47 protein-coding genes and 1 pseudogene are annotated in these 48,100 nt (G+C 51.7%); 20 read left to right on the forward strand and 28 right to left on the reverse strand.

All coding sequences use genetic code 11. The annotated features are described in order from the left end of the window. The first annotated feature begins 245 nt into the window (after window positions 1-245). The 5 genes from yqaB (at window position 246) to OGY67_RS21450 (ending at window position 5,252) form a co-directional block, all read left to right on the forward strand. Window positions 246-812 carry a fructose-1-phosphate/6-phosphogluconate phosphatase gene (gene yqaB / locus OGY67_RS21430; protein WP_008785616.1) on the forward strand — a complete coding sequence of 189 codons (567 nt, stop codon included), beginning with the start codon at window positions 246-248 and terminating at the stop codon, window positions 810-812. Then, window positions 809-1,237, forward strand: a complete 429-nt coding sequence (locus OGY67_RS21435; RefSeq protein ID WP_284960996.1) for a YqaA family protein — start codon at window positions 809-811, stop codon at window positions 1,235-1,237. The genes yqaB and OGY67_RS21435 overlap by 4 nt, the downstream gene beginning before the upstream one ends. Before the next feature lie 77 nt (window positions 1,238-1,314). Continuing rightward, a complete protein-coding gene (gene gshA / locus OGY67_RS21440; RefSeq protein WP_032944711.1) occupies window positions 1,315-2,871 on the forward strand; it encodes a glutamate--cysteine ligase in 1,557 nt (518 codons plus the stop codon). Window positions 2,872-3,020: 149 nt separating this feature from the next. Then, a complete protein-coding gene (gene luxS, locus OGY67_RS21445; RefSeq protein WP_003037312.1) occupies window positions 3,021-3,536 on the forward strand; it encodes an S-ribosylhomocysteine lyase in 516 nt (171 codons plus the stop codon). A 345-nt stretch (window positions 3,537-3,881) separates the two neighbouring features. Continuing rightward, the gene (locus OGY67_RS21450; protein ID WP_234096569.1) at window positions 3,882-5,252 is read left to right on the forward strand and encodes a carbohydrate porin; all 1,371 of its coding nucleotides are present in this window, start codon (window positions 3,882-3,884) and stop codon (window positions 5,250-5,252) included. A 48-nt stretch (window positions 5,253-5,300) separates the two neighbouring features. On the opposite strand, the gene emrB is transcribed toward OGY67_RS21450, so the two are convergent. The 14 genes from emrB to OGY67_RS21520 all read right to left on the reverse strand — a co-directional run bounded on the left by emrB (window position 5,301) and on the right by OGY67_RS21520 (window position 19,589). Further along, window positions 5,301-6,839: a multidrug efflux MFS transporter permease subunit EmrB gene (emrB, locus tag OGY67_RS21455; protein WP_003825966.1), complete on the reverse strand. Its 1,539-nt coding sequence runs from the start codon at window positions 6,837-6,839 to the stop codon at window positions 5,301-5,303. Between the two features lie 16 nt (window positions 6,840-6,855). Beyond that, on the reverse strand, window positions 6,856-8,028 hold the full coding sequence (gene emrA, locus OGY67_RS21460; RefSeq protein WP_003825968.1) for a multidrug efflux MFS transporter periplasmic adaptor subunit EmrA: 1,173 nt from the start codon (window positions 8,026-8,028) through the stop codon (window positions 6,856-6,858). Window positions 8,029-8,157: 129 nt separating this feature from the next. After that, window positions 8,158-8,688 (reverse strand): multidrug efflux transporter EmrAB transcriptional repressor EmrR, encoded by a 531-nt coding sequence (gene emrR, locus OGY67_RS21465; protein WP_003037300.1) that lies wholly within the window; start codon window positions 8,686-8,688, stop codon window positions 8,158-8,160. Between the two features lie 90 nt (window positions 8,689-8,778). Further along, window positions 8,779-9,114: an L-valine transporter subunit YgaH gene (gene ygaH / locus OGY67_RS21470; RefSeq protein WP_003825969.1), complete on the reverse strand. Its 336-nt coding sequence runs from the start codon at window positions 9,112-9,114 to the stop codon at window positions 8,779-8,781. Continuing rightward, entirely contained in the window at window positions 9,104-9,841 is a 738-nt protein-coding gene (locus OGY67_RS21475) for an AzlC family ABC transporter permease (RefSeq protein WP_048236632.1), read from the reverse strand. The genes ygaH and OGY67_RS21475 overlap by 11 nt, the downstream gene beginning before the upstream one ends. 122 nt (window positions 9,842-9,963) lie before the next feature. Then, on the reverse strand, window positions 9,964-11,148 hold the full coding sequence (locus tag OGY67_RS21480) for an MFS transporter (RefSeq protein WP_071445458.1): 1,185 nt from the start codon (window positions 11,146-11,148) through the stop codon (window positions 9,964-9,966). A gap of 190 nt (window positions 11,149-11,338) precedes the next feature. Continuing rightward, window positions 11,339-12,334, reverse strand: coding sequence for a glycine betaine/L-proline ABC transporter substrate-binding protein ProX (proX, locus tag OGY67_RS21485; RefSeq protein WP_043017315.1), 996 nt, complete (start codon window positions 12,332-12,334; stop codon window positions 11,339-11,341). A 189-nt stretch (window positions 12,335-12,523) separates the two neighbouring features. Next, window positions 12,524-13,588: a glycine betaine/L-proline ABC transporter permease ProW gene (gene proW, locus OGY67_RS21490; protein WP_008785611.1), complete on the reverse strand. Its 1,065-nt coding sequence runs from the start codon at window positions 13,586-13,588 to the stop codon at window positions 12,524-12,526. Then, on the reverse strand, window positions 13,581-14,783 hold the full coding sequence (gene proV, locus OGY67_RS21495; RefSeq protein WP_003825980.1) for a glycine betaine/L-proline ABC transporter ATP-binding protein ProV: 1,203 nt from the start codon (window positions 14,781-14,783) through the stop codon (window positions 13,581-13,583). Before proV ends, proW begins: the two co-directional genes overlap by 8 nt. A gap of 354 nt (window positions 14,784-15,137) precedes the next feature. Beyond that, on the reverse strand, window positions 15,138-16,097 hold the full coding sequence (nrdF, locus tag OGY67_RS21500; protein WP_048215699.1) for a class 1b ribonucleoside-diphosphate reductase subunit beta: 960 nt from the start codon (window positions 16,095-16,097) through the stop codon (window positions 15,138-15,140). Between the two features lie 10 nt (window positions 16,098-16,107). Next, on the reverse strand, window positions 16,108-18,252 hold the full coding sequence (gene nrdE, locus OGY67_RS21505) for a class 1b ribonucleoside-diphosphate reductase subunit alpha (RefSeq protein ID WP_286574484.1): 2,145 nt from the start codon (window positions 18,250-18,252) through the stop codon (window positions 16,108-16,110). Continuing rightward, a complete protein-coding gene (gene nrdI / locus OGY67_RS21510; protein ID WP_267452023.1) occupies window positions 18,225-18,635 on the reverse strand; it encodes a class Ib ribonucleoside-diphosphate reductase assembly flavoprotein NrdI in 411 nt (136 codons plus the stop codon). The genes nrdE and nrdI overlap by 28 nt, the downstream gene beginning before the upstream one ends. Then, a complete protein-coding gene (nrdH, locus tag OGY67_RS21515; RefSeq protein WP_032944700.1) occupies window positions 18,632-18,877 on the reverse strand; it encodes a glutaredoxin-like protein NrdH in 246 nt (81 codons plus the stop codon). The genes nrdI and nrdH overlap by 4 nt, the downstream gene beginning before the upstream one ends. Before the next feature lie 280 nt (window positions 18,878-19,157). Further along, window positions 19,158-19,589 carry a carboxymuconolactone decarboxylase family protein gene (locus OGY67_RS21520; RefSeq protein WP_003825991.1) on the reverse strand — a complete coding sequence of 144 codons (432 nt, stop codon included), beginning with the start codon at window positions 19,587-19,589 and terminating at the stop codon, window positions 19,158-19,160. A 90-nt stretch (window positions 19,590-19,679) separates the two neighbouring features. Between OGY67_RS21520 and pdxR the strand changes: the two genes are divergently transcribed. Continuing rightward, on the forward strand, window positions 19,680-21,014 hold the full coding sequence (pdxR, locus tag OGY67_RS21525; RefSeq protein WP_286574485.1) for a MocR-like pyridoxine biosynthesis transcription factor PdxR: 1,335 nt from the start codon (window positions 19,680-19,682) through the stop codon (window positions 21,012-21,014). A 123-nt stretch (window positions 21,015-21,137) separates the two neighbouring features. Beyond that, window positions 21,138-21,488: a DUF2002 family protein gene (locus OGY67_RS21530; RefSeq protein ID WP_003037262.1), complete on the forward strand. Its 351-nt coding sequence runs from the start codon at window positions 21,138-21,140 to the stop codon at window positions 21,486-21,488. 36 nt (window positions 21,489-21,524) lie between these two features. Here OGY67_RS21530 and alaE read toward each other — a convergent pair whose 3' ends face one another. Continuing rightward, on the reverse strand, window positions 21,525-21,974 hold the full coding sequence (gene alaE / locus OGY67_RS21535) for an L-alanine exporter AlaE (protein WP_003037259.1): 450 nt from the start codon (window positions 21,972-21,974) through the stop codon (window positions 21,525-21,527). 557 nt (window positions 21,975-22,531) lie between these two features. On the opposite strand from alaE, the gene stpA reads away from it, so the two are divergent. Further along, window positions 22,532-22,933, forward strand: a complete 402-nt coding sequence (gene stpA / locus OGY67_RS21540) for a DNA-binding protein StpA (RefSeq protein ID WP_008785604.1) — start codon at window positions 22,532-22,534, stop codon at window positions 22,931-22,933. 36 nt (window positions 22,934-22,969) lie between these two features. Here the strand turns inward: stpA and OGY67_RS21545 are convergent, their stop codons facing one another. The 3 genes from OGY67_RS21545 to OGY67_RS21555 all read right to left on the reverse strand — a co-directional run bounded on the left by OGY67_RS21545 (window position 22,970) and on the right by OGY67_RS21555 (window position 24,076). Further along, on the reverse strand, window positions 22,970-23,149 hold the full coding sequence (locus tag OGY67_RS21545) for a GDFGVC terminal motif YodC-like protein (protein WP_003825999.1): 180 nt from the start codon (window positions 23,147-23,149) through the stop codon (window positions 22,970-22,972). Between the two features lie 90 nt (window positions 23,150-23,239). Then, window positions 23,240-23,767: a rhodanese family protein gene (locus OGY67_RS21550; protein WP_032944694.1), complete on the reverse strand. Its 528-nt coding sequence runs from the start codon at window positions 23,765-23,767 to the stop codon at window positions 23,240-23,242. Between the two features lie 9 nt (window positions 23,768-23,776). Further along, a complete protein-coding gene (locus OGY67_RS21555) occupies window positions 23,777-24,076 on the reverse strand; it encodes an ArsR/SmtB family transcription factor (RefSeq protein ID WP_057067657.1) in 300 nt (99 codons plus the stop codon). Window positions 24,077-24,259: 183 nt separating this feature from the next. Here OGY67_RS21555 and OGY67_RS21560 point away from each other — a divergent pair, with 183 nt between their 5' ends. Beyond that, the gene (locus OGY67_RS21560) at window positions 24,260-24,418 is read left to right on the forward strand and encodes a YqaE/Pmp3 family membrane protein (RefSeq protein WP_003037242.1); all 159 of its coding nucleotides are present in this window, start codon (window positions 24,260-24,262) and stop codon (window positions 24,416-24,418) included. 95 nt (window positions 24,419-24,513) lie between these two features. After that, the gene (gene lysM, locus OGY67_RS21565; RefSeq protein WP_003037241.1) at window positions 24,514-24,963 is read left to right on the forward strand and encodes a peptidoglycan-binding protein LysM; all 450 of its coding nucleotides are present in this window, start codon (window positions 24,514-24,516) and stop codon (window positions 24,961-24,963) included. Window positions 24,964-24,975: 12 nt separating this feature from the next. On the opposite strand, the gene csiR is transcribed toward lysM, so the two are convergent. The 7 genes from csiR to OGY67_RS21600 all read right to left on the reverse strand — a co-directional run bounded on the left by csiR (window position 24,976) and on the right by OGY67_RS21600 (window position 33,151). After that, window positions 24,976-25,662 carry a DNA-binding transcriptional regulator CsiR gene (csiR, locus tag OGY67_RS21570; protein WP_032944692.1) on the reverse strand — a complete coding sequence of 229 codons (687 nt, stop codon included), beginning with the start codon at window positions 25,660-25,662 and terminating at the stop codon, window positions 24,976-24,978. Window positions 25,663-25,707: 45 nt separating this feature from the next. Beyond that, window positions 25,708-27,108 carry a GABA permease gene (gene gabP / locus OGY67_RS21575; protein WP_032944690.1) on the reverse strand — a complete coding sequence of 467 codons (1,401 nt, stop codon included), beginning with the start codon at window positions 27,106-27,108 and terminating at the stop codon, window positions 25,708-25,710. Window positions 27,109-27,255: 147 nt separating this feature from the next. Further along, window positions 27,256-28,539: a 4-aminobutyrate--2-oxoglutarate transaminase gene (gabT, locus tag OGY67_RS21580; RefSeq protein ID WP_008785600.1), complete on the reverse strand. Its 1,284-nt coding sequence runs from the start codon at window positions 28,537-28,539 to the stop codon at window positions 27,256-27,258. A gap of 25 nt (window positions 28,540-28,564) precedes the next feature. Further along, window positions 28,565-30,013 carry an NADP-dependent succinate-semialdehyde dehydrogenase gene (gabD, locus tag OGY67_RS21585; protein ID WP_048236619.1) on the reverse strand — a complete coding sequence of 483 codons (1,449 nt, stop codon included), beginning with the start codon at window positions 30,011-30,013 and terminating at the stop codon, window positions 28,565-28,567. A 23-nt stretch (window positions 30,014-30,036) separates the two neighbouring features. Continuing rightward, the gene (lhgD, locus tag OGY67_RS21590; RefSeq protein ID WP_032944687.1) at window positions 30,037-31,305 is read right to left on the reverse strand and encodes an L-2-hydroxyglutarate dehydrogenase; all 1,269 of its coding nucleotides are present in this window, start codon (window positions 31,303-31,305) and stop codon (window positions 30,037-30,039) included. A 17-nt stretch (window positions 31,306-31,322) separates the two neighbouring features. Next, window positions 31,323-32,300 carry a glutarate dioxygenase GlaH gene (glaH, locus tag OGY67_RS21595; protein ID WP_284880108.1) on the reverse strand — a complete coding sequence of 326 codons (978 nt, stop codon included), beginning with the start codon at window positions 32,298-32,300 and terminating at the stop codon, window positions 31,323-31,325. Window positions 32,301-32,548: 248 nt separating this feature from the next. After that, a complete protein-coding gene (locus tag OGY67_RS21600; protein ID WP_048215708.1) occupies window positions 32,549-33,151 on the reverse strand; it encodes a short chain dehydrogenase in 603 nt (200 codons plus the stop codon). Window positions 33,152-33,249: 98 nt separating this feature from the next. On the opposite strand from OGY67_RS21600, the gene OGY67_RS21605 reads away from it, so the two are divergent. Further along, window positions 33,250-34,146, forward strand: coding sequence for a LysR substrate-binding domain-containing protein (locus OGY67_RS21605; RefSeq protein ID WP_286574486.1), 897 nt, complete (start codon window positions 33,250-33,252; stop codon window positions 34,144-34,146). A 91-nt stretch (window positions 34,147-34,237) separates the two neighbouring features. Here OGY67_RS21605 and OGY67_RS21610 read toward each other — a convergent pair whose 3' ends face one another. The 3 genes from OGY67_RS21610 to OGY67_RS21620 are packed head-to-tail and all read right to left on the reverse strand — an operon-like array spanning window position 34,238 to window position 37,189. Beyond that, a complete protein-coding gene (locus OGY67_RS21610; RefSeq protein WP_003826025.1) occupies window positions 34,238-35,752 on the reverse strand; it encodes a tripartite tricarboxylate transporter permease in 1,515 nt (504 codons plus the stop codon). Between the two features lie 10 nt (window positions 35,753-35,762). Next, complete coding sequence (locus OGY67_RS21615; protein WP_008321484.1) at window positions 35,763-36,197, reverse strand: tripartite tricarboxylate transporter TctB family protein; 435 nt, start codon at window positions 36,195-36,197, stop codon at window positions 35,763-35,765. A gap of 14 nt (window positions 36,198-36,211) precedes the next feature. Further along, entirely contained in the window at window positions 36,212-37,189 is a 978-nt protein-coding gene (locus OGY67_RS21620) for a Bug family tripartite tricarboxylate transporter substrate binding protein (protein WP_008785593.1), read from the reverse strand. Between the two features lie 153 nt (window positions 37,190-37,342). Here OGY67_RS21620 and tctD point away from each other — a divergent pair, with 153 nt between their 5' ends. From tctD to OGY67_RS21665, 9 genes and pseudogenes are all read left to right on the forward strand, one after another. Beyond that, window positions 37,343-38,017: a transcriptional regulator TctD gene (gene tctD / locus OGY67_RS21625; RefSeq protein ID WP_003826032.1), complete on the forward strand. Its 675-nt coding sequence runs from the start codon at window positions 37,343-37,345 to the stop codon at window positions 38,015-38,017. Next, window positions 38,004-39,416 carry a sensor histidine kinase gene (locus OGY67_RS21630; RefSeq protein WP_032944678.1) on the forward strand — a complete coding sequence of 471 codons (1,413 nt, stop codon included), beginning with the start codon at window positions 38,004-38,006 and terminating at the stop codon, window positions 39,414-39,416. The genes tctD and OGY67_RS21630 overlap by 14 nt, the downstream gene beginning before the upstream one ends. Window positions 39,417-39,871: 455 nt before the next feature. Then, on the forward strand, window positions 39,872-41,287 hold the full coding sequence (locus tag OGY67_RS21635; protein ID WP_008785590.1) for an undecaprenyl-phosphate glucose phosphotransferase: 1,416 nt from the start codon (window positions 39,872-39,874) through the stop codon (window positions 41,285-41,287). Then, on the forward strand, window positions 41,277-42,563 hold the full coding sequence (locus tag OGY67_RS21640; RefSeq protein WP_079934237.1) for an outer membrane beta-barrel protein: 1,287 nt from the start codon (window positions 41,277-41,279) through the stop codon (window positions 42,561-42,563). Before OGY67_RS21635 ends, OGY67_RS21640 begins: the two co-directional genes overlap by 11 nt. A 1-nt stretch (window position 42,564) precedes the next feature. Further along, a complete protein-coding gene (locus tag OGY67_RS21645; RefSeq protein ID WP_003826038.1) occupies window positions 42,565-43,122 on the forward strand; it encodes a polysaccharide biosynthesis/export family protein in 558 nt (185 codons plus the stop codon). Window positions 43,123-43,124: 2 nt separating this feature from the next. Next, window positions 43,125-45,254, forward strand: a complete 2,130-nt coding sequence (locus OGY67_RS21650) for a GumC family protein (RefSeq protein ID WP_191226876.1) — start codon at window positions 43,125-43,127, stop codon at window positions 45,252-45,254. Next, on the forward strand, window positions 45,251-46,462 hold the full coding sequence (locus OGY67_RS21655; protein ID WP_149608164.1) for a lipopolysaccharide biosynthesis protein: 1,212 nt from the start codon (window positions 45,251-45,253) through the stop codon (window positions 46,460-46,462). The genes OGY67_RS21650 and OGY67_RS21655 overlap by 4 nt, the downstream gene beginning before the upstream one ends. Then, window positions 46,459-47,334 (forward strand): annotated as a pseudogene (locus tag OGY67_RS21660) (capsular biosynthesis protein); the annotation flags it as partial. The gene OGY67_RS21655 and the pseudogene OGY67_RS21660, both read left to right, overlap by 4 nt. Window positions 47,335-47,387: 53 nt before the next feature. Beyond that, a protein-coding gene (locus OGY67_RS21665; RefSeq protein WP_095033700.1) for an IS1-like element IS1B family transposase occupies window positions 47,388-48,085 on the forward strand; the annotation gives its coding sequence in 2 pieces (ribosomal slippage) (window positions 47,388-47,637 and window positions 47,637-48,085; 699 coding nt in all). Window positions 48,086-48,100 lie beyond the last annotated feature (15 nt).

The following is a 48,100-nucleotide window of genomic DNA, read 5'->3' on the forward strand; positions in this document are numbered from 1 at the left end:
AGCTCAGCTGGATAGAGTACTCGGCTACGAACCGAGCGGTCGGAGGTTCGAATCCTCCCGGATGCACCATCTTCTCCGAGATAACAGCGAAACTGTTTTTTCATGGTCTGCGAGATAATCGGCAGCACCATCTCCCCCTCAAATCATTTCCACATACTCTCTGAACACCCCTCAATTCGCTGTCAGCGACAAAATCAATCAATTACGATAAAATAACGTCTGGTCACTCGGCTTGTGAGAAGACGATGTACGAACGTTATGCGGGTTTGATTTTTGATATGGATGGTACCATCCTGGATACCGAGCCTACGCATCGTAAGGCGTGGCATGAGGTATTGGGGCATTATGGACTACGGTTTGATGAACATGCCATGGTCGCTCTCAATGGTTCCCCAACGTGGCGTATTGCGCAATCGGTAATTGAATTAAACCATGCCGATCTTGATCCTCATGCACTGGCACGTGAAAAAACTGACAAGGTGAGAAGCATGCTGCTGGATAGCGTCCAGCCTTTGCCGTTGGTTGATGTCGTGAAAGCCTGGCATGGTCGTCGTCCTATGTCGGTAGGTACGGGTAGTGAAAGCGCAATTGCAGAAGCGCTGCTCGCTCACCTTGGTCTGCGTCACTATTTTGATGCTGTAGTCGCAGCCGATCACGTACAACACCATAAACCGGCTCCTGATACGTTTTTGCTTTGTGCCGAACGTATGGGGGTTGTTCCGGCTCGTTGCGTCGTGTTTGAAGATGCCGATTTTGGAATACAGGCGGCGCATGCCGCGGGAATGGATGCCGTGGATGTCCGGTTATTGTGAGTGATGGACTGTCGCTCCTGTCACTGTTTGCCAGCAGTTTTCTCAGTGCCACGCTATTACCCGGCAATTCTGAAGTTATTCTGGTTGCTTTGTTGGTTTCCGGGGTCAGTCATCCCTGGGTCTTAGTCTTAACAGCAACAATGGGTAATAGCCTTGGAGGGTTAACTAACGTTATCCTTGGGCGTTTCTTTCCATTGCGTAAAACATCGCGCTGGCAAGAAAAAGCCACTGGCTGGCTGCGGCGCTATGGCGCTGTCACACTATTATTAAGCTGGATGCCGGTTGTGGGGGATTTGCTGTGCCTGTTAGCCGGGTGGATGCGCATCTCGTGGGGCCCAGTTCTCTTTTTCTTATGCCTTGGCAAGGCGCTGCGCTATGTTGTTGTCGCAGCGGTTACGACACAAGGCATTATGTGGTGGCACTAATTGTGTTGTGGGATAGCCTTCAGGGTAACCAATACCATTATGCTAATTAAAACGACTTTGACAGGCGGGAGGTCAATTTGATCCCGGACGTATCACAGGCGCTGGCCTGGCTGGAAAACCATCCTCAGGCGTTAAAGGGGATTCAACGTGGTCTGGAGCGCGAAACGCTGCGTGTTAATGCAGATGGGTCATTAGCAACAACAGGCCATCCTGAGGTGTTAGGCTCAGCGCTAACGCATAAGTGGATAACCACTGACTTTGCCGAAGCATTGCTGGAGTTCATTACTCCTCCCGGTGACGACATTGAGAAAATGCTCACGTTCATGCGCGACTTACATCGTTATACCGCAAGAAACCTTGGCGACGAGCGTATGTGGCCGTTGAGCATGCCTTGCTATATTGCCGAAGGTCAGGATATCGAACTGGCACAGTATGGTACGTCGAATACCGGTCGCCTGAAGACGCTGTACCGTGAAGGCCTCAAAAACCGTTACGGCGCGTTGATGCAGACAATCTCGGGCGTACACTACAATTTCTCGCTGCCTATGGCTTTCTGGCAGGCGAAATGCGGTGTAACCGAAGGTGAGGATGCAAAAGAGAAGATCTCCGCGGGCTACTTCCGTCTGATCCGCAACTACTACCGTTTTGGTTGGGTGATCCCGTATTTGTTTGGTGCCTCTCCGGCCATTTGTTCCTCATTCCTGCAAGGAAAACCGACAACTCTGCCGTTTGAAAAAACCGACTGTGGGATGTATTACCTGCCGTACGCAACGTCGCTGCGTCTGAGTGATTTGGGCTATACCAATAAGTCGCAAAGCAATCTCGGAATTACGTTTAACGATTTGCATGAGTATGTGGCAGGATTAAAGCGCGCGATTAAGACGCCTTCCGAGGAGTACGCGGCGATCGGTCTGGAGAAAGACGGTAAGCGTCTGCAAATCAACAGCAACGTTCTGCAGATTGAAAATGAGCTGTATGCGCCTATTCGCCCGAAACGCGTCACTCGTCGTGGTGAAACGCCATCAGATGCGCTTCTGCGTGGCGGTATCGAGTACATCGAAGTACGCTCGCTGGATATCAACCCGTTCTCGCCTATCGGCGTGGACGAGCAGCAGGTGCGCTTCCTCGATCTGTTTATGGTCTGGTGTGCGCTGGCTGATGCCCCGGAAATGAGCAGCGATGAATTGCTGTGTACGCGTAAAAACTGGAATCGCGTGATTCTCGAAGGGCGTAAGCCTGGGCTGACGTTAGGTATTGGCTGTGAAACAGCCCAGTTCCCGCTGCCGAAGGTTGGGAAAGATTTGTTCCGCGATCTGAAACGCGTGGCACAAACGCTGGACAGCATCGATGGGGGAGAGGAGTATCAGAAGGTCTGTGATGAACTGGTTGCCTGTTTTGACAATCCTGAACTGACTTTCTCTGCCCGGATCCTACGGTCTATGATTGATGAAGGCATTGGCGGCACGGGCAAAGCGTTGGGTGAGGCTTACCGAAATCTGCTGCGTGAAGAGCCGTTAGAAATAGTGCAGGAAGCTGAATTTATTGCTGAAACCGAGGCTTCAAAGCGTCGTCAGCAGGAGATCGAAGCGGCTGATACTGAGCCGTTTAGCGTGTGGCTGGAAAAGCACGCTTGATACAAAAGAAAAAGGCCACTCGGGAGTGGCCAAAATTTCATCTCTGAAAACAGGGATGATGATAACAAATGCGCGTCTTTCATATACTCAGACTCGCCCCGGAACAAAGAGTTCAGATTATTTTTAAAAAATTTATCGGAGGTGGCTAAATGCCGTTGTTAGATAGTTTTACTGTCGATCACACCCGGATGGAAGCTCCCGCGGTCCGGGTTGCAAAAACGATGAACACCCCGCATGGCGACGCAATCACCGTGTTTGATCTGCGTTTCTGCATTCCGAACAAAGAAGTGATGCCTGAGAAAGGTATCCATACGCTGGAACACCTGTTTGCAGGTTTTATGCGTAACCACCTTAACGGTAACGGCGTTGAGATTATCGATATCTCTCCGATGGGATGCCGTACCGGCTTCTACATGAGCCTGATTGGTACGCCGGACGAACAGCGCGTAGCCGACGCGTGGAAAGCGGCAATGGCGGACGTGCTGAAAGTACAGGATCAGAACCAGATCCCGGAGCTGAACGTTTACCAGTGCGGTACGTATCAGATGCACTCTCTTAGCGAAGCACAGGATATCGCGCGTCATATTCTGGAGCGTGATGTACGCGTGAACAGCAATGAAGAGCTGGCGCTACCGAAAGAGAAACTGCAGGAACTGCATATTTAGTCTTATTGATTAGCTGTTCCAGTATTTAAATTAACCCCGGCTTATGTCCGGGGTTTTTTATTTCTTAATATAATGTGTGTTTATTATATTTGCGGCGAGAATATATTTTAATTTAAATGATGCCTGACCTGTTAAATAATAAAATGTGATCTGGCAAACAGAAAAAGGTGGATAATTAACGATGCCAGAGTGTATTGATCACATAAACTAAAAAACATAAATAATTAATAGAAAAACATAATGGAATGCGCCAGATATCCGGGTAATAACAAGACTCTTTTAATAGCCGGTAGATAGGGTTTTTATCAAATCTTATCTGGTATACATTAAACTTTAGGGATGAAAATGAAGGCTAAATATTTGGCGCTGATGATCGGTGCTTGCTTTTCTCATAACCTTTGGGCAGCAAATAATATCACTATTGAGCAGCGTCTGGCTGAACTGGAGCAACGTGTTGTTAATGCCGAAAAACGGGCATCCGATGCCGAGGCACAAATTCGCTCGCTGAAGCAGCAGCAGGTCGCCGCTACGCCGACGGTGAATGTCCAGTCTGCCGAGCCGATTGCAGCAGGTGAAACTCCGCCTAAGCTGACATTATCTGGCTTCAGCGATATTAAGTTCTATGGCGATGTCGAATTTAATATGGATGCGGCAAGCCGTTCCGGTAGCCTGACATCGACGAGAACGTCAGCGAATAAAGATTGGGCACCAGGAACCAATGAACGCTGGGATATTAACGGACGCCTGTTGCTGGGTTTTGATGGCTACCAGCGGCGGGACAACGGTAATTTTGCAGGGTTCTCGGTACAGCCTCTCGCGGACCTGACCGGAAAAATGAACCTCGATGATGCCGCTTTCTTCTTTGGTCGTGAGAATGACTGGAAAATTAAGGTTGGTCGTTTTGAAGCCTACGATATGTTCCCGCTGAATCAGGATACGTTTGTTGAATATTCGGGGAATACAGCGAACGATCTCTACAGTGACGGTTACGGCTACATCTATATGATGAAAGAAGGACGGGGACGTAGCGACAGCGGGGGTAACTTCCTGCTGAGCAAAACCATCGACAACTGGTATTTCGAAGTTAACACATTGCTGGAAAATGGCAGTACGTTATATACCGAGAAGCAGTACCACGGAATGGATTTAACCAACGATAAAAACGTGGCTTACGTCCGTCCGGTTATTGCCTGGCAAAATGGGCGTTTTTCAACGGCGATAGCGATGGAAAGTAACGTCGTTAACAACGCCTACGGTTATTACCAAAATGGGACGTGGATCGATCAGTCAGATCGTACGGGCTATGGTTTTACCATGACCTGGAATGGTCAAAAAACGGACCCGGAAGATGGCGCAGTGATTAACCTGAATACCGCCTATATGGATGCGACCGATGAGACAGATTTTACCGCTGGGGTGAATGCGTTGTGGCATCGATTTGAACTGGGTTATATCTATGCGCATAACAAAATCGAAGCCTTCAATGCTACCAATATCGATGCCGTTTGTGAGGACGATTGCTGGATCACCGATCCCGGCAATTATGACATTCACACTATTCATGCCTCATATTTATTCCCCAATGTGATGGATATGAAAAACTTTAACATCTACCTCGGTGCCTATGCTTCATGGGTAGAGGCCAATCCGAATAATGGTGATAACAGCGAAGATGCGCGTTACGGCGGGCGTCTGAGATTCAAATATTACTTCTGATTGTAGGTCTAATAAAAAAGGGATCCGCAGATCCCTTTTATCAGATAGTTAGTGTGCGCCACCGCCGCCGCCGCCCGCACCGAAGGGCGGTTTGGCGAACCACACCAGGCCAAGCAGGACCAGGAAGATCCCCGCCGACATCCAGAAGATTTCGTTAGCGGATATAATCAGCCCCTGATTAGTGATCTGCTGAGCTATCCAACCTGAAGCCTGCTGGTGCGTCATCCCTAAATCTTGCAGCTTATCGTACATAGCCTGTGCATTTGGGTTGTAGGGGTTAACAGATTCCGTTAGCTGCGCATGATGCAGCGACTCGCGGTTTGTCCACATTGTCGTCGTAATCGATGTGCCAATGGAACCTGCCAGCGTTCGCGTAAAGTTCGACAAGCTGGATGCCGCCGCCAGACGCTCGGGCGGCAAGCCGGACAACGTAATGGTGGTTAGCGGCATAAAGAAGCAGGCTACCGCGAACCCCTGAATAAACTGCGGCCAGGCCGATGCGCCAAAGTCCATACCCGGCTCGAACGTCCACGCACGCCAGTAGAAACAGACGGCGTACATAATAAAACTGAACGTTACCAGCCGACGCATATCCAGCTTGTGCGCGAAGCGGCCGATAATCGGAGACAGGATCACCGGAATCACCCCAACCGGCGCTGACGCCAGACCAGCCCAGGTTGCCGTATAGCCGTATACCTCCTGCAACAGCTGCGGCAGCAGTACGATTGCGCCGAAGTAGAGCATATAGGCCAGACTGATACACAGACAGCCGATGGTAAAGTTGCGCGACTTAAACAGCGAGAGATCGACAATGGGGTGCTCGTCGGTAAGCTCCCAGACGATCAGGAAGCTGATAGCGACAACGGCGACCACCGTCAGGATGATAATCTCCTGCGAGGCGAACCAGTCCAGCTCTTTGCCGCGGTCGAGCATAATCTGCAAACTGCCGATACCGATGACCAGCAGTGCCAGACCAATGGCGTCAATGCGCCGCTGCTCGGTTTTGGTTTCCCGACCGCGCAGGGTTTGCAGTGTCATCAATACCACCACAGCCCCGATTGGCACGTTGATAAAAAATATCCAGCCCCAGTGATAGTTGTCGCTGATATAGCCCCCAAGAATAGGACCACATATCGGGGCAACAATCACCGTCATCGACCATAGCGCGAGGGCGATGGAACGCTTGGCGGGTGGATAGTTATTCAGCAACAGGCTCTGTGACAGCGGAATTAATGGACCGGCGACAATACCCTGAATTACGCGGAAGAAAATCAGCATGTTCAGGCTGGTGGACATCCCGCATGCCCATGACGCAATGACGAAGGCGATAGTTGACCACATAAAGAGTCTTACTTCGCCAAAGCGTTTTGCCAGCCAGCCGGTGATCGGAATAGAGATAGCGTTCGCCACCCCGAATGAGGTGATCACCCAGGTTCCCTGGCTCAGTGAAGAGCCGAGGTTCCCGGCGATAGTGGGGATCGCCACGTTAGCAATGGTGGAGTCCAGCACCTGCATGAATGTCGCCAGGGACAGCGCGATCGTCATAATGACGAGCTGCGCGCCTTCCAGCGGTTTTTGCTGTTGCATCACACGCACCTTTGAATTAGCCCGCGTTGGCCCGCACGATCTCTTCGATCATCTTATTGACCGGAGCAAGGTTGATTTCACGTGCATTACTTTCTGATACCGGCGTGGTACGAACCTGGCTTGCCAGAATTTGTCCGTCACGATTTGAGGTATCTACCGTAACCAGCGTAGACAAACCAATACGTAATGGATGCTGTGCCAGTTGCTGCGCATCCAGCTCGATACGTACCGGCAGACGCTGGACGACTTTGATCCAGTTGCCGGTTGCGTTCTGCGCTGGCAGCAGGGAGAAGGCGCTGCCCGTACCCATATCGAGACCGACAACTTTACCGGTATATTTTACGTCATCGCCGTAAATATCGCTGATAACGGTCGCCGGTTGGCCGATACGCATGTGCGCGAGCTGTGTTTCTTTGAAGTTGGCATCTACCCACAGGTTAGTGGCCGGAACAACTGCCATCAGCGGCGTGGTTGGGCTAATTTGTGCACCAGGCTGTACGGCACGACGGGATACATAACCGGTCATTGGGCTGACAATTCTGGTACGTTCCAGCGCCAGCCAGGCATTGCGCACTTCGGTGGCAGCCTGTTGCACAGCGGGTTGATCTTCCAGCTTGCTACCCAGAATCATCGCCTGGTTAGCATTATATTGTTGGATCGCGACATCAAGCTGGGCCTGAGCGCTGGCGACGGCATCACGAGCGTGTTGCAGCTCTTCGCGGCCAATCAGGTTGGCATTGCCCAGCGGAACTCGGCGATTAAAGTCGCTTTGTGCCTGCGCCAGTGCGGTTTTCTGCACTTCAATGCTTGCCTGTAACTGCTTGCTGTTGATCATCAACTGGTGCGTCTGACGCACGCTGGAAGCCAGCGCAGTTTTGGCTTTTTCAAATGCCTGCTTTGCGTCTGTCTGGTCGAGGGTGACCAGCACATCGCCTTGTTTTACAAAGTCAGTGTTATCAGCCCAGACTTTCGTCACGCTGCCTGATACCTGAGCCATGATTTGAACCTGGTTCCCTGCCACGTACGCATCGTCTGTCTCTTCGACATGACGAAGTACTAAAAACCAATAAATCCCATATGCCACGGCAATGATAATAAAGAGCAAGGTCAGAAGGAGTAGCATACTTTTACGTTTGCCATTCTTCTTGACCGGTTGCTGCGGGGTTTGAGTCTCCGCATTTGCGCTCATGTTGTTCTCCACGATCTTATTTTTTTCACATCGGCTGAGCCGACCTGTTTATCAGACAGGCCAGCAGTATGCGTGCTGGCCTGTCGGTTTTTTCATTTATAAATCTGGATTTCTGAGCGAGTCAGCGCGTTAGCGCAGCGCTTCTAACACCGCGCCATCCTGCTCCATCTGATCGAGACGGGTCAGAAGTTTACGGGTAATTTGCTCAAGCTGATCTTTTTCGGTGGTGCTAAGAGACGACCAGAGCTGATGCAGGCAGTTATGCTGAGGCGGTAACACCTCTTGCAAAAAAGCATGGCCTTTCTCGGTCAATTGCAGATGCAGACAGCGGCGATCGTTATCGCTTTCACGACGTTCGATCCAGCCACGTTTTTCTAACTCATCCGCAATGCGGGTAGCGTTAGTGCGTGACGAGCCAAGCGCGCAACTCAGTTCAGAAGGCTGAATACTGTGGTTTTCCTGAGACTCCAGCGTAATCAACGCCATAAACAATGTCTCGTTAATCCCTTGAGCTTTCAGCATCTTATTGCGGTTTTCCAGCAACTTACCCTGCATGTGCATACAGAGGCGAGTCAGAAGCACTTCCTGATAAGGGAACTCTTCGTAGCGGCTGGCGCGAAATTTTAGCATTTGTTCAATGGGCGTAAACGAACTATCCATTTGGGTATAACCTCATTAATTTCAGCCGATATAGTAACGACAGTGACAAATAAAGTAAATGTATTATTTCTTTAAAATGATTGTTTTTATCTATAAGCCAACAAGCATTTTCCAGGCTAATCCATAGCCCAGAGCACTCAGTAACGTTGGAATGATGATGCTGCGGGTCTTATAGAAGCTTGCGCCCAGTATGACAAACCCCACCAGCGTAGGCACGAACCGACGAGCGTCGTGCATAACTTCTGGTGCGGTAGACACCACCAGCAGGGCGCAAATAGATGCAATGCCAATAGTGTCGAGTAGTATGCCCGTCGCGCCGCGCTTCGTCGGGCGAACATTGCCTACCCCAAGACGGAGTGGCAAATAGCGAAAACAGTAATTAACGCAGCCGACCAACAGGCCAAGTAGCAGAACCTCATAGCTCATCAGGACCTCCCTGCCAAAATGACTGGATGAGCGCCGTCAGGCATCCGCAGACAATACCTGCAAGGATAGCTGCAGGTATGGAAAACAGCATGACGCCAGCCAGCGCCCCGGCCAGGGAGGCAGTCACGCAGAGCGCTTGTTTACGTTGGAATGACGCGAGCAGGAAGCTCATAAACAGCGCCGGGAGCATGAATCCCAGTGCCGCTTCAACCGCCGGGTAATCCTTGAGTAAACCACTGCCGGAAAACGCGCCGATCACCGTACCAAACACCCAGGAGGCCCAGGAGCACAGTGCGATGCCGATCATCCAGTTTTCACTCCAGCGCCGATTATCCCGGACCAGTTTTGCCGTTGCGGCGGCAAAGACTTCATCGGTAAGGCCAAAAGCCCACAGTGCACTTTTGGGTTTACTCAGTCGCTGGGCTATTCGGCTGCGCAGGGAAGGGCCGTACAAAACATGGCGGACATCCATGGCCATGACGGTAAGGGCGGCGACCCACAGCGAACTGCCCGCAGCGAGCATGGTGGTAATGACAAACTGGCTGGCTCCCGCATAGATAATGCAGGAGAAAAAGACGCTTTCAATCGGCGTAAAGCCAAGGCGAGTGGCATTGAGACCAAATGCAAAAGCGACCGGAATATAGCTGATGACTATTGGCAGGCTGTCTTTGAATCCTTCCGTTAACGTTGCCGAACAGGATTCAGACTGGGGTACAGGGCTTTCCATAGGGTTATAGGTTTCATTACCGAAATTAATATAACTTGGCTCAATGAGTTATAACCTTAGCAGACTGATGGGCTCCTTAACACCCTGTGGAGCCCAATCAGCGGTAAACATGCACTATACGCTTAATTTACGGCTTCCTGACGGTGAAAACCTCGCCACCAGACCACCAGGTTGAGTACGGCAACGGTCGTACCCGCCAGACAAACGCCAGCCCAACCAGCATGCTGCCAGGCGGAGGCTGAAATTAGCGAACCTGCCGCTCCGCCAATAAAATAGCTGGTCATGTATCCGGCGGTCAGGCGATTACGCGCATCCGGATGAATGCGATAGATAACCGTCTGGTTGGTGATGTGTACTCCCTGAACGGTGAGGTCCAACACCAGAATACCGATAATCAGCATGGGGACGGAAGCGTGCCCAAGCCAAATAGCAAGCCAGGAGAGCAGCAGTAATAGCAGCCCAATGGTTGTGGTCAGGTGGGATTTACCTTTATCGGCAAAACCGCCCGCCGGACGTGCGCCTAATGCCCCTGCGGCACCCGCCAGACCGAACAGACCAATCATTCCTTCCGAATAGTTAAACGGCGGCGCGGCGAGCAAAAACGCCATCGAGGTCCACAGGATACTGAAATTGGCAAAAGTCAGGCAGCCCAGCATCGCGCGGGTACGCAGCAATTTATCGTGAATAAACAGGCTGAATACCGAGCCTAACAGCTGAGGATAGTTAAGATGAGTATCGGATTTCATCTTCGGCAGGCCGCGCCACAGAGCAACCGCCATCAGCGCCATTAATACTGATGCGACCCAAAATACGGTGCGCCAGCCGCCAAGATTCGCCAGTAATCCCGCCACGGTGCGCGCCAGCAGAATACCCAGCAGCAGGCCGCTCATAATCGTGCCGACAACTTTCCCGCGCTTGTCCGGTGTGGCAAGCGTTGCCGCCAGCGGAACCAAAATCTGTGCCACTACCGAGAACAGTCCGGTCAGGGCAGTACCGAGAATCAGCATACCCAGCGACTGGCTGCTGGCGGTGATCAGCATGCCGCCAGCCGCGAGCAATGTCATGGAGACAATCAGCATCCGACGTTCAAACATATCGCCAAGCGGCACTAAGAACAGCAGGCCGGCAGCGTAGCCGAGTTGGGCCGCAGTGACGATAAACCCTGCGGTACTGGCAGATAGCGAAAAGTTGCGCGCGATGGTGTCGAGCAGCGGCTGCGCATAATAGTTACTGGCGACGGCGAGGCCGGTGGCAATAGACATTAACAGGATCAGCGAAGGGCTAAGTCCCTGAGTAGTTTTCGTCATTGTTTTCAACTGAGTAATGGGTTGCAGAAAACAATCATAACGGAAGTGATTAAATGTTGCTGATTTGTTGAGTGATGGATTGTGCGATTGGAGGAAGGAGGATAGGCCGGATTAGGTGCATCGCGCTACCATCCGGCATGTATGCGGTTACTGGCCTGATGGCACTACACTCATCAGGCCTGCGAGTGGGTTATTTCTGCGCGGCCAGCGCTTCGTTCACCCAGCCGTCAAACTGCTGCTGGTGGGCTTTGATCCAGCCGTCAACGTGACCCTGTACGTCGGCTTCAGACGCTTTCCCGTCGTGCATCATTGCGTTCTGCGCGTTGATATCCGCCAGCGGCAGCTTCATGATGGCAAACAGTTTCGCCGCAGCCGGGTTTTTCTCCGCCCAGGCTTTATTGGCGACAATATGCATAGTGTTCACCGGGAAGCCGTAGTTGGCGCCGTTTGGCAGTTTGGTATCAATATCTTTCTGCTCACCTGGCAGGGAAGAGAACGGCACCTGCAGCCAGACCACATCTTTACCAGGTTTCATTACGTCGCTCACCCAGTACGGTGTCCAGGTGTAGTAAAGAATGGGTTTACCTTCTTTGAAGCGGGTAATGGTGTCGGCCATCATCGCCGCATAGTTACCGTGGCTGACCTCGACGGTTTTTTCCAGATCGAAAGCTTTGTTCTGGTGGTTGATTACGGCTTCACAGCCCCAGCCCGGTGAACAGCCCATCATATCGGCTTTTCCGTCACCGTTGGTGTCAAAGATTTTGGCGATCTTCGGATCTTTTAACTGGGCGATATTGGTGATTTTATACTGCTCAGCGGTTTTCTTGTCGATCAGATAACCCTGTGCGGCACCCGTAACGAATACCCCCTCGCGATAAAACTTTTTGTCTCCGCCCGCAGCGGCGTACATATCATCATGAAGCGGCTGCCAGTTCACGGCGGTAAAAGTTGCATCGCCAGAGGCAATGGAGGTATAGCCGACGTTGTAGTCAACTTCGCTGGTTTTGTTAACGGTGTAACCCAGTTTCTCCAGCGCACGGGCGACTAACTGCGTCTGGAAGGATTCTTCAGAGATAGTGCTCTGGATTGGCTGTACGGTGATGCCTTTGCCCGGCAGGTCGGCAGCGAAAGTGCTGGTGGAGACAAGGGTGGCAAACGCTGTGGCAATAATTATTTTCTGTCGCATCGTTGTTCCTTATTGCACTTCATCCTTCAAGCTGCCTCTTTGTTGGCTGCACTCATGCACCCCAGTCACGTACTACTTGTACGCTCCTGGGGATACATTCGTTTACCGCCGCGATGCAACTTGAATGATTTTGTGCAAGTTAATGAATTGTAGGCCCGGTAAGCACAGCGCCACCGGGCAACGGGTGAATTACTTCGTGAAAGGGCGAGTGATAAGCCCAATGGGACCGGTGGTGTACCAGCGACGGTTGCCACGACTACGCGAGTCGCGACCGACGGCCTGCGTCAGGCGGTCGAGAATGATAGCGAGGATCACAATCCCAACCCCGCCGACGGTGGCAAGCCCCATATCCAGACGACCGATTCCGCGCAGAACCATCTGACCCAGTCCGCCGACGGCAATCATCGACGCGATGACGACCATTGAGAGTGCCAGCATCAGCGTCTGGTTAACCCCAGCCATAATGGTGGGCATTGCCAGCGGGAGCTGCACTTTAAACAGCATCTGACGCGGGCTGGCGCCAAACGAGCGCGAGGCTTCAATCAGATCGGCTGGCACCTGGTTAATCCCCAGAATAGTCAGACGCACGATTGGCGGCAGGGCGAAGATAATCGTCACCACTACGCCCGGGACGTTACCAATACCGAACAGCATGACAATCGGCACCAGATAGACAAACGCGGGTGTGGTTTGCATGGCGTCCAGCAGCGGGCGAACAATTTTTGCTGCCCGTGGACTGCGCGCCAACCAGATCCCCATCGGCAGACCGATCACCACGCAGAACAGCAGCGCGGTCAACACCAGCGCCAGGGTTATCATGGCCTGCGACCACGCGCCGATGGCACCGATGGCAATTAAGGAAATCAGCGTAGCAACGCCCATCCCCACGCCGGAAATCTGCCAGGCAATCAGCGCGAACAGGATAATCGCTACCGGGGCTGGCATACCTAACAGCAGCTGTTGAAAGCCGTTGAGAATGTAATCCACCGGGACACGAATGCCCTGGAAGACCGGACGGAAATGGGTAACGACCCAGTCGATCCCCTCTGTGACCCAACTGTCGAGCGGGATCAGCGTTTTATGGAACGGATCCATAATATTGAAATGCTCTGGTGCCGGCGCGGGTGCGCTGGTCAGCCAGTCCGCGCCACCACCGTCAGTGGGTGCGCCTGATGGCGTACTCCAGGCATCAGCATTTTGTGCGGCACTGTCGGCCGCTGGTGTGGTGTCCCACGGATTAGTTTGATCAGCCATTGTTTACCCCCTCACGATCTAAAGCCTGTAACAGCATGCGTTTTGAAATGACGCCCACATACTGCTGTTCCTCATCTACAACCGGCACCGCGCACGGGGCCTGACCGACATGAGAAAGCAACTCGCTGAGAGGGGTTTGTGCATCTACGGCTAACGGCTCATCGATCAATGCCGCTTCAATACCTTGCGCCTGACTTAACGCTGTTTTTAATGAGTCGATAGAGACAACGCCAACGAATTTATTGCCGCGTTCGATCACGTAACCATATTCGCGATCTTTGTCCTGCAATAATTGCAGCGCAGAACGTGGACCCACCCCGGGGTTTTTACGAATCAAACCTTCGGGACTACGGCGTGAAATATCTTTCGCGCTAAAGACCTGGCTAATATCGACGCCACGGAAGAAGGTGCGTACATAATCATTGGCCGGATTATTCAGGATTTCATCTGGCGTGCCGACCTGGACCACTTCACCGTTTTGCATAATGGCAATTCTGTCGCCAATGCGCATGGCTTCGTCGAGGTCATGCGATATAAAGACCACGGTGCGTTGATGCTTCGCCTGTAGTTTTACCAGTTCATCCTGCATCTCAGTACGAATTAATGGATCGAGGGCTGAGAAGGCCTCATCCATTAATAAGATGTCAGGGTTAATGGCTAATGCGCGGGCGAGGCCTACACGCTGGCGCATGCCTCCGGAAAGTTCATCTGGGTAGCCGTGAGCATAATTCTCCAGACCAACCTGGCGCAGCGCATCTAACGCTTTTTCACGACGTTCATCCGCACCTACGCCGGCTAATTCCATGCCGAATGCCGTATTGTCGAGAACCGTCATGTGCGGCATCAGGGCAAAGGACTGGAACACCATCGCAATCTTTTTTCTGCGCACCTCGCGAAGCTCAGCATCGGATATCCGGGCGATGTCTACGCCGTCAATCAATACCTGCCCGCGGGTGGGTTCAATCAGGCGATTGAGAAGGCGTACCATTGTGGATTTACCCGAACCGGATAATCCCATGATGACAAATATCTCGCCTTCTTCAATGGCCAGACTGGCGTTCTTAACGCCAAGCGATAGCCCCGTTTTATCCAGAATCTGCTCTTTTGAAAGTCCTTTTTCAATATATTTGAAGGCTCTCTGGGGATGCTCTCCAAATATCTTATAGAGATTTTTAACTTCTAATTTAATTGCCATGCAATAGAATGATTCCTGTTATTTGTTTATATCGATATATTACCTGATGGAAATAGTGACCTTTTTCTACCCTAACATACTGAGAATCTGAGACAACCCTGAATTTGGTTGTGGCATGAATATTGCCAAAGGCCAAGTGGCGGGACTTCCCGTGATATAAGGGCTGAGCGCGAATGTGAACGGGTTAATATTTTTTGTAAATGGCAATGAAAAATCGCCTGAATTGCTGGAATGCAGGCGAATAATGCGGCTGATATTGAGTGTAGATCACACAATTATATTTGCACGACAAAAGTGTGATCCTGTTAAAATATTTCCGCGAAAAATGTACGGTATTTCCCGTGAAAATGAGCGCTAGAAATTCCAGTCGTCATCTTCTGTTTCGACCGCTTTTCCCATCACATAAGATGAACCGGAACCCGAGAAGAAATCGTGGTTTTCATCAGCGTTGGGCGACAGCGCGGCAAGGATTGCCGGGTTAACCTCCGCCATTTCAGGCGGAAATAGCGCCTCATATCCCAAATTCATTAATGCCTTATTGGCGTTGTAACAAAGGAAGGCTTTGACGTCATCCACCCAGCCGGTTTCTGCATACAACTCTTCCGTATAACGCGCTTCGTTATCATACAATTCCATCAGTAGGTCAAAGGCAAAATTCTTTAACTCCTCGCGTGCGGATTCGGAAATATGCTCCAGACCTTTTTGATATTTATAACCAATGTAATACCCATGAACCGCTTCATCACGAATGATCAGACGAATGAGATCGGCGGTATTGGTCAATTTGCCGCGGCTGGAAAAATACATTGGCAACCAGAAGCCAGAATAGAAGAGGAAGGATTCCAGAAACACGCTGGCTATTTTTTTCTTCAACGGTTCGTCGCTGGCGTAATGTGTCAAAACGATCTGCGCTTTGCGCTGGAGTGGGGTATTTTCCTCACTCCAGGCGTAGGCAGCATCCACGTCTTTGGTCTGGCAAAGGGTAGAGAATATTGAGCTGTATGAACGGGCGTGCACCGCCTCCATAAAGCTGATATTCGACAGCACCGCCTCTTCATGCGGCGTTAACGAATCAGCCATTAACGCTGGCGCTCCGGCAACATTCTGAATGGTGTCGAGCAGCGTCAGCCCGGTAAAAACGCGGATTGTTAACTGCTGTTCGGCGGCGTTCAACGTTTGCCAGGCCGGAATGTCATTGGAGAGCGGGACCTTTTCCGGGAGCCAGAAGTTACTGGTCAGACGGTTCCATACCTCAAGATCTTTATCATCCTCAATCTTGTTCCAGTTGATGGCGCTCACGCGGGATAATGTCATTTTCTCCTCCTTACAGCGCGCATGACACGCAGCCTTCGATTTCGGTGCCTTCCAGCGCCAGCTGGCGTAGTCGGATGTAGTACAGGGATTTGATGCCCTTACGCCAGGCGTAAATCTGCGCTTTATTGATATCGCGCGTGGTGGCGGTATCGGGGAAAAAGAGCGTCAGTGAAAGCCCCTGATCGACATGGCGCGTTGCTTCAGCATAGGTATCAATGATTTTTTGTGGGCCGATCTCATAGGCATCCTGATACAAGGCCAAATTCTCATTGGTCATAAACGGGGCAGGGTAGTAAACGCGCCCGGTTTTGCCCTCTTTGCGAATCTCCACTTTCGACACGATCGGGTGAATGCTTGACGTGGCATGATTGATGTAAGAGATAGAACCGGTGGGTGGAACCGCCTGTAAATTCTGGTTATAAATGCCGTAGCGCATCACATCTTCACGCAGCTGTGACCACATCTCGCGCGTCGGCAGCGTAATGCCGCTGGCGGCAAACAGCGTGCGAACCTTGGCGGTTTTTGGTTGCCAGTCGCCCTGCAGATACTGGTTAAAATACTCGCCGCTGGCGTAGCGCGACTGTTTGAATCCGGCAAAGGTTTGACCGCGCTCGCGGGCGATCTTCATTGACGTATTCAGCGCATGCCAGGTGATGGTATAGAAATAGAGATTGGTGAAATCCAGCCCTTCCGGCGAACCGTAGGCGATCCCTTCCCGCGCCAGATACCCGTGCAGATTCATCTGCCCAAGACCAATCGCGTGCGACGCGCTGTTTCCGGCCTCAATCGAGGGCACGCTGCGGATATGGCTCATGTCCGAAACGGCGGTTAAGCTACGAATCGCCGTTTCCACGGTACGACCAAAGTCGGGTGAATCCATGGTGTGGGCAATGTTTAACGAGCCGAGATTGCAGGAAATATCGTGCCCGGTCTGCGCGTAATTGAGATTTTCATCGTAGGTGGAGGCACTGTTAACCTGCAAAATCTCCGAGCACAGGTTGCTCATATTGATCCGACCGGCAATCGGATTGGCGCGATTCACCGTATCTTCAAACATGATGTAAGGATAGCCAGACTCAAACTGGATCTCTGCCAGCCGCTGGAAGAAATCGCGGGCGTTAATGAATTTTTTGCGCACACGTTCGTCGGCAACCAGTTCGTCATACCGCTCACTCACGGCGATATCACCGAAAGGTTTGCCGTAAATCCGTTCCACGTCATACGGTGAGAACAGCGCCATTCGGGCATTTTCTTTCGCCAGTTGAAAGGTAACATCCGGGATCACCACGCCAAGCGAGAGCGTTTTGATGCGGATTTTCTCGTCGGCGTTTTCGCGCTTGGTATCGAGAAAACGTAAAATATCCGGATGGTGTGCGTGCAGATACACTGCCCCCGCACCCTGACGTGCCCCGAGTTGATTCGCATAAGAAAACGCATCTTCCAGCATTTTCATTACTGGGATCACCCCAGATGACTGGTTCTCAATGCGCTTTATGGGCGCTCCTGCCTCGCGCAGGTTGGAGAGCAAAAATGCCACGCCGCCGCCGCGTTTGGAGAGCTGAAGTGCGGAGTTGACCGCCCGACCAATAGACTCCATGTTGTCTTCAATACGCAACAGGAAGCAGGAGACCAGCTCACCGCGTTGCTGTTTGCCGCAGTTTAAAAAGGTTGGTGTGGCGGGCTGAAAGCGCCCGGAGAGCATTTCATCGGTCAGCTGCATCGCGAGCGTTTCATCGCCCTGCGCCAGCGTGAGCGCCACCATCGTGACCCGATCCTCAAAGTCTTCGAGATAGCGCTTACCGTCGAACGTTTTCAGCGTATAGCTGGTGTAGAACTTCCATGCGCCGAGGAACGTCTGGAAACGGAATCCGCTGGCGTGGGCGTGATCGAATAGCTTCAGCACGAACGCGCGATCGTAGCGGGCTAACACGCTGGCATCGTAATAGCCTTCATCCACCAACGTTTCCAGGCGCTCCTGCTGGCTGGCAAACGCCACCGAGTTTGGGCGGACGTGGGTGGCAAAGAAGGCCTCCACCGCCTGATGGTCTTTGTCGAACTGAATGCGCCCGGCTTTATCGTACAGATTCAGCATGGCGTTCAGGGCGTGATAATCCGGCGTTGGCTGCATTACACGTTCTGCGGTTGTCGTTGCCAAAATTCGCTCACTCCTTTTCGAACGTTGTCGATATCGCTTTGGGTGCCCATCAGCTCAAAGCGATAGAGCCACGGCACGCCGCATTTTTGTGAGATGACATCACCCGCGCGACCGTAGGCGTCACCGAAATTACGATTGCCGGAGGCGATCACCCCACGGATTAACGCCCGGTTGTGCGTATCGTTTAAAAAGCGGACCACCTGTCTTGGGACCGCGCCAGCAGTGCCGCCGCCGCCGTAGGACGGCACGATTAATATGTAAGGTTCGTCTACCCGGATCCGCTCGCGTTCGTTAAGCGGAATGCGGATGGCTGGCAGCCCCAGACGCTGCATAAAGCGGTGCGTATTTTCGGAGCTGCTGGAGAAGTAGACGAGCTGACTCATGCGCTGGCCACACGGTGTTCCGGATGCAGACGGTTGATCATGTCCGGACGAAACCCTGACCAACTGGTTTCACCCGCGACCACGACCGGTAGCTGGCGAAACCCTTGATCGCGCAGGCTATCAGCCAAATCGGGTTGTAAATCGACGTTTACCATCTCAAAGTCAAAACCACGGCTTTCCATTGCCCGTTTGGTGGCGTGGCACTGAACACAGTTATTGCGAGTGTAAATAATAATGCTCATGATTCGTATTTCCATTTAAAAATAAAGGATCGGCGCGATAGAGGGCGTCGGGTTGTGTGTGTCCTGATAGGAAAGATACTAGATGTAGTTTTAAAAAGATTCAACCATACAAGATATGGGAATTTTAGATTGATAATGAGCAAGGTGATGAGCGTGGCGGGGCAAGTGGTATGTACCATCGCAGGTTGCCGGATGGCGACGTGTCGCGTCTAATCCGGCCTACAGGAAAGTACTTCCTTGGCCGGATAAGGCATTTATGCCGCCATCCGGCAGCGCAAAATCACATGCGCATCCCCACCGCCAGACGGTTAAAGCAGTTCATCAGACTAATGGCAAATGTCAGGTCGCTAATTTCTTTCGCGCTGAAATGGTCTAGCAGCGGCAGATAAACGTCATCTTCGGCGTGAGTAGTGGCAATCTGGGTGACCGATTCGGCCCACGCCAGCGCCGCACGTTCCTGCTCGCTGAAGTGGTGACTCACCCGCCAGCCTGCCAGTGCGTCCAGTTTGGCCTGCGCAACACCGGATTTGCGCAGTGCTTTACTGTGCATTTCCAGACAAAAGGCGCAGCCATTGATTTGCGAGACCCGCAGGTAAATCAGTTCCGTCAACGTAGGTTCCAGCGCGCAGTTTTCCAGCGCTTGGCTTGCCTGAACCAGAGCGTTATAGATTTCAGGACTGAGTTCGTAATAGGGCTGGCGTAACATTGTCATGGTATTTCTCCTCGTTTGGATGACCCGCAATGTAGCACTATAATGGACTGCAACAGAGAGCCATATTGTTGCCAAAAAAGCAGACCATAAATGCCACGTTATCAGCAAATCGCCCGTCAGTTAAAAAACGCAATTGAGAAAGGTGAACTCAAGCCCGGTACCAGATTGCCCTCCAGCAGGACCTGGGCCCAGGAGCTGGGAGTATCACGCTCGACGGTGGAAAATGCCTATGCAGAGCTGGTGGCGCAGGGCTGGCTCGCGCGGCGTGGACAGGCAGGAACGTTTGTCAGTGAGCAACTGCGACCAGAAAGGGCGCCTGCATCGCCTGCCATCTTCGCCGGAGAAAATCCCAGACCGCAACTATTTCAGATGGGATTACCCGCACTCGATCTTTTTCCGCGTGAAGTCTGGGCACGGGTGATGGGACGGCGTTTACGCACCCAAACGCGTTTTGATCTGGTGGTGGGCGATGTATGTGGTGAACGGGTGTTACGCCAGGCAATTGTTGATTATCTGCGCGTTTCACGCAGCATTGAATGCCAGCCAGAGCAGATTTTTATCACTTCAGGCTATGCGGCATCAATGACGTTAATCCTGCGCGCTCTGGCGCATCCCGGTGAGGGAATGTGGGTCGAAGATCCCGGTTTTCCGCTGATCCTGCCCGTGGTGGCTCAAGAACGCATTGAATTGATGCCGGTAGCGGTGGATGCCGATGGTCTGGATGTCAGCGCCGGGATCCGCGACTACCCGCAGGCGCGTTTTGTACTGCTCACTCCCGCACATCAAAGCCCTCTGGGGGTAGCACTGTCTTTGGACCGTCGCCACCAGTTGCTGGAGTGGGCGACTCGTGCGCAGGCGTGGGTAATCGAAGATGACTATGACAGTGAATTTCGTTACCACGGTAAGCCGTTGCCGCCGCTAAAAAGTCTGGATGCGCCTCAGCGGGTGATTTATGCCGGAACGTTCAGCAAATCGATGTTTCCGGCTTTGCGTACGGCATGGCTGGTGGTGCCTCTGACCCAGGTTGAACGCTTTCGCCAACAAGCGGCGCTAACGGCCTGTAGCGTCCCGGTTCTATGGCAGCAAACGCTGGCGGATTTTATGCGAGACGGCCACTTCTGGCGACACTTAAAACGTATGCGACAGCATTATGCCGAACGACGACAATGGATGGAAAACGCCCTGACCGAACAAGGGTTTAGCGTCATTCCTCAGGAAGGTGGGATTCAACTGGTGGTGAGTGTAGACGGAGATGATATTGCGCTGGTGCGCAAAGCGAATCAGGCCGGGTTAGCGGTTCAGGCGCTAAGCCGCTGGCGAATAACGTCAGAAGGAAAGGGGGGAATATTGCTGTCATTTACCAATATCAGCACGGCGGAAATGGCGCAACAGGCGGCCTACCAACTGCGGTTGGCGCTGACATAAATCTGTACGGTTCTTAAGATATTCGTCTCATCGTGTTCACTCGTTTATGGACTTTTCTGAAAGCGTTGCTAATGCTGAATCAGGTAAGGTAAGCCCGCAGTAAAAGATAACGAGGAAAATAATATGTATTTACGACCTGATGAGGTGGCGCGCGTACTTGAAAAAGTGGGCTTTACCGTTGATGTAGTGACGCAGAAAACGTACGGCTATCGGCGTGGCGAAAATTATGTGTATGTTAATCGTGAAGCTCGCATGGGACGTACCGCATTAATTATCCATCCCACGTTGAAAGAGCGTAGCTCTTCGCTGGCGGAACCGGCAACGGATATTAAAACTTGCGATCATTACCAGCAATTCCCGCTGTATTTAGCCGGAGAGACTCATGAGCATTATGGTATTCCGCACGGCTTTAGCTCGCGTATTGCGCTTGAACGTTATCTGAGCGGGCTGTTTGGCGACGTTAATTCTAACTAATAACGCGACTGGCAGTGCCAGTCGCGAAGAAGCGTGTCAGGCTTTAGCCTGATGATAGCTGCTGACCTTAAACAAGCGGCGGCAATAATCAAGAAAGTAGCCATAGACAGCGCCCATCAGCATTGACACCACGATGTTCGAACTTACTGCAGCCGTAATCTGATGCCAGTCTGCGCCAACCGTCAGCAGAATAATCACATACACCGGCGACTGGAAGGTGACATAAGCCAGCACATCCGCCAGATTTTTTGCCCATCCTGCCTGCGTGGCTTTACGGGCCGCGCGCATGAACAAATCACGATACATGCCGTATGGCCACGCGATCAGTATGTTGACAGGGATAGCGACTAATCTGGAATACAGCGACTGTTCGAAGCTCATTCCAGAAAGGAATATTTCGATCAACATGTTCACGACAGAACAATAAACAACCATCGCGAACGTGTCTGCTACTGCATGACGCAAGCGTGACTGCGGAGAGAACATGTTAATGCTCCTTGTAAAAAGGGGAAAAAAGGTTTTGAATACCTTAACTGCTAGTGATTTGTCTTGCTGCTTTCGCGTTTTAATAGGATATCTGCCTGGATAATAACTAGCAACTAGCTGAAAATTTTTATTTATTGTCTTTTTGTCGATAAAATGCTCTGTAATGGTTTGTTTTTTGTTCGTTTTGGTGTTTTCGTTGCTGTGTTAATTAAAGTCTTTTTAGATCAAAGAGTTATTGTTGCTTGTTTTTCTGAATTTTTTGCGCTCCTTTTCTGAATGTTGACTGATGTGCAATATGTATACTCGTTGGTTCCACGAGATGCTGCGGCTTGTTTCTTAAGTGACGCGCTGAGATACCTTGCAGGTATATTCAAAGCTGCAATCAGGGTAATAGAATATATTGTCTGGGCGATAGCAGAATGGATGCTATAAATATCAGAGTTGGCTATTTGTTTAATGATAAACGAATAAATTAGACTGGAAATATAATAATTGGTTGCATACAATATTTAGCGTAATACCGTTTTTATGTTTTACGTTAAAGAGGTTTTGTTAATATGAGTTCAATGTTAAAAAACTTAAATAATATCCGCTCGCTGCGTGCAATGGCTCGTGAATTTTCCGTTGATGTACTGGAAGATATGCTTGAAAAATTCAGGGTAGTGACCAAAGAACGGCGCGATGAAGAAGAACAGCTACAGCGCCAACGTGCAGAACAGCAGGCAAAAATTAATGCCTTGCTGGCGCAGATGCAGGCAGACGGGATCAGCCCGGAGGAGCTGCTGAGCATAACACCTGCGACGGCACGTTCAGTTAAAAAACGCCAACCGCGCCCGGCGAAATATCGTTTTATCGATCTCAATGGTGAAACGAAAACATGGACCGGACAAGGTCGCACACCGAAGCCAATTGCCCAGGCGCTGGCTGCCGGTAAATCTCTTGATGACTTTTTGATCTAATTGCGAAGGCGGTGAGGAGATCCTCACCGCTTATTTTCAGCAAACGCCGAAATCACCCTCTTCGGTATATCGCGTGACATCAGCTGCTTTCAGCGTGAATTTATCACCGCTTTCATTACTGGCTTGTACCGCCACAATTTGATCGTCATTGACTTCAACAACCTTCAGTTTTGGACCGCCCATACGCGGTTGAACCAGATCGCCAGGTTTAAACATATTGTTGCGCTCCTTTATTTATCATTTATCGCAGAACTCACCATAGATCACGTCAACCGGCGGGTACAGTGCTGTTTCAATGATTACCGCTTAATGAGTACGTCGGTTCCAGGGCATGATGTCCAGTAATCGCGCCATACCGCAAAAGCCGGTTACGCCAGCGAGTATCAGCCCGGCGCCCACAAAACCGCTCAGCAGGAAGAAGGCGCTGCTAACGCTATAGCCCAGAATAACGCCGAGTAGGGCAAGGCTGCCTGCGGCTATCTGCACCTGACGCATCAGCGGTAACGGTTGTGAACTGTCTTTCGCCACCGGCAACCCTGCGGCTTTCCAGCCGTCAATTCCACCTTCCAGCAACCAGACCTGCGCGGGTGCGGCGATGGCGCTCAGTTTTGTTGCCGCATTTTGTGTACGTTTGCCTGACTGGCAGTGAAAAATCACCTGCTCGGCGCGTAAATTCGCTGGCAGCGATCCCTGCTCAAGCGCGGGTAATGGCGCCAGATGTGCCTCAGGAATATGCTCGTGCAGATACTCGTCAGCATCGCGGATATCAATCAGTTTTGCACCCTGCGCGACCAGTGTCTGCGCCTCGCGTGGGGAAATCGTCCCAATAGTCATGATGGCTCCTTATGGGCAATACAGTGTTTTTAATGTGGCGATCAGCGAATTCACGGCCGTATTTTTAATGGAGTAGAGGATGCGCTGGGCATCGCGCTGGCTTTCTATCAGACCTTCTTCACGCATACGCGCCAGATGCTGGGATGTGGCGGAAGGACTAAGGCCGGTAACACGGGCTAACTCACCCGCGCTGGTACCGGGTGAACCACAGAGCATGCACAAAATCAGCAACCGTTTCGGGTTACTCATCGCTTTTAGCAGGGCGGCAGCCTGTTCAGCGCTGGCCTGGAGTTGTTCAAGTTCAGTCATATGTATTTAAGCATTATCTAAATTAAGTGTATTCTAAAATAAGTAACCAACGTACGCCAGCGTAAAGAGCGTAAAGGAGGGTAAAACAGCCGCGGAATACTGGCAGAGTTGGGTAGAATGGCTACTCTTAGAGATAAAATCTCTTTTTAAACAATGATTAATTTTTGCTTGTAGGGAGTGTGCATGGGTTTCTGGAGAATCGTTTTTACTATTATTCTGCCCCCGCTTGGCGTGCTGCTGGGGAAGGGATTCGGCTGGGCATTTATCCTCAATATCGTTCTGACGCTGCTGGGCTACATTCCTGGTTTGATCCATGCCTTCTGGATACAGACGCGTAATTAATTCCTTTCAACTACGGCGCTTTGGCGCCGTTTTCTTTGTGCCCCTTTCTCCTCTGCTACACTTTTGGGTGTTGATTGTTAATTACCGAGGTGGATATGGGACTCTTCAATTTTGTAAAAGATGCAGGTGAAAAACTGTGGGATGCGGTCACTGGAAACCATGACACAGCCGATCTGGCAAAAAAAGTGCAGGAACACCTGAACAAAACCGGCATCCCTGATGCGGATAAAGTGGACGTGCAAATTAACGAAGGCAAAGCCACGGTTTCTGGTGATGGATTAAGTCAGGAAGCAAAAGAAAAAATTCTGATCGCGATTGGTAATATCTCTGGTATCGCCAGCGTAGATGATCAGGTTAAAACCTCTGCACCCGCGAGCGAAAGCCAGTTTTATACCGTGAAATCTGGGGATACCCTGAGCGCTATTGCCAAACAGGTTTACGGTAATGCCAACCTATATAACCAGATATTTGAAGCGAATAAACCAATGCTAAAAAGCCCGGATAAAATCTATCCTGGGCAGGTTTTACGTATTCCGGAACAGTAATGTTATTTAGGCTTATTGCGTCAGTAATTTACCGGACATAGCCTGTTGAATAATCGGAATCGGCGTCAGCAAGTGCTGGCGCATTAATTCGCTGGCGCACGTGGCATCACGTGCCAGAATCGCTTCGGTCAGCGTCTTGTGCTGATCGTGTTTGTCTTCCAGCATTTCAACCGACAGCACCGTTTTACGTAGCCAGATAAACCGGTAGCGCGCCGCCAGAGAGAACAGCCGTTCGCGCATTTGCAGCAGATATTGTGAACCACAGCCAGCGACAATCGCCGAGTGAAATGCCTGATGGCGCTGATCCCACTCGTCGAGCATCTGTTCGCTGGCGTCAATGGCTTCAAGCTTACTGAGCATATGCGCGCGCGCCAGAATTTCAGCTTCCCAGGCGTCGTCGCCGCGTTCAATGGCCAGCGCGACCAGCATGGCTTCCATATTGGCGCGGGCATCGAAAATATCGAGCAACTCCTGCTCTGACATCGGGGCGACACGATACCCTTTCTGATTAACCACTGTCACTAACCGCTCGGCAACTAACTGCGAAAGCGCTTCGCGCAGCGGTCCCACGCCTAGCTCATAGCGTGAGGTTAGCAGGCTCATACGCAGTTTTTCATCAGGCTGATACACACCGCGGATGATGTCGTTTTTCAGCCAGCGGTATCCATCAATGGCCGTCGGTTGGGGAATGGCGGTCATGGTCATACTCCTGAAAGGATTTCCCGGCCTGCGCCGGGAACAGGTTTAATGCGTATTTTGCAATGGTGCTTTTTGCCACGATAGCAGTTTTTTCCAGCGTGACATAATGGGCACGGTGCAAATAATTCCTATGGCTAACAACCCGGTAGAGATAACTTCCAGCTGTTGGGCCGGGCGAAACAGCATGACCACCAGCACAAAGATAATAAACGCGATGACCAGCCAGGTAAGCCACGGATAGAGCCACATTTTCAGTTTAATTTCACCGCCTCGCGCCAGCAGGATTTTGCGCATCCGCAGTTGAGAAACGGCAATGACCAGATACACCAGCAGCGCGATGGCACCGGAGCTGTCGATCAGGAATTTAAATACCTTGGCCGGGGCGTAATAGTTGACGATGACGGTGAGGAACGCAGCACCTGTCGACAGTAACACCGCCACATAAGGCGTTTTGCTGCGGTTCGTTTTACCCATAAAGGCGGGGGCATCGCCACGGCGGCTCAGGGAGTAGAGCATACGCGATGACGTATACAGCGCGGAGTTAAGACAACTGGTCACTGACAGTAAAATGACGCAGTCCATGATCAATTTCGCGTGCGGGATATGCAGTAGCTCCAGCACCGAGCGATAAGAACCGACTTCTTTCAGGCCCGGCATGTTCCACGGGATCAGCGCCACCACCACAAAAATAGAGCACAGATAGAAGATAGAGATACGCCAGATAACCGAGTTGGTGGCGCGAACGATATGTTTATCCGGGGTATCGGATTCGGCGGCGGCGATGGTAACTATCTCTGCGCCCATAAAGGAGAACATGGTGATTAACATCGCGCTGATCACGGCGCCAAAACCGTTGGGCATAAAGCCGCCCTGATCCCACAGGCGTGAAACTCCGCTAACCTCGGCATAAGGGTAGAAACCGCTAATCGCCGCCGCACCGAGGGTAATAAACGCCAGAATGGCAACCACTTTGCACAGCGCCAGCCAGAACTCGAACTCACCGTAATTTTTGACGCTCAGCAAATTACTGCCGGTTAACGCCAGCGTGATAACCAGAGAAAACAGCCAGATAGGAATACCTGGTACCCAGGAGTGCAGAATGATGGCGGCGATATTCGCTTCCAGAGGGATAACTAACACCCAGAACCACCAGTACAGCCAGCCGATGGTATAACCTGCCCACGGGCCAATGGCCTTATCGGCGTAAGTGGAAAAAGAACCGGTATCCGGGGTGGCAACGGCCATTTCGGCCAGCATGCGCATAATCATCACCACCAGCAATCCGGCGAACAGATAGGCTAATAATACTGCGGGACCGGCTTCTGCAATCGCCACACTTGAACCGACGAACAGACTTGCGCCGATTACCCCGGCAATAGACAGCATGGTGACGTGGCGTGATTTCAGCCCGCCCCCTAAATCATGTGATTGTGACACTTGCCCCATCTTTAAACCTCGTTATTGTTATTGACGTCGCTTCCTGCACCTTACCCGTAGGCCCGGTAAGCGTAGCGCCACCGGGCATCACAACATTGCCGGATGGCAGCGCTTGCGCTTTATCCGGCCTACAATTTCCCGTTTTTATTCGGGGGTTTAACCTTGCTTTGCCTCGGCAAAACATTGGGCGATAATGTCCAGCCCCTGGCGGATTTGCGCATCTTCAATGGTCAGCGGGACAAGAATGCGCAGCACGTTGTAGTAAGGTCCGCAGGAGAGCAGGATCAGTCCTTTCTCGCGTGCACGCGCCACCACTTCCGCAGTCAGTTTGGCGTCTGGTTTCGTGTGGTCGCCGTTTTCGAACAGTTCGATAGCAATCATCGCGCCCAGCCCGCGTACGTCGCCAATCTCGCGATGGGTTTCCGCGATAGCCAGCAGGCCTTCGCGCAGGGTTTGCCCCAGCTCGTTGGCTTTTTGCAGCAGATTTTCCTGTTCAAAAATGTTCAGTACCGCCAGCGCGGCGGCGCAGGCAATTGGGTTACCGGCATAGGTACCGCCCAGACCGCCCGGTGGGATTGCGTCCATGACTTCGGCGCGTCCGGTCACGCCCGCCAGCGGGAAGCCTCCGGCGATGGATTTGGCGAAGGTGGTGAGATCGGGCGCTACGCCCATCTGCTCCATGGCAAACAGCGTACCGGTACGGCCCGCACCGCTCTGTACTTCATCGGCAATCAGCATGATCCCGTGTTCGTCACAAATGGCGCGCAGTCGTTGCATAAAGGAAGGAGATGCCGCGTAAAAGCCGCCTTCACCCTGAACCGGTTCAATCACGATGGCGGCGACGTCTTCTGGCGCGGCATCGTTTTTGAAAATGCGGTGAATGCTGGCGATAGCATCATCTTCACTGATGCCGTGCAGCGGGCAAGGATAAAGCGCGCGATACACGTGGCCCGGCATCAGCCCCATTCCGGCGGAGTACGGATTGACTTTCCCGGTCAGTGACAGGGTGTAGTGGGTACGGCCGTGGTAAGCGCCGCTAAAGGCGATAGTCCCCGTACGCTTGGTGGCGGCGCGGGCGATTTTCACCGCGTTTTCTACCGCTTCAGAACCGGTGGTCACCAGCAGGGTTTTCTTGGCGAAATCACCCGGCACTTTCTTATTCATGATTTCACACAGCTCCAGGTACGGCTCATAGGCCAGCACCTGGAAACAGGTATGGGACAGCTTTTTCAACTGCGCTTCTACCGCAGAGACGATCTGCGGGTGCAGGTGACCGGTGTTCAGCACCGCAATACCGCCAGCAAAGTCGAGGAATTCACGGCCTTCAACGTCCCAGACCCGACAGTTTTCTGCCCGCTCGGCAAAAATAGGGTGGATCTGTCCTACGCCACGGGGAACGGCGTTGCTGCGACGTTGCATGAGTTCTTTGTTGGTGCTCATCAGGTGTTCTCCAGTATTTGTTTTATTAAAGGCCGATGCACATATATTTGATTTCTAAGTAGTCTTCGATGCCGTATTTCGATCCTTCACGGCCAAGACCGGAGGCTTTTATCCCCCCAAACGGGGCGACTTCGTTGGAGATAATGCCGGTGTTAATCCCGACGATGCCGTACTCCAGCGCTTCGCCAACGCGGAAGACGCGGCTTAAATCACGGGCGTAGAAATAGGCGGCCAGACCAAACTCGGTGTCGTTGGCCTGAGCGATGACGTCAGCTTCGTCTTTAAAACGAAACAGCGGAGCCAGCGGGCCGAAGGTTTCTTCTTTGGCGACCTTCGCGTTATCAGGCACATCTACCAGAATGGTGGGCTGGAAGAAGTTACCGCCGAGCGCATGAGGTTTACCGCCCGCGATAATGCGTGCGCCTTTATCCAGAGCGTCGGCGATGTGTTCCTGCACTTTGGCTATCGCTTTCTCGTCGATCAGTGGCCCGGTGGTGACGTCAGGTTGTAGACCATCGCCGAGATGCAGCTTGCTCACTGCCTGCTGGAGTTTTTCGGCAAAACGCTCATACACGCCGTCCTGCACGTACAGGCGATTGGCGCAGACGCAGGTTTGCCCGGCGTTACGGAACTTCGATGCCAGCGCACCTTCCACGGCTTTATCGAGATCGGCATCGTCAAAGACGATAAATGGCGCATTGCCGCCCAGCTCCAGCGATACTTTTTTGATGTCTTTGGCGCACTGCTGCATTAACTGACGGCCAATTTCGGTTGAGCCGGTAAATGACAGCTTGCGTACCAACGGGTTGCCTGTTAGCTCGTTGCCGACTGCGCTCGCAGAACCAGTCACCACGCTGAAAACGCCAGCCGGGATCCCGGCGCGATTAGCCAGTTCTGCCAGCGCCAGTGCGGAGTAAGGGGTCTGGCTGGCGGGTTTAAGCACCATCGTACAGCCTGCTGCCAGCGCCGGACCGGCTTTACGGGTGATCATCGCTGAGGGGAAGTTCCACGGCGTAATCGCGGCGGTAACGCCGATCGGCTGCTTGATGACGATCAGACGCTTATCGGCCTGATGGCCAGGGATCGTATCGCCATAGATGCGTTTGCCCTCTTCGGCAAACCACTCAATAAATGAGGCGGCATAGGTGATTTCGCCTTTGGCCTCCGCCAGCGGTTTACCCTGTTCCAGGGTCATCAGGCGGGCGAGATCGTCCTGATGCTCAATCATCAGGTTGAACCAGCGGCGCAGGATATTGGCTCGCTCTTTGGCGGTCAGCGCACGCCAGGCTGGCAGGGCGCGGTTAGCGGCGTTAATCGCTTCGCGGGTTTCATCTGCCCCCATTTTAGGTACGCTACCCAATTGCTGACCGTTGGCGGGATTGGTCACTGCGATGGTCTCGCCGCTGTTGGCGTCACGCCAGTTGCCGTCGATCAGTGCCTGCTGGCGAAATAATGTTGGATCGTTAAGTTGCATGATTGCTTCCTGTCTTAATCGGTTTAACGGGTAAATGCGGCGTGTAATGTCTCCACGCTACGTGCCGCACGCAGCGTGCGTCCGGGGTTACTCTGGTTCTCCAGCAGCGCATGAACTTTGCTGACAATATGTGCGCCGATAGGGATTGCCGACGTTGCTGCCGGAGAAGGGGCGTTACAGGTATGAATTGAGCGTGGCGTGGTGACAAACAGAAAATCGTCGATAAGCTTGCCATCAGGTGACACCGCCTGTGCCCGTACGCCCGCAGGCCACGGCTGCAGATCCTTAAGCGTCAGGCTCGGGCAGTACTTTTGTACCAGCCGCAGATAACCGCTTTTGCACAGCGAATTCTTCATTTCACCAAGCCCTGAGCGCAGGTTGTTTTGCAGCACGCGGCGAATACCAGAAGAGCCGAGGATCTCCAGCGTATCGCTGAGCGAGAAGTCACGTTTACGGTAGCCTTCACGTTTAAATGCCAGTACCGCGTTGGGGCCGACGGTGACGCTGCCGTCAATCATCCGGGTCAGATGAACGCCGAGAAACGGCATCGCCGGGTCGGGGATGGGGTAGATCAAATGGTTAACTATCTGATTATGTTCTGGCGCCAGGCGGAAATATTCGCCCCGGAACGGACAGATGATAAAGCCAGGTTCAACGCCGAGCATTTTTACCAGTCGATCCGCCATCAGGCCAGAACAGCTAATCAGCGTCGCGCCTTCATATTCCTGGCCCTGACGGGTACGGACAATTACGCCCGCAGCATGCTCTTTCAGCGCGCTGACCTCGGCGTTGTAAATAATTTCACCGCCTTTGGCCTGGAAAATCTTCGCCATCGCGGCGGTGACTTCGCGGTAGCTGACAATCCCGCTCGACGGGACAAAAATGCCGCCCAGTCCGGTGATATTGGGTTCACGCTCGCGAAGTTCCTGCGCATTTAGCCATTCGCGCTCCAGACCGTTAGCGGCGGTGCGATCCCAAAGCGCGCGCATGCGCTCCATTTCCAGAGCGGAGGTGGCAACCAGCATTTTTCCGCAGACGTCGTAGCGGATGCCGTTTTGGTCGCAAAAGGCTTTTGTGGCGCGATTTCCGGCCAGGCAAAACTGTGCCTTCAGGCTGCCGGGGGTGTAATAGACCCCGGCATGAATGACGCCGCTGTTGTGGCCCGTCTGGTGGCAGGCCGGGCCAGACTCTTTTTCCAGTAGCGCGATTTTGGCGTCCGGATAGACATCAATCAGTTGCATGGCGGTCGACATGCCGATAATGCCGCCGCCAATAATCACAAAATCATACATCCGCTTTTCCTTCGCGCTTACTGATGGGTCTGGTAGTGGTTGGTCGCGTACGCAAAATAACCACGCTGGCGCATCAGTTCGCGGCGCAGGTCCGGATGCGAAGTGAAGCGATCGCGCCCGTGCAGCCAGAACAGGTTGTTGATCAGCAGGAATTTACCCACTGAAACCGGAACGGAAATAATGCTCTTGCTGGTTTCCAGCGCATCGGACAGGTCACTCAGCCAGACGCCTTCTTCATAGTCTTTTGGCTGGACGAACTGGTCGATGTAGCGCATTACCGGGCGGCCCTGCTGGTCAACGTCAAATACCGGATGGAACACTTCCTGACTGACGTTTTTGCTTGGCGGTGCGGCAAAGCGCATGGCGCGACGTGCCAGAGGATGGGTAAAGTACTGCTCCAGATGCTCCCAGTCGTCGAGGTGCAGCAGCAGCGAGTTACCGCCGGTCATGTTCTGCTCGTCGATCTTCATCATCAGCACGTAATCGGTGATTTCTTCGAGGTAGGTTCCGTCGTTGTGCAATTCCATCACTCGGTGAGGCTGGCGCAGATAGCTGTCTGAGTTATCGACGTTTTTCACCACAAAACGAGCGTAATATTGACCGCTCATCGCATCAAAATTAGAGCGTCCGATGAGGTGCGCTACCGCCGTTGCCAGCTTGACCATCTCTTCCGCCTGCGCCACGTCATCTACGCCAACGGCATTGATTAGCAGTGCGCCTTCGGCACGATCGAGCAGGGTTTTCAGCAGCAGGGGCTGTAACTGATTGCCGCACAGGTCGTCGAGGATCTTGCTCACTTTGAAGCGCAAGAAGGATTTGTATTCCAGCGCCTGAACCGGCCACTGCGCGACGGCCTGCAGAAATTGCTCAGTGGTCTCAGCAGAAAAAGTCAGCTCCAGCAGGCGTGGGGATTGGGCTGAGGGTTTCAGCGTGAAACCGCTGTAGTGCTGGGCTGGATCTTCAGCGTTCGGTTTTACGGCAGTCAGTGCGTTCATCAAATCGTTCCTCTCAGTAGATTGTCAGGGAGATATGGCGCAGCTCGTTTCGTAGCCATAAATTAAAAATATCTACATTTTTGAAAAACGCGCACAGAATGAGCTTGTTTGTTTATTATTTGTGATCAAAAGCAACAAATATTTAACATTGTAAAGGGTGTGGGTTAATGCGAGGAAAAAGATAAAGTATTTTAAAACAGTGGGTTAATCACGCTGCCGTGGGTGATGTGTCAACGGCAGCGGCAAAGTCAGTAACCGACTTTATAAATACGCCCGGTTTGGATGCCTTCCACACTGCGGCGGTAGGCGTTGGCGACGGTGGTGGCAGGCACGCTTTCAAAGCCCGGGAAGAAACTGTCGTAAGCTTCGGCGGACTCACTCAGCACGGTCGGACTTATCAGGTTAATGCGTTGACCATGGCCCAGTTCACAGGCCGCGGCGCGAACAAATCCTTCCAGCCCGGCATTGATCGTTGCGGCGTTTGTCCCCTGGGCGATGGGCTCGTGGGCGATAATGCCGCTAATTAACGTTATCGATCCGCCATCATTCAGGAAATGCTGCCCGGTTAATGCCAGGCGTATCTGGCCTAATAGTTTATCCTGAAGCCCCTGATTAAAGTCCTGGTCGGTCATTGTCGACAGCGGCCCAAAGAACAGATTACCGGTGGCGGAAACGATCGCATCTACCCGACCGACTTTTTCAAACAAGGCCTTGACACTCTCCTGCGAGGTGATATCGACCTGGTAATCACCCTGAGTGCGACCCACGCGGACCACCTCATGTTTACGGCTCAATGCTTGCGTAACTGCGCGACCCACTGTACCACTGGCACCAATAATGACGATTTTCATAACCACCTCCGCAATAGTGTGAGCCGCTATTCTTTAATGAAAATGAAATCAGATAAACTGGCTAAAAGTTAGATGATTACTAACCAGGGGTTTGTAATATGGATAAACTGCGCGGCATGGAAACGTTTGTCGCCGTGGTGGAGAGTGGGAGCTTTACTTCTGCGGCGACGAGGCTCGAGATGTCTGCGGTGATGGTGGGAAAATATATCACCCAACTGGAAGCGCAGCTCGGCACGCGTTTGCTGGAGCGCAATACGCGCCGCCAGAGTCTGACCGATGCCGGACGCGTCTATTTTGAAGAAGCCCGTCGCGTGCTGGAGCAGGTATCGATAGCCGAACGTTCGGTAGAGCGTCTGCGGCTGGCACCTGCGGGGACGCTGCGCATTAGCGCGCCCACTTCTTTTGGCGCTTGCGTGATCTCGCCGCTGGCCGCTGCGTTTTTACAGACCTGGCCAGAGGTGCGTATTGAACTGGATCTCACCAACCGGATGGTTGATCTGGTGAATGAAGGTGTCGATCTGGCGATCCGCATTGGCGATATCCATCAGACTGACGTGGTGGCGAAATACCTGTGTCCCTACCGTATGGCAATTTGTGCTTCGCCAGATTATCTTGCTCGTCATGGCACCCCCCGGACGCCCGCGGATCTGGTGGATCATCTGTGCCTGTCCCATACCGTGTGGACGGCTCGCAACGAGTGGATACTGCCTGGCGTGACGGGGGAGATCAGATGGAAGCGCGATGCGATCCTGCGCTGTAACGATGGTCATGGCCTGCGTATGGCGGCAGTAGCGGGGGCTGGGCTGTTATTACAACCTGAGGTGCTGCTGGCGCAAGAACTGGCTACGGGGAAATTGATTCGGATCCTGGAAGGGTTTACGCCGCAGCCGCGGCCAATTCATTTGCTGTGGCGACAGGATTTGCGTCCTTTGCCTAAGCTGACACGGTTTGTTGAACATGTGCTGGAAGGAACGCAGGGGCTGCGCGGAAAATAAAAATGCCGGATGGCGTTGCACTTATCCGGCCTACAACCGAGCCAAATTGTAGGCCGGATAGGGCGCAATAGCGCCGCCATCCGGCATATTATTAACCGATATCCACCTGCGGTTTGCTGTTGCGTTTACGGATCATGCGCAGCACCGGCGGGACCACGATAACCAGTACCGCCATCACCAGCAGCACTTTCGCCACGCCGCTGGCCCACAGAATATCCATACTGCCGTTACTGATAGACAACGCCCGGCGCAGGTTCTGCTCCAGCATTTCCCCGAGAACGAAGCCCAGAATCAATGGCGACATTGGGAAGTGCATTTTACGCAGGATGTAGCCCAGCACGCCGAGGGCGACCATCAATACCAAATCGAAGGTGGTGCTGTGAACGGCGTACACGCCAACCGCGGAAACTGCCGCGATAGCCGGTACCAAAAACCACAGCGGGATGGTCAGCATGCGGGTAAACAGACCGATCAGCGGAATGTTCATCACCAGCAGCATTACGTTAGCAATTAGCAGCGCCGCAATCAGCCCCCAAACGATATCCGGCTGCTCGGTAAACATGGCTGGCCCCGGGGTGATGTTGTACAGCGTCAGCGCGCCCATCATCACCGCCGTGGTACCGGAGCCCGGCACGCCGAGCGTCAGCATCGGAATAAAAGAGCCGCAGGCCGAGGCGTTATTGGCGGCTTCTGGCGCCGCTACGCCACGAATATCCCCCTTGCCAAAGCTGTCGCTGTTGCCGCTGAGCTTTTTCTCGGTCATGTAGGTGATGGCACTGGCAATGGTGGCGCCAGCGCCAGGCAGAACGCCGACGAAAAAGCCAATCACTGATGAACGCAGGGTGGCCCCTACGCACTGTGCACCTTCTTTGGCGTTGAACAACATGCGGCCCGTTTTACGCACCAGCGTCTGGCCACTGCTGGTATGTTCCAGCATTAACAATATTTCAGAGACAGAGAACAGCCCAATCACCACCACGATAAACTGCACACCGTCAGAGAGATGGACACTGTCAAAAGTAAAGCGATAAACCCCGGTGTTGGCGTCTACGCCGACGGTCGCAAGTCCGAGACCGATAAGCGCTGCCAGAAATGATTTCAGCGGATTTTGCGCCATCATGCTGCCGAGACAGGCAATGGCGAAAACCATTAAGGCAAAGTATTCCGCCGGACCGAAGGCCAGCGACCATTGGGCTAACGCCGGGGCAAACAGAATGATGCCCCCGATGGCGATAAGCGAACCAAAGAAAGAGCTGACCGCCGAGATAGAGAGCGCCACGCCGCCGCGTCCTTGCTGCGCCATCGGGTAACCATCCAGCGCGGTCATAATCGCCGCCGCATCGCCAGGAACATTCAGCAGGATGGAGGAGATGCGCCCGCCATATTCACAGCCAATGTAGACCGTAGCCAGCAGGATCAGCGCGGATTCTGCGGGCAGATGCAGCGCAAAGGCCAACGGCAGCAGAATCGCCACGCCGTTGATCGGCCCAAGGCCAGGCAACAAACCCACAATGGTGCCGACAAAACAGCCTATCAAGGCGATGACCAGGTTTTCCGGCGTCATTGCCACCGCGAAACCCTGAGAAAGATAAATCCAGGTATCCATCGTTTCTCCGTTAACCCAGCCAGGCGCCGAGTGGTAAGGTGACGTCAAGCAGTCTGTCAAAGGCATACCACAGCAGAATGCCTAGCACCGCGCCGGAAATTCCTGCAGCCGGGATGGTTGCGCCGAACAGCATGCCAATCACCACGGTGAGAATGGCGGTGGCGATGGGAAAACCGAGCCACTCAAAACCCCAGGCGTACATCAACAGAACAATCACCATCGTCAGCAGCTTTTGCAGCACGTGGCGACGGGGCCAACTGATGGTGTCCGGATGGCGCAACAGCAGCGCCACGGCGCAGACCAGCATCAGACTGATAATGCCAAGCGGGAAGGGACGCGGCCCTACGGGTTCATAGCTGTATTCGCTGCTGATTTGCCAGGCCACGAACAGCCCGGCTATGCAGAGCAACAGCCAGATACCTGCGAAAATACGATCGCTCATCATCTTTGCCTCTGCGTTTACTTCGCCAGACCGAAGGCTTTCGCCTGCTCACGATAATCCGTGACCTGCTTTTTCACGTAGTCGTCGAGCTGTTTACCGCTCATGTTGAACTCAAACAGACCGCGCAGATCGCGCTGCTTTTTAAACTCATCGGTCTGCTGGAGTTTGTTAAAGGCATCAACCCACCACTGGTATTCGGCATCGCTGACTTTTGGTCCAACGTAGAAGCCACGAATGATAGGCCACACGAGGTCATAACCCTGCTCTTTAGCGGTTGGTACGTTGGCTAACTGGCCCGGCAGGCGTTCATCAGAGAACACTGCGAGCACGCGGATTTTGTCGCCGCTGAGGTAAGGCACCATCTCACTGAGATCGCCGGAAACCACCTGTACGTGATTTCCCATCAATGCGGTAACCGGTTCGCCACCGCCTTCAAAGGCCACGTAGCGCATCTTGTGTGGATCGACATTGGCTTTTTGCGCCAGCAGCGCCGACTTCATCCAGTCCTGGCTACCGATAGAGGCGCCAGCACCAATGACCACACTGTTGGGATCTTTTTCCATGGCTGTCAGCAGATCTTTCAGCGTCTTCCATGGCGCGTCCTGACGTACGGCAATCATGCCGTAATCGGTACCCACACTGGCCAGCCAGCGGACATCATCCACGCCGTAGCGACCAAACTTGCCCTGTGACAGATTCAGCAAGGAGCCGCCGGAGAAGGCCACCACGGTGCCTGCTTCAGCCGGGCGTTGGGCAACAATCGCGTTATAGGCCACAGCGCCAACGCCGCCGGGCATGTAGGTCACGCGCATCGGTTTTTCGATAGCGCCGGTTTCCATCAAACTCACCTGAATCAGCTTACAGGTGAGATCGAAACCACCGCCGGGTTTAGCAGGGGCGATACATTCAGTGCGCGACGGCGCTTGTTCCGCCAGTACAGAGGTACTCATCAGTAAAATGCTTGCAGTAAGGGTACGAAATAACTGTTTTTTCATTGTTTATCCTCACACCGGAAAACCGGATTTTCAGGTACGGAAGAAGATTTTTGTGATTATGTGAGCCGATGTGTAGCAGTTCGGTTGCGTGATTGTTAAAACATTAACCTTTCAATTCCCTTTCAATGCGGCAGAAACTTTACAGGATGTGATATGCGTCTCTTATTAGCGGAAGATAACCGTGAGTTAGCTCACTGGCTGGAGAAAGCGCTGGTGCAAAACGGTTTTGCCGTTGACTGCGTGTTTGATGGCCTGGCAGCCGACCATCTTTTACATAGCGAAACGTATGCGCTGGCGGTGCTGGACATCAATATGCCCGGTCTGGATGGCCTGGAAGTCGTTCAGCGGCTGCGCAAACGCGGGCAGACGCTTCCTGTCCTGCTGCTGACGGCGCGTAGCGCGGTGGCCGATAGGGTGAAAGGGTTGAACGTCGGAGCCGATGATTATCTGGCAAAGCCGTTTGAAATCGAAGAACTGGATGCCCGGCTGCGGGCCTTGCTGCGTCGCAGTGCGGGACAGGTGCAAGGCATACAGCAACTGGGGGAGCTGGCGTTTCACGATGAAGGCTATTTTCTGTTGCAGGGGCAGCCGTTGGCGCTCACGCCACGTGAACAGGCGCTGTTGACGGTGCTGATGTACCGTCGGTTGCGGCCGGTTTCACGTCAGCAGTTGTTTGAGCAGGTCTTCAGCCTGAGTGATGAGGTTAGTCCCGAAAGCATTGAGCTGTATATCCATCGCTTACGTAAAAAGCTACAGGGAAGCGATGTGCGTATTGCTACGCTGCGTGGTCTGGGCTATGTGCTGGAGCGTAGCGATGAAGTGGGTTAAACCCCAATCGTTGTACCTGCAACTGCTGATGTTTCTGGGCCTGCCGCTAATGTTGCTGTGGGGCCTGTCGGCATTCAACAGCTATGTCAGTGCGCTACAGGCGGCGACCCAGGCGTATGACCGGACACTACTCTCATCCGCCAGGACCGTCTCCGAGCGGCTGGTGGTGCGCAATAAACAGCTGGAAGTGAACGTGCCATGGGTGGTGCTGGACAGCTTTGAACTGAATATGAACGACCGACTGTATTACAAAGTGGTTGATCCGGCGGGGAAGGTTATCTCGGGTTATGACGATTTACCGGCGATGCCGCCTGCCACCTCGCGCACGCGTCTTTACCCGGCGCTGGCATGGTTTTATCACACCGAATATCGCGGTGAGGCAATCCGCGTGGCACGTCTGCTGCAGCCCGTCAACGAAGGCGGCATTGTCGGCATGGCGGAGATTTATGTTGCCGAAACGCTGCAATCGCGGCGTTATCTGGCGCGACAGCTGCTGTTTTCCTCGTGGGTTTCGCAAGGGCTGCTGGTGCTACTGACTCTGGTGCTGGTTGGCTGGCTGCTGCGCCGGGTGCTACGCCCGATGCGCCAGCTGTCATCGCTGATGGTGCGTCGTGAGCCAGGCCTGCTGACGCCGCTGCCGGAGCTGCTGCCATGGTCGGAAACCCGTCTGCTGATTGTGGCATTCAACCGTTATCTGGACCGACTTCGCGGTCTGATCTCTCGCCAGGAGCGCTTCAGCGCGGATGCTTCCCATCAGCTCAAAACGCCGTTGGCGGTACTGAAAACTCAGGCATCGGTGGCTCTCGCCAGCGCCGAACCGCGGCAATGGTATGAGAGTTTACAAGCCATGAGTAGCACGCTCGATAATACCATTCAACTGACGGAGAGACTGTTGCAGCTGTCTGCGGTGAAGCGCAAGGAGCAGGGGGAAAGGCATTTCTCGCCGGTTAATCTGTATGAGGTGGTGCAAACCAGCTGTTTTACCCGACTGGCGCAGTCGCGTAGTAAAGGGATCGATCTGGGCTATGAAGGGGAACAGGACGCGGTGTGGGTCGAGGGAGATGAAGTGCTGCTCGGCGAGCTGTGTGGGAATCTGCTGGATAACGCACTGAAATACACGCCGTCGCAGGGGATGGTGACCGCCCGACTGCAACGAGAAGGAGAGGCCGTGGTGCTGGTGGTCGAAGATAGCGGGCCGGGCATAGATGAGCAGATGGTTCATCAGGCCCTGCTACCGTTTCATCGTCTTGATAACGTAGGCAATGTCCCAGGCGCCGGGATCGGCCTGGCGCTGGTCAATGATATTGCTCGTCTGCATCGCACGCATCCTCAGCTAACGCGTAGTGAGACATTAGGTGGGCTGAGGGTTCGGGTACGCTTTTTAAGCGTTACCGTATGAGGTATTCATGGCGATGATATTTGTTGTTTAATTATAATAAAAAGTAATTAATTGTATTATTAATATCATTTGAAATGTTGTCGTAAGGCAGCTGTTTTTTATTTTAATTACGGTATTAAACAGCAACTCTAAGGTGATTCAACGTCACTGAAACAATACTTTTGTGCAATTTATCATACATAAAACACTTTTTCATAGACCATGAGATGTTATCTGTCAATAGCAAAAATGTTGTTAAAGGTTATCTTTTTTGCTGAGGTAGATAAAACTTCTATTGATGTCATCTGCACTAAAATCATATAGATACGATTTCACTGGGGAGTGTTGTCACAGTAATGAGTATTATTTTTTACATTTACTGACAATGTACCATTGCGTTTTTTAGACTTGTGATATAATTAGCAACATGAAATGAGAAAAAAACAATTAAAGATCAATAAATAATGGGCTGAGATATGCTTAAAAAATCGCTAAAGATTAGCAGCCAAGGATATCCAGTCTTTTTAAAACTGGTCGATTTCATTGTTATCAATGTGACGTTAATTTTTAGCGCCCATCTGCTGGGTTTGGTGCCCTTTAACACCATTGCCATTTTGAGTCTTCTCTTCTCAATCTTTTTCTTGCTGTTTGCTGAATACATTAAAATGTACCAGCAAAAGATTAAGACGATCGGTTTACGTAATCAAAAGCGCTTGGTTTTTTGTACGCTGCTGGCGATTTTTTTTAACGAACTGGTCAGTATGACGGTGGCTGAACCTGAGTCACTGGGCTACTTAGACAGACTGCCTTCCCCTTTTTATTCAGCTATTATTTACTGGTACTTCATTCCATTACCTTTTCTTTACTACATTCGTTTTTTTATTTTTAAGTATTCAACGAAAAAGAGTATACGCGTGGCGATTATTGGTCTGACCGACAATGGTCTGGCCGCAGAAACCGCGCTAATGAATGAATACGCCAATATCACATTAGATCTGGCCTTTTATGATGAGCGCGCCTTATCTCGCTGTGGCGATGTCGTTGATAAGGTTAAAAGCCCCTTTCGTGGTCCGGTGATCAATCTGGTCGAGGAAGCCAAGAAGGGAAACATAGACGAAATCTATATTGCTTTACCGATGGTTGCTTTACATCGCATTCGTCACTTTTTGGCCATGATGTCAGACACCACCGTAGATACCTATATTGTCCCTGACTTTTATACCTACAGTAACAACATGTCCAAGTTACGCTCCATCCACAATCTGCAAACTATCGGTATTTTCAGTTCACCGTTCGAAGGGGCGGGCTCGTTTATTAAGCGGGCGGAAGATTTGGTTCTTGGCAGCATCATTATGGTGATGATTTCCTCCCTGATGCTGGCGATTGCCATTGGTATCAAACTCACGTCCCGTGGGCCGGTTTTTTTCAAACAGGACCGCTATGGCTTGAGTGGGCAAAAAATTAAGGTCTGGAAGTTTCGTTCTATGCGCGTCATGGAGAATTCCGATACGGTTATTCAGGCCACTAAAAACGATCCGCGGGTAACCAAATTCGGGAGCTTTTTGCGCCGCACTTCGCTGGATGAACTTCCGCAATTTATTAATGTTTTGCAGGGAAGTATGTCGATTGTCGGTCCCAGACCTCATGCGGTTACGCATAATGAGCAGTACCGCAAACAGGTCGAAAATTACATGATTCGCCATAAAGTTAAGCCAGGGATCACTGGGCTTGCGCAGATCAACGGATTCCGCGGGGAGATCGATGCGCTTTATAAGATGGAAAAAAGGGTTCAGTACGATATTGAGTACATTCAAAACTGGTCGTTATGGCTGGATATAAAAATTATTATTAAAACTATTTTCAAAGGATTTGTCGGTAAGAATGCATACTAAATTACTCGTTATTACCGGAATCGTGATATCGCAGTCCGCATGGGCTGATTTAACACCGAAATCACACATTGGCTTTGCGGGGATAGACTTCCAGGGCAAGGTCGCTGTGGACTACGGTTATAATGATAACGTGTCTTATCAGCCACATAGCAGTGATGCTATCGGTTCCTCGTTTCAGAGTGCGGCGCCCGTTCTGAGTATGATTGGAGAGCGTGGTCAGGATAAGTATTTGCTGATGTACTCCGGGGATTATCGTAACTACTCAAGCGATTCTGCTGATAACTACAACGATCATTTTTTCCGTTTTAACGGTGCCTGGCGGTATGGGCTCAAGCATGGCTTAACCCTCAATCTGGAGGATTCGCTTGGGCATGAATCCCGCGGCCGTGGTATCACTGAGGGTTTTTTACCGAGCCAGTTTGAACAGTATGGGATTAAATCTCCGCTGACGACGAATTTTATCAATAGTGAATTGCGCTATAGCTACGGTGCGCCTGATGGTCGCGGCAAAGCGGAACTGGCGTTGTTATACAAAAAACTGACTTTCGGTAACACTTCTGATGTTCAGGACAGTAGTGAAGACTTCTACAATTATATTCAGGAACAGGAATGGCATGAAAATAGCCTGATAGCGGAAGTTTTTGACCAATACTCATCCAGAACGCGCTTTCGCTATAGCTTTATTACTAACCAGCGTCGTTATGATAACAACTCAGAAAAAGACACTAATGAGTATTATTTGCTGTATGGCCTGAAGTCGCAGTTGACGGGGAAAACCAATGTCGACATGAATATTTCATGGCTTTATAAAACATTTGAAAACAACGCAAACTCGCATGATTTTAATGGTCTAAACTGGGACATAAAAGCGGAGTGGAAGCCGTTACAGCAGTCTGTTTTCACGGCCCACTCTGCGCAAAGCATTAAAGACCCATCGGAAGTTGGGGGATATATTTTAGTGACCCAGTATGGCCTTTCTTACCAGCATTTCTGGTTAGGTACTCGTTTTTCTACTTTATTGGACTACTCATTCACTTCGGAAGACTATAAAAAACAGAACAAGGATCGGCATGATAAAGATGGCGTGTTTAGCGTCACCATGAGCTATGACTACACACCGTCGGTTAATTTTGAGATTAAATATCAGATAGATACATTAAATTCGAATAAGGATACTGACTCGTTTTATATCGGTCCCAACGACAATCAGGAAGTCATTAGAACGTTGGGTTATGATAATTCTATGATTATGCTTAAAGCTAAGGTTCAGATCTAAAATGAAAATAATAGAACTGTGCGCGGTTTTGCTATTCAGTATCCTGTTGGTCGGATGCACAGCGTCCAGCCCGCGATTAATGGACGATCCTGCTACTGTTCAGCAGGATTACCGACTTGGGGCGGGGGATACGGTCAATATCGCTGTTCATGGTCAACCCGATATGACGATGCGGTTTATTTTGGATAAGAGCGGGGAAATTAATTTCCCGTTTGTTGGTGCTCTTAAATTACAAGATAAAACCGTTGATCAAGTGACTAAAGAATTAACTCAACGCCTGACCGGAGATTATTTTACATCTCCAATGGTGACGGTGAGTATTGCCGAGTTCCGCAAATACTATGTTTCAGGTGAGGTAAAAAGTCCAAATGGCTTCGCTTATGAGCCAGGGCTTACCGTCGAGAAATCTATTGCGCAGGCGGGTGGATTTACAGATCGTGCTGACCGAAAAGATATCAACATTCGCCTGTCAGGGAGCAATCAGCTGCTTGAGAATGTCGATTTAACGCACTCTGTTCATCCTGGGGATGTCGTGATTATTGGCATGGGGTTCTTCTGACGATGAAACTATCAATAGTGGAAAACGGCAAAAAACGAGAAAGCAGTGTCGAATTCTCCCGCTTTGCCAAAGAGCTGAAAAAGAACGCCTGGAAAATCGCGCTGGCCGGTATCGTTGCCGGGGTCGTCGCGTATCCGTTAATCAGCATGATGTCCTCAAAGTATGTTTCAACGGCGACGGTGCTGATTAAGGCGCAGGCTGATAACGTTTCTCCGTTTCCACAGGTTGATGGTTTCGATTCAACACGCAGTGGTTACTACGAAACACAATATGCGTTGATGCATTCACGTATTGTGCTGGAGCAAGCCGTACGTGATATGAAGCTGGATGAAAACCCGGAGTTTACCGGGGAAAAAGCCGGTGCTCAGGGGGCTGATAGCAATGAAAGTCGGCAACTGAGAATGGAGCAAGCGCTGAAAACGCTGGCGAAAAATCTGAATGTCATTGGTATTCGTACGACGAACCTGGCGTCTATTACCTATGAATCAACGTCCCCACAGGTAGCGGCTGACATTGCGAATGGCGTCGCGCAGGCTTTCATCAACTACACGGTGGAGCAGAAACGTCTGAAGGTGGAGAAAGCTCGCGAACTGAATTTTGAAAAAATGGAAGAGATTCAGAAGTCGATAGCTAAGCAAAAAGACGAGATGGACAGCTATCTGAAAAATGCCGGGCTGCTGACCTTCCGCGGTATCGATGGTTTTGAAACCGAGCAGTTAAGTATCGTAACTAATCGCCTGGCCGATGCGACCCAGCGTCGGGTTGCCGCTGAATCCGTCTATAACGAGGTGAACGGGGGAGGTAAGTCCATTGAGAGCGTTATCTCGCTGCCTTCGGTCTCTAACCACGCTCAGATCCAGGATTTGCGCATTGCGTTGATTCAGGCGCAACGAACGTTGTCCGAACAGCGTAAAGTCTATGGGCCAAAAAATCCCGCTATTTTAAAAGCCGAGGCCGATGTTCAGTCGATCCAAAGCCAGACCGGACGAGTGTTGGGCGAGCTGAAAGTCGGTTTACGTCAGCAATATCTGGCGGCGCTGGCGGACGAAAAAAACTATCAACAGCAAGTGATTGAGCAGAAAGAGATCTTCCAGAAAATGGCGTCAAAACGGGATGCCTGGAACAGTCAAAAGCTGTCGTTAGATAAAATGGAAGACCTGTATAAATCGCTTTATCAACGTACTCAGGAGCTGTCGCTGTCCGGCGTGAATGCCGATGCGGTGTTATACGACCCTGCGGTACCCGCGTTAAAACCGGCGAAACCGAATAAATCTTTATTGTTGCTGATGGTGGTCATGCTGGTGGTGGTGTTCAGCATCATGTATTTCATTGTCAAAGCGGCAATGGATAACTCAATCGGTACCCTTAGTCGCATGAAAAAACGGCTCAATGTTGTTCCGTTGGGTGAAATTCGTCGTTTTAGCGGAACCTCAGGGCGCGCACAGGTGCGGGACATGATCATGAAGAACCCGCTTAATGCCGATATTGTGCACGGTATCCGTACCCGGATTATGCTGGATAATCGACCTTTACAGACGCTCGCCGTGGCGTCGACGGAGCACGGCGATGGGCGTTCTTTGTTGGCGAATCTGTTAGCGAACTCTTTTAGTTTCGACCAGAAAACACTGCTTATTGATGCAGATTTCTTTAACACTGGTGGGCTCACATCCGAGCTGGCGTCAGCTACATCCGCAGGCTTAGCGGAACTGCTGCGCGGGGAGACAGAGCTTGAACAGGCGAGGATCAAACTCAGTGATAACCTCGACTTTATTCCACACGGCAAGAACACCATCTCATCTTTACTGATGCTGTCGTCGGAGCATGTTGAACTCTTAATGCGCGAGTTGAAATCGCATTATCAGCGCATCATTATTGATGTTGCTGCCGTGAATCAGAGCCAGGATGTTCAACTGATCAAACGTGCCGTCGATGGCGTTGTTTTCATTGTGAAAGCCGGGGCGGGGTCCGCGGGACTAATCGCCAACGCGCTGGATAAGATCGAGGAAAATAACGGCGTGGTGATTGGTGCGGTGCTCAATGCTGTTGAAGAAAAGGATCTTGAGACGCAAGAGGGTCTGCGTTCACTGAACTTCAGTACCGATCAACTGATGGCAACGCCAGGCCGCGTATGAGTCTACTGAAGAGCGCTTCCACAATAGCCGGTTCATCAGTCATCTCGCAGTTGATTGGTGCACTGTCTATTTGGTTGATTTCACACAAGTACGATATGGCTGAAGTGGGGCTTTATGCGCTCAACTACAGCATCGCCGTGGTGGGCGCTCAGGTGTGTACCTTTGCATCACAGCTGTTAATTCCTAAACAGCAGGATGACGAACTGGTGCAGAATGTTGTGTTTTGCCTGATCCAAAGCACGATCATTGCCTTACCGTACGCTGTGCTGACCGCGTGGCTGTTTCACCAAAACATTCTGTTCCTCTATTTACTGACGCTGGCAACGGCGTGGGTTTTAATCTCGGAAAACCTGTCGCTACGCACGGCTAACTTTCGTTTTCTGATCTTCCAGCGCATTTCTGTTTCTGTGGTCGTTGTACTTTCCGTCCTTCTTACGCACCATGTACAGCTGTTTTATTGGTCGTGGGCCTGCGCGACGATGGTGCTGACTATAAGCTGTATTTTGCATTCGTTTGATATTCGTTCGGTGGCGGCCAGACATCTGCGACCCGCCAGTAATTGGCATTTTTTCAAACAGAATATTCATCACATTACCAAAGTGGGCAGCGCGGAAGTGCTGGCGATGGCCAGCAGCAATTTGCCTATTATGCTGATTAATTTTTGGTTCTCGGCGCTGACGGCGGGTTATTTTTCCGTGGTTAGCCGCTTTTGCCTGGCGCCGGTGGTGATCATCGGGAATGCGGTGCGCAATACTATTTTTTCCAAATGGTCTATCGACTTCAGAAATAATACCTTCAACTATCAGGAGTATACCAGGGTACGTATGCTATTGCTGGTACTAGGGGTTATCTGTACCCTTGGGGTTTTTATTTTCTATCCGATTGTGATGCGCCTCGGCTTTAGCGAAGACTGGATAAACTCCATTGAGACGTCACGCTACATGTTGCCCTATTTATTCCCGGCGCTGGCGATAAGCCCTCTGACGGTGATAGAGCTTATTTTTGGTTCCCATCGCTATTTTCTGCGTATCCAACTGGAACAGCTGGCGATTGTACTCTTCGCTTTTGTTGTGACGCCCTATTTTTATAAAGATTATGCAACGTCGGTCATCTTGTTTTCTTCACTGACATTTATTCGCTACGCCTTCATTTATCTGAAAATGAATAAGCGAGCCAATCTCCTGAAAGACAAGCCGGTGATACTATGACGCTGAATACCGGATACTATTTACAGGTTTATACCTTTGTCACGCTGATCCTGTGTGGCCTGGTGCAATACTTTACCGGCATGCAGTCAGTGCTGTGGATACCTTTTTTCCTGACCCTGTTGATGGTGGGATTATTGGTGATGCAGACGCGTGATGGCTCCTTACATCTCGATGCCCAGGAGACGATTGTCCTGGCGTTGTACTTTTCGTTTCTGGTGCTGGCTGGAGCATCGACGCTGATTCAGGGCGGGATCACCGTCGCGATTGTGGCATTTAAAAACGAAATTGCGCTGTCGCTGGTGATGATCTGTTTGCTGCTGGGCTTTTGCAGGGAATCACAGATTTACCGCGCAACGCGCTATCTGTATTGGGTGTTTTACGCGCAGATTCCGGTAATGATTTATCAGGTTTTACTGGTCGTTCCCCAGCGCGTTGCGGTGCGCGGCGAAGATGAGAAATGGGACTCCGTGGTTGGCACGTTTGGCGGTGACCCAATGGGGGGCGGGAATACTGCCGCAATGGGCCTGTTTTGCCTGTTAATTATGTTGTTAAAAGTCTCCGAATATAAGCATGGGCTCACCACGTTCAAGTCCATGGCGCTGCATATTGTTCTCGGTATCGGGTTATGCATCATTGGTGAAGTGAAGTTTGTCATCCTGCTATCGCCTATATTCCTGGCGTGGGTGTGGCTTTCACCGAGCTACGTCAAAGACGTTAGTAAGGTCAATCTGAAGACGTTGTTAGTTATTGTGGCGGGAATGCTGTTGCTTATTAGCCTGTCGATTGTGATCCTCGCATACTATTATTCTACGGCGTTCGGCGGCGATCCGTCGAAAAGCTCGTTAAGTATTTTTATCGACTCCTTAAGCTGGTGATGCTGCCAACTTACTGATTTAGTGTATGATGGTGTTTTTGAGGTGCTCCAGTGGCTTCTGTTTCTATCAGCTGTCCCTCCTGTTCAGCTACTGACGGGGTGGTGCGTAACGGCAAAAGCACCGCCGGACATCAGCGCTATCTCTGCTCTCACTGCCGTAAAACATGGCAACTGCAGTTCACTTACACCGCTTCTCAACCCGGTACGCACCAGAAAATCATTGATATGGCCATGAATGGCGTTGGATGCCGGGCAACCGCCCGCATTATGGGCGTTGGCCTCAACACGATTTTCCGCCATTTAAAAAACTCAGGCCGCAGTCGGTAACCTCGCGCATACAGCCGGGCAGTGACGTCATCGTCTGCGCGGAAATGGACGAACAGTGGGGATACGTCGGGGCTAAATCGCGCCAGCGCTGGCTGTTTTACGCGTATGACAGGCTCCGGAAGACGGTTGTTGCGCACGTATTCGGTGAACGCACTATGGCGACGCTGGGGCGTCTTATGAGCCTGCTGTCACCCTTTGACGTGGTGATATGGATGACGGATGGCTGGCCGCTGTATGAATCCCGCCTGAAGGGAAAGCTGCACGTAATCAGCAAGCGATATACGCAGCGAATTGAGCGGCATAACCTGAATCTGAGGCAGCACCTGGCACGGCTGGGACGGAAGTCGCTGTCGTTCTCAAAATCGGTGGAGCTGCATGACAAAGTCATCGGGCATTATCTGAACATAAAACACTATCAATAAGTTGGAGTCATTACC

Origin of the sequence: Citrobacter sp. Cpo015 (genome assembly GCF_030333035.1) — a bacterium.
Lineage (GTDB): Bacteria > Pseudomonadota > Gammaproteobacteria > Enterobacterales > Enterobacteriaceae > Citrobacter > Citrobacter portucalensis.

Excerpts from the sequence above, each read along its gene's own strand:
- alaE (WP_003037259.1), bottom strand. The coding sequence starts at position 21,974 with ATGTTCTCTCCGCAGTCACGCTTGCGTCATGCAGTAGCAGACACGTTC.
- OGY67_RS21615 (WP_008321484.1), bottom strand. The coding sequence starts at position 36,197 with ATGATGAGCGATCGTATTTTCGCAGGTATCTGGCTGTTGCTCTGCATA.
- OGY67_RS21640 (WP_079934237.1), top strand. The coding sequence starts at position 41,277 with ATGCATACTAAATTACTCGTTATTACCGGAATCGTGATATCGCAGTCC.
- gabP (WP_032944690.1), bottom strand. The coding sequence starts at position 27,108 with ATGGGGCAAGTGTCACAATCACATGATTTAGGGGGCGGGCTGAAATCA.
- OGY67_RS21475 (WP_048236632.1), bottom strand. The coding sequence starts at position 9,841 with ATGGAAAGCCCTGTACCCCAGTCTGAATCCTGTTCGGCAACGTTAACG.
- OGY67_RS21480 (WP_071445458.1), bottom strand. The coding sequence starts at position 11,148 with ATGACGAAAACTACTCAGGGACTTAGCCCTTCGCTGATCCTGTTAATG.
- emrR (WP_003037300.1), bottom strand. The coding sequence starts at position 8,688 with ATGGATAGTTCGTTTACGCCCATTGAACAAATGCTAAAATTTCGCGCC.
- stpA (WP_008785604.1), top strand. The coding sequence starts at position 22,532 with ATGAGTTCAATGTTAAAAAACTTAAATAATATCCGCTCGCTGCGTGCA.
- proV (WP_003825980.1), bottom strand. The coding sequence starts at position 14,783 with ATGGCAATTAAATTAGAAGTTAAAAATCTCTATAAGATATTTGGAGAG.
- OGY67_RS21605 (WP_286574486.1), top strand. The coding sequence starts at position 33,250 with ATGGATAAACTGCGCGGCATGGAAACGTTTGTCGCCGTGGTGGAGAGT.
- lysM (WP_003037241.1), top strand. The coding sequence starts at position 24,514 with ATGGGACTCTTCAATTTTGTAAAAGATGCAGGTGAAAAACTGTGGGAT.
- nrdH (WP_032944700.1), bottom strand. The coding sequence starts at position 18,877 with ATGAGCATTATTATTTACACTCGCAATAACTGTGTTCAGTGCCACGCC.
- csiR (WP_032944692.1), bottom strand. The coding sequence starts at position 25,662 with ATGACCGCCATTCCCCAACCGACGGCCATTGATGGATACCGCTGGCTG.
- ygaH (WP_003825969.1), bottom strand. The coding sequence starts at position 9,114 with ATGAGCTATGAGGTTCTGCTACTTGGCCTGTTGGTCGGCTGCGTTAAT.
- gabD (WP_048236619.1), bottom strand. The coding sequence starts at position 30,013 with ATGCAACTTAACGATCCAACATTATTTCGCCAGCAGGCACTGATCGAC.
- luxS (WP_003037312.1), top strand. The coding sequence starts at position 3,021 with ATGCCGTTGTTAGATAGTTTTACTGTCGATCACACCCGGATGGAAGCT.
- OGY67_RS21545 (WP_003825999.1), bottom strand. The coding sequence starts at position 23,149 with ATGTTTAAACCTGGCGATCTGGTTCAACCGCGTATGGGCGGTCCAAAA.
- OGY67_RS21650 (WP_191226876.1), top strand. The coding sequence starts at position 43,125 with ATGAAACTATCAATAGTGGAAAACGGCAAAAAACGAGAAAGCAGTGTC.
- OGY67_RS21520 (WP_003825991.1), bottom strand. The coding sequence starts at position 19,589 with ATGACAATGTTACGCCAGCCCTATTACGAACTCAGTCCTGAAATCTAT.
- tctD (WP_003826032.1), top strand. The coding sequence starts at position 37,343 with ATGCGTCTCTTATTAGCGGAAGATAACCGTGAGTTAGCTCACTGGCTG.
- OGY67_RS21450 (WP_234096569.1), top strand. The coding sequence starts at position 3,882 with ATGAAGGCTAAATATTTGGCGCTGATGATCGGTGCTTGCTTTTCTCAT.
- gabT (WP_008785600.1), bottom strand. The coding sequence starts at position 28,539 with ATGAGCACCAACAAAGAACTCATGCAACGTCGCAGCAACGCCGTTCCC.
- OGY67_RS21600 (WP_048215708.1), bottom strand. The coding sequence starts at position 33,151 with ATGAAAATCGTCATTATTGGTGCCAGTGGTACAGTGGGTCGCGCAGTT.
- nrdF (WP_048215699.1), bottom strand. The coding sequence starts at position 16,097 with ATGACATTATCCCGCGTGAGCGCCATCAACTGGAACAAGATTGAGGAT.
- OGY67_RS21635 (WP_008785590.1), top strand. The coding sequence starts at position 39,872 with ATGCTTAAAAAATCGCTAAAGATTAGCAGCCAAGGATATCCAGTCTTT.
- glaH (WP_284880108.1), bottom strand. The coding sequence starts at position 32,300 with ATGAACGCACTGACTGCCGTAAAACCGAACGCTGAAGATCCAGCCCAG.
- OGY67_RS21530 (WP_003037262.1), top strand. The coding sequence starts at position 21,138 with ATGTATTTACGACCTGATGAGGTGGCGCGCGTACTTGAAAAAGTGGGC.
- OGY67_RS21655 (WP_149608164.1), top strand. The coding sequence starts at position 45,251 with ATGAGTCTACTGAAGAGCGCTTCCACAATAGCCGGTTCATCAGTCATC.
- OGY67_RS21610 (WP_003826025.1), bottom strand. The coding sequence starts at position 35,752 with ATGGATACCTGGATTTATCTTTCTCAGGGTTTCGCGGTGGCAATGACG.
- OGY67_RS21630 (WP_032944678.1), top strand. The coding sequence starts at position 38,004 with ATGAAGTGGGTTAAACCCCAATCGTTGTACCTGCAACTGCTGATGTTT.
- lhgD (WP_032944687.1), bottom strand. The coding sequence starts at position 31,305 with ATGTATGATTTTGTGATTATTGGCGGCGGCATTATCGGCATGTCGACC.
- proW (WP_008785611.1), bottom strand. The coding sequence starts at position 13,588 with ATGGCTGATCAAACTAATCCGTGGGACACCACACCAGCGGCCGACAGT.
- OGY67_RS21620 (WP_008785593.1), bottom strand. The coding sequence starts at position 37,189 with ATGAAAAAACAGTTATTTCGTACCCTTACTGCAAGCATTTTACTGATG.
- pdxR (WP_286574485.1), top strand. The coding sequence starts at position 19,680 with ATGCCACGTTATCAGCAAATCGCCCGTCAGTTAAAAAACGCAATTGAG.
- OGY67_RS21645 (WP_003826038.1), top strand. The coding sequence starts at position 42,565 with ATGAAAATAATAGAACTGTGCGCGGTTTTGCTATTCAGTATCCTGTTG.
- OGY67_RS21550 (WP_032944694.1), bottom strand. The coding sequence starts at position 23,767 with ATGACTATTGGGACGATTTCCCCACGCGAGGCGCAGACACTGGTCGCG.
- yqaB (WP_008785616.1), top strand. The coding sequence starts at position 246 with ATGTACGAACGTTATGCGGGTTTGATTTTTGATATGGATGGTACCATC.
- OGY67_RS21560 (WP_003037242.1), top strand. The coding sequence starts at position 24,260 with ATGGGTTTCTGGAGAATCGTTTTTACTATTATTCTGCCCCCGCTTGGC.
- nrdI (WP_267452023.1), bottom strand. The coding sequence starts at position 18,635 with ATGAGTCAGCTCGTCTACTTCTCCAGCAGCTCCGAAAATACGCACCGC.
- emrB (WP_003825966.1), bottom strand. The coding sequence starts at position 6,839 with ATGCAACAGCAAAAACCGCTGGAAGGCGCGCAGCTCGTCATTATGACG.
- proX (WP_043017315.1), bottom strand. The coding sequence starts at position 12,334 with ATGCGACAGAAAATAATTATTGCCACAGCGTTTGCCACCCTTGTCTCC.
- emrA (WP_003825968.1), bottom strand. The coding sequence starts at position 8,028 with ATGAGCGCAAATGCGGAGACTCAAACCCCGCAGCAACCGGTCAAGAAG.
- OGY67_RS21555 (WP_057067657.1), bottom strand. The coding sequence starts at position 24,076 with ATGACTGAACTTGAACAACTCCAGGCCAGCGCTGAACAGGCTGCCGCC.